Source organism: Streptococcus sanguinis, assembly GCF_050234405.1.
Taxonomy (GTDB): domain Bacteria; phylum Bacillota; class Bacilli; order Lactobacillales; family Streptococcaceae; genus Streptococcus; species Streptococcus sanguinis_W.
The window spans coordinates 2,268,251-2,325,486 of the sequence record NZ_CP092117.1 but is presented as its reverse complement, the minus strand read 5'-3'; the positions used below and the strand labels follow the sequence as shown (position 1 = coordinate 2,325,486).

Genomic DNA, 57,236 nt, shown 5'->3' with positions numbered 1-57,236 from the left:
GAAGATCCAAGGTAAGCCAGAGTTGATTTTGAAGCGTAGTGATGGTTACATTGGAGTCATGATTGATGATTTGGTGACCAAGGGGACCGTAGAACCTTATCGACTCTTGACTAGCCGAGCTGAGTACCGTTTGATTCTCCGCCATGACAATGCCGATATGCGTTTGACAGAGATGGGACGAGAAATTGGTCTTGTAGATGATGAGCGCTGGGCTCGTTTCGAGATTAAAAAGAATCAATTTGACAATGAAATGAAGCGTTTGGAATCTATCAAACTAAAACCTGTCAAGGAAACAAACGCTAAAGTAGAAGAGCTTGGCTTTAAGTCTCTGACGGATGCAGTAACTGCCAAAGAATTTATGCGGCGTCCAGAAGTGTCTTATCAAGATGTGGTTCAGTTTATTGGTCCGGCGGCAGAGGAACTTGATGAAAAGATTATCGAGCTGATTGAGACAGAGATTAAGTACGAAGGCTATATTTCTAAAGCTCTCGATCAGGTTGAAAAGATGAAGCGCATGGAAGAGAAGCGCATTCCAGCTAATATTGACTGGGATGATATTGACTCGATTGCGACAGAAGCACGACAGAAGTTCAAGAAAATCAATCCAGAAACAATTGGTCAGGCAAGCCGTATTTCTGGTGTCAATCCAGCAGATATTTCTATTTTGATGGTTTACCTAGAAGGCAAGTCTAGAAGCATTTCTAAAAATCAAGCGAAGTAACTCTTGTAAAAGGCTGAGTTTCCTTTGGGAAGCAGCCTTTTTGTGTAAATTTACAAGGGCTTGACAAGATTGTAAACTTTGAAAGACTATTTTTCGCTTCCTTTACCATTGTTAAATGCTTTGATTATTGGGAGAAATTCGCTTTTTTCTAGGATTTATGGTAAAATGGCGGAATAAGAGGTCTATGATGAAAAAATTTCGTTTTGCCCCAATTCACTTGGCGATGGCGGGTCTAATTTCCTTTATAATCTTAGCCATCTGTCTGAGGCTTTTTGGTGATAGTTTGGCCATGCTAGCTGCTCTCATGCTTGTGCTGGCTCTTTTGATTGTGCTTTTTATCCAGCAACAGAGAGTATCCGAGCTAGATGAGATTGAGCAGATTCATTATGTCAATCATCAAGCAGAAGGAAGCCTCGCTTCCTTGCTGGATAAGATGCCAGTTGGTGTCATTAAAATCAGTGAAGATAATGGTGATGTAGAGTGGTTTAATCCCTATGCAGAACTGATTTTTACAACCGAAGATGGTGATTTTGATGCAGATATGCTCAAGAATATCATGAAGGTTGCTTATTCAGACTCTGGTCATTATGCTACGGTTGGAGACAAGAAATATTCGGTTTATTTGGACCGTGCATCCAGTGTGTTTTATTTTTTTGATGCATCCAATGAATACGAAGCCACTGTTGGTCTGGTAACAACGCGCCCGGTGATCGGGATTATCTCGGTGGATAATTATGATGATTTGGAAGATGTCGTTTCTGACACAGATATCAGCCATATCAATAGCTTTGTGGCCAACTTCGTAGCAGAATTTTCTGAGCAGTTTCACATGTTTTACCGTCGGGTTGGCATGGATCGGTTCTATCTTTTTACGGATTACACAGTGCTGGAACAGCTGATGGAAAATAAATTTTCTATCATTGATCAATTCCGGACGGAAGCTAAAAATCGAGAGCTGTCATTGACACTCAGTATGGGCTTTTCTTATGGTGATGGCAATCATGATGAAATCGGCCGGGTCGCTCTTCTCAACCTCAACTTAGCTGAAGTTCGGGGCGGGGACCAGGCTGTTGTCAAAGAAAATAATGACAATATGAACCCAATCTTCTTTGGTGGAGGAACGGCGTCAGCTGTTAAGCGCACGCGTACCCGTACTCGGGCTATGATGACTGCAATCTCTGATAAGATTAAGAGTGTGGATCAGGTCTTTATAGTCGGACATAAAAATCTGGATATGGATGCCTTGGGTTCTTCTCTTGGTATGCAGCTTTTTGCCAGTAATATCATTGAGAAAGCTTATGTGGTTTATGATCCGTCCCAAATGGCTTCTGACATTGAGCGCTCCATTACAAAGCTCCAGCAGGAAGGGGCTGACTATCTGGTGCCGCTTTCTGAAGCAGTAAATATGGTGACCAATCGTTCGCTCTTGATTATGGTTGATCACTCCAAGATATCTCTGACTCTGTCTAAGGATTTCTTTGATCAATTCAGTCAGATTATCGTAGTCGACCACCATCGTCGTGATGAAGACTTTCCGGAAAATGCTGTGATTGCCTATATCGAAAGTGGGGCTAGCAGTGCCAGTGAGTTGGTAACGGAGCTGATTCAGTTCCAGAATTCTAAAAAGAACCGTCTCAGTAAGATGCAAGCCAGCATTCTCATGGCGGGGATTATGCTTGACACCAAAGGATTTTCATCTCGAGTCACCAGTCGGACCTTTGATGTGGCCAGCTATCTACGAACTCGGGGCAGTGACAGTGTTGTGATCCAGGACATTTCAGCTACGAATTTTGAGGAATATCGTGCGATTAATGAGCTGATTTTAAATGGCAAGAAGATTCTGCCTAATGTCATTGTAGCAGCTGGTCCAGAGGAGAACACTTACGATACAGTTGTCATCAGTAAGGCAGCTGATACCATGCTCTCCATGTCAGGAATTGAAGCCACTTTTGTTGTGAGCAAGAATACCAAAGGTTATGTGTCTATTTCGGCTCGCAGTCGCAGCAAGATCAATGTTCAGCGAATTATGGAAAAGCTGGGCGGTGGCGGTCATTTCAATCTGGCGGCAGCTCAAATTGAAGGTAAAACAGTTTCTGAGGTCCTTCAGTCGCTGAATCAAGAAATTATGGACCAAGTCATTAAAGAGGAAGTAATAATAGACGAGGAGAAAAAAGGATGAAAGTAATTTTTTTAGCAGATGTAAAAGGCAAGGGCAAAAAAGGCGAAATCAAGGAAATGCCAACTGGCTATGCTCAAAATTTTCTGATTAAGAAAAATTTAGCCAAGGAAGCAACAGCGCAGGCTATCGGTGAGCTGCGCGGTAAGCAAAAGTCTGAAGAAAAAGCCCACGCTGAACTAGTGGCAGAAGCTCAGGCTATTAAAGCTAAGTTAGCAGAAGAAGCTACTCTTGTTGAATTTACTGAAAAAGTTGGTCCGGACGGCCGCACCTTTGGCTCTATTACCAGCAAGAAAATAGCAGAAGAGCTGCAGAAGCAGTTTGGCATTAAAATTGACAAGCGCCATATTAAGGTGGACTCACCGATTCGCTCCATTGGTCTGATAGATGTTCCAGTGAAAATTTATCAGGATATAACTGGGGTGATTCGTTTGCGGGTTAAAGAAGGATAATAGTGATTTGAAGGAAGGATTTACCGATGGCAGAGATTGATGAACTCCGAGCTCAGCCTCAGGATATTTTAGCGGAGCAGTCCGTTTTAGGAGCCATTTTCATTGATGAGAGCAAACTGGTCTTTGTTCGTGAGTATATCGAGCCTGCTGACTTCTTTAAGTATGCCAATCGCTTGATTTTCAAGGCTATGATTGACTTGGCTGACCGCGGCGATGCCATTGATGCAACGACTGTTCGCAATATTTTGGACAGCCAGGGTGACTTGCAGAATATCGGCGGTCTCAGCTATTTGGTGGAAGTGGTCAATTCTGTGCCAACCTCTGCCAATGCTGAATACTATGCTAAAATCGTTGCAGAAAAGGCCATTCTAAGGCGGCTGATTTCGCGTCTGACAGAGTCTATCAATCAAGCCTACGATGGTGACCGTCTGTCAGAGGAAATTATTGCCGGAGCTGAAAAAGCTCTGATTGATGTCAGTGAAACTGCCAACCGCAGTGGCTTTAAAAATATCCGTGATGTGCTGAACCTTAATTTTGGCAATCTGGAGGCTCGGTCTCTGCAGACATCAGATATCACTGGGATTGCGACTGGCTACCGTGAGCTGGACAAGATGACGACTGGTCTGCATGAGGAAGAATTAATCATTTTGGCGGCTCGGCCAGCGGTCGGAAAGACGGCCTTTGCCCTTAATATTGCTCAGAATATCGGAACCAAGCTAGATAAGACTGTAGCTATTTTCTCTCTGGAAATGGGGGCGGAGAGCTTGGTGGACCGGATGCTGGCTTCAGAAGGGGTGATTAATTCTCATTCCATTCGTACGGGGCAACTGACAGATGAAGAGTGGCAAAAATATACCATTGCGACAGCTAATCTGGCTAACGCTAGTATCTATATTGATGATACACCAGGGATTCGGATTACAGAGATTCGCTCGCGGGCTCGAAAACTGGCCCAGGAAACGGGCAATTTAGGCCTGGTCTTGATTGACTATTTGCAGCTGATTACAGGAACTGGCCGTGAAAACCGCCAGCAAGAAGTTTCGGAAATTTCCCGGCAGTTGAAAATCTTGGCTAAAGAGCTCAAGGTGCCGGTCATTGCGCTGAGTCAGCTCTCGCGTGGTGTGGAGCAGCGGCAGGATAAGCGACCAGTACTGTCTGATATTCGGGAATCAGGTTCCATTGAGCAGGATGCGGATATCGTTGCTTTCCTTTACCGGGATGATTATTATGATCGAGCCGGTGAGGAGGAAGAAGGCATTCCCAACAACAAGGTTGAAGTCATTATCGAGAAAAACCGGAGTGGAGCGCGTGGTACAGTAGAGTTAATTTTCCAGAAAGAGTATAATAAATTCTCAAGTATTTCCAAAAGAGAGGACGAATAAAGATGAGTGATGCATTTACAGATGTGGCAAAAATGAAAAAAATCAAAGAAGATATCAAGGCGCATGAAGGACAAATCGTTGAGATGACGCTGGAAAACGGTCGTAAGCGTCAAAAAAGCAAGCAAGGCCGTCTGATTGAAGTCTATCCGTCTTTGTTTATCGTGGAATATTCCAATGAAGGCTGTCAGCCAGGGGAAATCTCCAATACCTATGTGGAGTCTTATACTTATTCTGACATTTTGACAGAAAAGAACCTCATCCGTTATTTTGATGAATAGAAAGGTCCAGTGGGCCTTTTTACTTATATTTGAAGCAATTCCTCAGTCAAATCGACTTATATAGAGGATGATAAGCAAAGAAAACAGGTGGTCATCATGATTAAAAATTTAGTTTTTGATTTGGGCAATGTTCTGATTGAATGGAATTCTGAGAAAATCTTGACATATTTTGAACCTGAGAAAGAGCAGCGGCAGGTCCTTAGGCAGGCCATTTTTGAGTCGGGTGTCTGGCATCAGACGGACAAGGGAGATCTGAGTTTGAAAGATGCCTGTGAGGAAGTCCTGGCTCAGTTAGACATCTCCTATCATTCTGCCGTTAAGAATATCTTCTATCACTGGTATGAGGTTGTGCATGTTTACAGTGGTTTACAGGAAAAGATTCAGCTATGGGCAGATCAGGGCTATCGAATCTATATCTTGTCAACCACTTGTGAGATTTTTTATCATATTGAAAAAGCTGGTTTGTTGCCCATTTACCCACTGCTGTCGGGCTATATCCTTTCCTCAGAAGTCGGTGTCGTCAAGCCAGAAGCAGAGATTTACCAAAAGCTGTTGAAAAAATATAATCTGAATCCAGTAGAATCCGTCTTCATTGATGATATTCAGGCTAACTTAGATACGGCAGCTGAATTGGGCTTTGAAACCATCTTATCCACAAGCGAGACAGAGAATATCAGGGCTATGGAGACTTTGCTGGCTGCGAAAGGAAAGTTTGACTGATTGATGATCGTTTGCTTCACTTATCGTTGAAAAGTAGTGAGTCCAAGCTCCAACCTTGACATTTGCTGATGATTGCGCTATCATAGTCCTATATATGGGAGTCTGTGTACAGTCTGAGAGGAAGTGTAAGCTTCGACCGCACCTGATCTGGGTAATGCCAGCGTAGGAATCATACCGAAAAACAGTGGTATTGTGCGCCTTTTCCATATACGGAAAAGGCTTTTTCTTTTATTATCTTTATTGAATGGTGGTATCTTGAAGAATTGCAGCGCTAAAATGCAGGAAGGGAGGAAAAGCATTCTAATGAAAGCACTACAAAGTCTGATGCGGCAGCAAATTGGTCTCTTAGGTATGCTGGGTGTACTTGTCATCTGGCAGGTCATGGGCTGGCTCAAGCTCTTGCCCAAGTTTATCCTGCCGACGCCTCTGGAAATCGGTCAGGCCTTTATCAGAGATGCTGGATTTCTAGCGAGTCATAGCTGGGCGACCTTAAAAGTAGCCTTGCTGGGTTTAGTCTTGGGCGTCTTCTTGGCCTGTATACTAGCTATACTCATGGACAGCATGAGCTGGCTCAATGATCTAATCTACCCCATGATGGTCGTGGTGCAGACGATTCCGACTATTGCTTTGGCGCCAATTCTGGTTCTCTGGCTGGGGTATGGGATTTTGCCCAAGATTGTGCTCATTATTTTGACGACGACTTTTCCGATTATCGTCAGTATTCTGGATGGTTTTCGGCATTGTGACCGAGACACCTTGACTCTCTTTGAGCTCATGCAGGCCAATCGCTGGCAGATTCTCTGGCATTTTAAGATTCCAGCCAGTCTGCCCTATTTCTATGCGGGCTTGCGTGTCAGTGTTTCCTATGCCTTTATCACGACTGTGGTTTCCGAATGGCTGGGCGGTTTTGAAGGGCTGGGTGTTTATATGATTCAGTCTAAGAAACTTTTCCAATATGATACCATGTTTGCTATTATCATATTGGTTTCGGTTATCAGTCTTCTGGGGATGAAGCTGGTGGCTGTCAGTGAAAAATATGTCATCAAGTGGAAATAGGAGCTCAGCTCTGCTATTTCCCAAATAAAGAAAAGAGGATAATGATGAAAAAAAGTTATAAAGTCTTGTTGGCAGGCTTGGCTGCCGTATCAATCATTGGCCTAGCGGCCTGCAGTCAGTCGAAATCAACGTCTGAAAGCAAGGGTAAAAAAATTGATTTTATCCTAGACTGGTCACCTAACACCAACCATACCGGCCTTTATGTGGCTCAGGAAAAGGGCTACTTCAAGGAAGCGGGCGTGGATGTGGATATCAAGTTGCCGCCTGAAGATAGCAGTTCGGATCTGATTATCAACGGCAAGGCGCCTTTTGGTATTTACTTCCAGGACTCCATGGCTAAAAAACTGGATAAGGGCGCAGAAATCACAGCAGTCGCAGCCATTGTAGAGCATAATACTTCGGGCATTATTTCCAAGAAGTCTGCAGGTATTACAGAACCTAAGGATCTGACTGGGAAGAAATATGGTACCTGGAATGATCCAGTGGAGCTAGGCATGCTCAAAACCTTGGTCGAAAGCCAAGGCGGTCAGTTTGATGAGGTAGAAAAAGTTCCTAACAACGATTCTAACTCAATTACGCCGATTGAAAATGGCTTGTTTGATGCAGCCTGGATTTATCATGGCTGGGACGGCATCATGGCTCAAACTCAGGGCATGGACACTAATTTCTTTTATATGAAGGACTATGTCAAGGAGTTTGACTATTATTCTCCAGTGATTATTGCCAATAATGACTATCTGAAGAAGAATCCGGACGAAGCGAAGAAGGTCTTGCAGGCCATCAAGAAGGGCTATCAATATGCCATGGAGAACCCTGAAGAAGCGGTGGATATTTTAATCAAGCATGCGCCAGAGCTGAAAAACAAGCGTGACTTTGTCTTGGCTTCTCAAAAATATTTGTCCGAGCAATATGCATCAGATAAGGACAAGTGGGGTCAGTTTGAGGCTAGCCGTTGGAATGCCTTTTACAAATGGGCCAAGGATAAGGGTATCGTGGACAATGACTTGAGTGACAAGGGATTTAGCAACGACTATATAAAATAATGACAGAAATTAAACTTAAAAATGTAAGCTATGCTTATGATGAGCAGCAGATTTTGAAAGATATCAGCCTACAGGTAGAAGCAGGTCAGGTCGTAGCGATTTTGGGACCTAGCGGAGTCGGGAAAACGACCCTCTTTAATCTGATTGCTGGGATTTTGGAGGTCCAATCGGGCAGGATTGTCCTAGACGGGCAGGAAAATCCCAAGGGCCGGGTGAGTTATATGCTGCAGAAGGACTTACTGCTGGAGCACAAGACGGTGTTGGGCAATGTCATCTTGCCCCTGTTAATCCGAAAAGTATCCAAAAAGGAAGCAACGGAGCAGGCAACCCAGATTTTGAAGGAGTTCGGGCTCTTTGATGTGGCAGACAAGTATCCACATGAGCTGAGTGGGGGGATGCGGCAGCGCGTGGCTCTGCTGCGGACCTATATGTTCGGCCACAAGCTATTTCTTCTGGACGAGGCCTTTAGTGCTTTGGATGAGCTGACTAAGATGGAGCTGCACGCTTGGTATCTGGACATTCATCGTAGGCTGGGTCTGACGACTCTTCTCATCACGCATAGTATTGAAGAGGCTCTGGCTCTCAGCGACCGTATCTATATTCTGAAAAATCGCCCTGGGCAAATCGTTGCAGATCTCCAACTGACTTGGTCAGACAGCGAGGATAGGGAACTGCAGAAGCTGCGATATAAGCAGGAGACTTTGAGGATTTTGGGAGTGTGAAGCAACTGTCGGAATTCCTTTGCTTTCAAGAAACAACTTCAATCAAGCCTTTTGGCTTGATTTTTTGCATAAGTCCCTTTACTTTTGACTTTATTCATGGTACAATAGCCCTTGTGTGAAATAGCAGCAGGAAAGCATGGAGCTCGTCAACAGAACATCAGCTATAAAAGTAGCCTTAGCTGTTTGGGCGAAAATGTTCTGCACGAATCAGGGCTTTCTAAGTGACTATTTCCTCGAAAATATTTTACAGGAGGACATTTTTATGTCACGTTATACAGGACCATCTTGGAAACAAGCTCGTCGTTTGGGTCTTTCTCTTACTGGTACAGGTAAAGAATTGGCTCGCCGTAACTATGTACCTGGTCAACATGGACCAAACAACCGCAGCAAATTGTCAGAATACGGTTTGCAATTGGCTGAAAAGCAAAAACTTCGTTTCACTTACGGTGTAGGTGAAAAACAATTCCGTAACTTGTTTGTTCAAGCTTCAAAAATCAAAGAAGGAATCCTTGGTTTCAACTTCATGCTTCTCTTGGAGCGTCGCTTGGATAACGTTGTTTACCGTCTTGGTCTTGCGACTACTCGTCGTCAAGCTCGTCAATTCGTAAACCACGGTCACATCCTTGTTGACGGCAAACGCGTTGATATCCCATCATACCGCGTAACTCCAGGTCAAGTAATCTCAGTTCGTGAGAAATCATTGAAAGTGCCTGCAATCCTTGAAGCTGTTGAAGCAACTCTTGGACGTCCAGCATTCGTATCATTCGATGCTGAAAAATTAGAAGGTTCATTGACTCGCCTTCCAGAGCGCGATGAAATCAACCCAGAAATCAACGAAGCACTTATCGTTGAATTCTACAACAAAATGCTTTAATTTGTATTTGTTCAGAAGTCGGTTTCCCGGCTTCTTTTTTATATTTTCAATGAAATAATAGAGCTAATTCCTACAAAAAAATGTCAATGGCTTGAGATAGCTGTATTTGGAAATTATCTGATTTCTTTCTGCTCCTATCCAATCAGGTGAGACACTCTGTAAAGATTTTTTCCAGCTTTTTTACGGAAGATTTGCTGAAATGGTGTATAATGGGGACAAGACACAAACAGAAAATTGTATGAAAGGAGTAGCGATGAAGGTTCTAGTGACAGGAGCGACTGGCTTTCTAGGAAAGTATGTTGTTGAAGAGCTGGCTGAACAAGGCTATCAGGTGCGAGCTTTTGGTCGTAATCTGAAGGCTGGTCGGCAGTTAGAAGGTCCTTTAGTAGAGTTTTTTGCTGGTGATTTTACCAGAGAAGAAGAAATTTTTGCAGCCTGCGAAGGAGTGGATGCAGTGGTGCACGCTGGTGCTCTCTCAACGATTTGGGGACCATGGGAGCAGTTTTATCAGACCAATGTAGTAGGAACCAAGTTGGTTATGGAAGCCTGCCGGCATTTTGGAATGCAAAGACTGGTCTATATTTCCTCCCCAAGTGTTTATGCTGCTGCGCGTGATCAACTTGCTATTAAAGAAGAGGCTGCTCCTCAGGAGAATGAGCTGAATTTTTATATCAAAAGCAAGCTCATGGCTGAGCGGATTGTCCGAAGTTATCCTCAAGTTCCATCGGTTATCTTGCGTCCAAGAGGGCTTTTTGGTATTGGGGATACCAGTATCTTTCCTAGGATTCTGCGCTTAAGCCAAAAACTGGCGATTCCACTCATAAGAAATGGTCAGCAAATGATGGACATGACTTGTGTGGAAAATGTGGCCTTGGCTGTTCGTCTGGCTTTGGAAATTCCAGAAGCGCAAGGACAAGTTTACAACATTACCAACGGAGAATCCCGTAGTTTCAAGGATATGCTGGATGAAGCTTTGGAAGGTTTACAGGTTCGTAAACGTTATGTTAAGTTGCCTGCTGCTTTTCTAGGTCTTCTGGCACAGGGCTTTGAAAGCTTTTATCGCTTTTTTAACATTGAAAAAGAGCCTCCTCTGACTCTTTACACTTATTACTTAATGCGTTACAGTCAAACGCTGGATATATCAGCAGCAGTAAGAGATTTGGGCTATCAACCCAAGTTGACAATCAGTGAAGGGATTGCAAAATATGTCCAACATTATCGAGAAAATTGAGTATCTTCACCCTGGGCGCTGCAGCAGTCACTTGCAGCAGATGTTTAAGGGAGTTGCCAAGAAAAAAATGATTTTTCCAGCTGGTGTTTTCCTCTTGAAGCATCGTGAAAAAGGCTATATTCTCTACGACACTGGCTATTCTCCAGCTATTCTGAAGCCCAATTTTAAATACTGGCTTTATGGTCTGGGAACGCCTGTTGATATGTCAGAAGAGGAGCGTGTAGATCGTCTGCTTGAGCAAAAAGGAATTGCGCCAGAAGATATTTCTTATGTCATCTTGTCGCACTTGCATCCAGATCACATCGGCGGAGCCGCTTTCTTTCCCAAGGCTCGCTTCATTCTGACCAAAACCGTCTTCAAAACGTATCAGCATGCCAAACTGAAGGATTTGATTTTCAAGGAATTTCTTCCGCAGGATTTTGAGAGTCGGTTGGAAGTAGTGGAACCTCAGCAGGTGCAAGAAGCATTCCTCTATCGCAAGACAGTCGACTTGTTTGGGGATGGCAGTATATATCTGGCCTCAGTTGATGGACATGCCGCTGGTCAAGCTTGTCTCTTTTTGCCAGATTATCATCTGTTTATCGGAGCTGATTTGTGCTGGGGCGTGGATCTGTTGCCGTACACGGAGCAGATGCGTTTCTTGCCGTCACTGATCCAGGATAGCAAGGAAGAATACATGGCCGGTGTGTCTTTGCTGCGGCAGTTGCTTGCTGTTGGCTATCAGGTGCTAGTCAGTCATGATCCGGCTGAGAGAGCGGAGCAGATTTTGTATGAAACTAGGAACATTTCTAAAAACCTTTAGCGTCATGCGCTGGGGGTATCGATTTAAAGATCGACAGGCATTGGAACGCTATCAAGTCAAGGCTTTAGCAGCTTATCGGGAATTTCTACAGCAGGAATCGCCTTATTTCAAATCAGGCATTCCAGCAGATTTTAAGATGAATAAGGCCTTTATGATGGAGCATTTCAATGAGCTCAATACTCAGGGGCTGGATCGTGATGAGTTACTAGCCTTGGCTCTGGAGAGCGAGCGGACACGTGATTTCAGCCCCATGATAGGAGAAATTGCTGTCGGCCTGTCTTCAGGAACATCTGGTCACCGAGGTTTATTTGTCACCACTGAAAAGGAGCGCAGTATGTGGGCGGCAGCCATCTTGGCCAAGATGCTGCCTAAAGGCGAACTCTTTGGACATAAAATAGCCTTCTTTCTTCGGGCAGATAACCAACTCTATCAGACTGCCAATTCAGGCTTGATTTCTCTGGAGTATTTTGATACTTTTCAGGGAGCCGAAGAGCATGTAGAGCGTTTGAATGCTTACCAGCCAACGATTTTGGTAGCGCCAGCATCAATGCTCTTGGAGCTGGCAGAACAAGTCCAGGCAGGAAATTTGCAGATTGCCCCTAGCAAAGTCGTGTCGGTGGCAGAGATTTTGGAAGAGCCAGATCGGCAGAGGATTCAAGCAGGTTTTGGTCTGAAAATAGTGGATCAGGTCTACCAAGCGACCGAGGGCTTTTTAGCCTGCAGCTGTGCCTACGGCAATCTTCATCTAAACGAAGATATTGTCCATGTAGATAAGCGCTACCTGGATGAGAGGCGCTTTTATCCAATTATTACGGATTTTAAGCGGACTTCTCAGCCAATTTTTCAATATGAGCTGAATGATATCTTGGTGGAAAATCCTGAACCTTGCCCTTGCGGTTCGGTCTTTACACGGATTGACAGGATTGAGGGGCGCTCAGATGATATTTTCATTTTTGAAAATGCTGCAGGTCAGTCGGTGGAGGTCTTTCCAGACTTTATTCGCCGTTGTCTGCTCTTGGTTGATGGGATTGGAGAATACCAAGTAGCTCAGAAGCAGGACCATTCGCTGACCATTGCTATCGAACATCATAGTCAGCAGCGAGAAGACGAGATTGTCCAGCAATTTCAAAACTTAGCGACTGATAAAGACCTTCTTATGCCTGCTATTTCTTTTGAAAATTATCAGCGGGACAGAAGCCGTAAGTTGAAACGTATCTATCGGGCTTAAGAATGCCCCCAGTGGAAAAATATATGAATCAGAGGCTGAAGCGCTTTGGCAGTTTACCCAGCTGCCGAGAAGCCCCAAGTCTGACAAGAAGGAGTTTAATATGACAGCAGTAAAGAATCATATAAAGATTGTTGGTTACGGTACGCATCTACCTAGAAATACTGTGACTTTTAATGATCAGACCCGTTATCGGGTGGTGGAAAATGAAGAAACCCAGCTTTCCATGGCGGTTAAGGCGATTGAAAAAGCCTTAGAGCAAGCGGGTTTGACAATCAAAGACATCGATTGTATCGTGTCAGCCAGTGCGGTGGGCGTTCAGCCTATTCCCTGCACTGCGGCCCTGATTCATGAGTTGGTAGCCAAGGGCTTGTCCATTCCAGCCATGGATATCAATACGACCTGCACCAGTTTTATCTCTGCTTTGAGTCTCATGTCTCATTTGTTGGAGGCTGGTGAGTATCATAGGATCCTCATCGTATCTAGTGAGGTTGGAAGCTTAGGGCTTAATCCCAATCAGAAAGAAAGTTTTGAGTTGTTCAGTGACGGAGCAGCAGCTTTGATTTTTGAAGCAACAGAGGAAGAAAGAGGGGTCATCTCCAGTCTGCAGCGGACGTGGTCTGAGGGAGCTCATGATACAGAGATTCGCGGTGGTTTGACATCTTTTCAGCCTAAGGAGTATTCGGATGCTACCAAGACTCACTACATGTTTGACATGAATGGTAAGAAGATACTCTTGCTCTCTGCCAGAAAAATTCCGGAAATGTTTAAAGAATTTAAAGAAAAGAGTGGCCTCAGTCTATCTGACTTGGATTATATCATTCCGCATCAGGCGAGTCGTGCCCTGCCAATGGTCATGCGCAGCTTGGGTATTCCTGATGATAAATACCTCAATATTGTGCAAGACTATGGGAATATGGTATCAGTAGCAGTGCCCTTTTCTCTCTGCTATGCTCTGGAGCGTAATCTAGTCAAGGAAGGGGACACCATCGCTCTGATGGGAACAGCAGCTGGTATGACGGTCAATATGCTGGCTATGAAACTATAATATAAGAAAAATAGGGTGTACAGAACCAAAAGAGGTTTTGTACACTCTGTTTAATTTTTCAAAATATGAAAAGAGCTGGAACCCATTGGGTTCCAGCAACTTCTTACAGCATTTTCAAAAGAAATTCTGCTATTTGTTCAGGACTTTCTTTTTTTCCTCTAGCAATCCACATTTGGCAGACACCAAAGAAGGCATTGGCAAGAAAGACCCTGCTGTATTCTTTTTCAAAATGATTGTAAACACGTCTACTAAAACGGTCCTGCAGACTATCCGCCAGCATCACCTGCAGCTTATGGCGCAGGAAATTTTGAATCTCTTTCGTGCCGTTTTCTGTCAAAAGAGCAGCCAAGAGTGGCTCTAGCTGAAGGAACTGAAAGACCTCTGTAATCGCAGTTTGAACATCTTCTTGATTATTCTCAAAAATATATCCCAACTGATGAAAGAGGTTTTGCTGATAACGTTCAATCATATCGTACTTGTCCTTGTAGTGAGTATAAAAACTACTACGGCTGATGCCAGCAGCTTGAGCTAACTGGACAGTAGTGATATGGTCGAAGGACTGCTTATGCAGTAGTGAAACCATGGCTCTTTCAATAATAGCCTTGGTTTTTCGGCGTTTATTGCTTTCTAACATAAAATCTCCCTTTGAGGCTAAGCCTCAGTCTGCTCTTCAAGCTAATAACTATCATAGCAAACTACTTTTTCTTTTTCTCCGTGTACTATTATATCAAATGTTTTTCCAGTGGAAAAGAGTTAAATTCCGGAATTAAGCATAGATAGACAAAATTTTATCTGATTAGGCTTAGTCGACTGGTAAAATAATAAAGCCGAGGCTTAAAGTAAAGTCTCGGCTTTTGTTATGAACATTATTTAAAGTAGAGGTAGTCAGGGTCAGGAGTGACATAAAGTAGCTCGCCTTCCTGTGAGAAGATAATAGAAATTTGTTCATTTTTATAAGAGTAAATTGTGTAGGTATTTTGTAATCTTGATGCTTGAGCAATGTCAACTACACCCGCTAAGAAAGCACGCGCTTGTTCGGTACTTATTTTTTGCTCCTGAACCAGTCTTTTAAGATTTTCTAATTCTTTGTTTTGGAAGGCTTCATATTCAGAAGCGAGATCGGTGCTTATTTTTTCTGGTTCGCCGAGAATACTTTTAACTTTTTCTTGGGTATATCCTTTAAATTCAGGAATTTGAGCTTCAAAACCGCCAGATTCATAGGATTGGTAATAAACCTTGGCATCGCCAGTCGCATAAATCTTATCTTTCTTAGCATGATCGGCATCTTCTGGAAGACCATCTGTGGTTTTTTCTATATCCTTACTAGAACTACTATTTTCTTTACTAGAACTTCTGGAAGAACTACTGCTGCTAGAGGAGCTGCTTTTGCTTTTGGAAGATTGCTTTGATGAGCTTGAGGAATCCTTTAAACTAACTTTTTTTCCTGATTTATCTGAATTAGAAGAGCGAGTGGTTGATTCTGAGTTAGATGGTACAAGGAAACGGCAGGCTGACAGCAGAAATAGTGCTGCAACTAGAGCAAATAAGCTAAATGGTGTTCTTTTTTTCATTGTCTTAAACCTTTCTTTACTATGCTCAATCTGACTTGAGCTATTGTGATGTGAGGCATCTGCTGGCAGCAGTGTTTCACATGGAACCGTACCGTCAAGTTAAGATCTCGATGCTTGACTCCATTTACCTCGCTTATCATTCTAACATAATGCTGATTTTCTGTGTACCTACCTATGGGAAAATACTTTTTATTTACAGATTGTTCAGAGATTAAAGACAGTAGGGCGAACTTATTCCGCTTCCCTACAATCTTTTTAAACAAAATTAGACACGGTGTCCAATTTTTAAAGAATAAACTTGTAATAATCTTCGATTGGTGTATAATCAATTTTATTGAAATTTGGACACTGTGTATAATTTTAGGAGGTAGATATGTTAAGAGAATGGAAAGCTATTTTAAAAAAGCCGGCTTTTATCATTGTGATGTTAGGAGTCTCTATGATTCCAGCCTTGTATAACGTTATTTTCTTAAGCTCCATGTGGGATCCATATGGAAAGGTTTCAGACTTGCCAGTGGCGGTCGTCAATCAGGATAAAGCTGTAACTGCTAGTGGTAAGACCTTGTCTATAGGCGAGGATGTTGTTTCCAGCCTCAAGGAAAATAAAAATCTGGATTTTCACTTCGTCAGCAAAGAAGATGCTCAAAATGGTCTGGAAAAGGGTGATTACTACATGGTTGTGACGCTTCCAAGTGATTTATCTGAACGTGCAGCCAGTATTTTGACTGATAATCCTCAGCAAATGAAGATTGACTATCAAACGTCTAGCGGCCACAGTTTTATTGCTGGTAAGATGAGTGATTCAGCCATGGCTTCTTTGAAGCAGACGGTGGCGCAAAATGTGACGGATACTTATACAAGCGCCATATTTAAGAATATGGGAGATCTAAAAACTGGCTTGGTTAAGGCATCTGATGGTGCTCAGCAATTAGCATCTGGCAGCCAACAACTAGGCTCAGGCAGTCAGACAATTGCAAATAATTTAAGAACTTTGAATCAAGCTACGAGCAAATTATCATCCGGTGCAGCTCAATTTAACACAGGACTACAGACTTATACTGGGAGTGTTGCACAAGTATCGTCTGGACTGGGTAGTTTGTCAAATGGGATAAACACTTATGCTAATGGTGTAAGTACCGTGGCCGCAGGTGCAAATCAGCTGTCGGGTCGATCAGCAGACTTATTGGGTGGAGTCCAACAGCTTACTCAGTCAGGAGATGGAGTTCAGGCCTTATCAATAGGTGTAACGAATCTGAATACGGGCTTGGCTACATTAAAGTCATCGGTAGATACCACCTTAGCTAACAACCAGCAAAATGTGAGTGATTTAGCAAATGGTTTGACACAGTTGAATGCTAGTATTCAAGCTGCAGCAAGTGACTCAGCTGTTTCGACAGACAGCATTGAGGCTTCACTGACTAGCATAGCAGCATCCGCTCAAGCCATTATCAATAATAATCAAGATGCCAAGGCCGCAGCTTTGGCAAGTGTTCAAGCTACGAGCTCTTATCAAGGGCTTTCTAGTGAGGCTAAGGCTGAGATTGATGCAGCAGTTGGTGCTAGTCAAGCGGGAAGTGATCAATCTGCTCAGACGATTTTATCAGAAATCGATACGATGAGGGCTTCTCTTGAAACGATAAAAGGCGCTAGTCAAACAAAACTAAGTCAATTAGAAAGTGCATCAAATCAAGTTCTGCCACAGGCAGCTAGCATGATCAATGGCCTTTATAATGGCTTATCAACAGTAAGTACTGGCCTCGGTTCAGCAAGCGGAGGAGCCAATCAACTAGTCGCAGGTGTAGACACCCTAAATGAGAAACTAACGACTGGCGCGACACAATTGGAACAAGGGGTGACAAGTTATACCAATGCAGTCGGTCGGCTATCTGAGGGGACATCAGCTTTGGCAAGTAAGAACTCTGATTTGCTAGCAAATACAACAAAATTAGCAAACGGGGCAGCCCAATTAACAGATAAATCGCCAGAATTGACCTCTAGTTTCGAGAAATTAGCAGATGGAACCAATCAATTAGCGAGCGGTACAGAAAAGCTGGCTGATGGCAGCAGTGCTTTAACAGATAATCTCTCTAAACTTACTGTGGGAACGAGCGATTTGTCCAATGGCCTCTCAGATGCAGGCGATAAATTGTCGACTGTTTCTACTAAGGAAGACAATGCAAAAACTCTGGCAGATCCTCTGACACTGAGCAAGACAGATGAGAATAAGGTAGAAAAAAATGGCATTGGGATGGCGCCTTATATGATTTCAGTAGCTTTATTTGTGGCAGCTATTTCAACCAATATCATCTTTAGCACACTTCCATCGGGTCAAGAACCTAAGACGAGACGAGACTGGTTGAAGGCCCGTATAGAGGTAAATGGAGTCATTTCTGTTGTGGCGGGTGTTTTGGTCTATGGTGCTGTGCACTTGATAGGCCTATCTGCTAACCATGAGTGGGCAACCCTTGGTTTGATTGTCCTAGCCAGCATGACCTTTATGGCTCTTGTGACAGCTTTGGTTACTTGGGATAGCAAGCTCGGCGCCTTTGCTTCTCTGATTCTTTTGCTTTTACAGCTGGCTTCTAGTGCAGGAACTTATCCATTGGAGCTGACTAGTAAGATTTTCCAAGTTATCAACCCTTGGCTGCCAATGAGCTATTCTGTATCGGGCTTACGCCAAACGATTTCTATGAACGGCCAAATTGGTAGTCAGGTACTCTTCCTTGCTTTTGTTTTAGTTCTTTTCATGGCACTTGGCACTCTGGTCTATCGAACAGATAAAAAACAGCTAGCTTAGGGTTCGTACTTTTATGAATGTGTAAAAATGTAGATGAAAAGTCTATCTGTAATTCTTTTAGTTTTTATCTCATCAACATCTCCTGAAAAGGGAGATGTTTTGTTTTCTTTAAGTTTTCTTTATCTTTCTTTTAAGTTTTCATCTTTAAAATTGCATTACATTCAAGAAAGATAGAGAGGTGAGAAGCCCATGGCAGAAAAAAATTTTCAACATCATTTTCAGCGCTTTGAAACCAAATACATCATTTCCAAGGAAACTTTGCTGGATCTATTGCTAGAGTTTGAAGGCTATCTGGTGGAGGATGAGCGAGCTTATTCGACCATTAACAATCTCTACTACGATACGCCATCCTATCAGCTTATTCGTGAGTCTTTGGAAAATCCTTACTTTGATGAGAAGGTGCGTTTGCGGACCTATCAAGAGTATCCGACCGAGGATAGTCAAGTCTTTTTGGAAATCAAGAAAAAGACGGAGAATCTGGTCACCAAACGCCGTCTTGCAGCAGATTTGCTGACGGCAGAAGCCTATCTGGACGGTGATTACAGTCAGCTGACTGACCTTCAGATAGATAAGGAAATGGTCTGATTGACCCAGCATTTTGGTCATATTCAGCCTATGATGTATATCGGCTACAATCGTTATTCGATGAAGGGGATTGAGGATGAGCGGATTAGGATTACCTTTGATCACGACCTGACCTACCGTCCTTATGATTTGAGTCTCTTGGCTGGTCGCCATGGAGATTACCTCCTGCCAGCCAATCACGTTATCATGGAAGTTAAGATTCCAGAAACCTGTCCGCTATGGCTGAGCGAGATTATGGATCGCTACCAGCTGTCTCCAAGCTCTTTCTCCAAATACGGCTTTGCCTATAAAAAGGCAAACTGTATCAGCAGTAAATAAAATAGATAGGAAAAGAAAATGAAACAATCAAAATCAACCCTTAAAAAAATTAAATTGATGATTCCACTGGTCTTGATGACAGCAGTGCTAGGAGCATGCAGCGCAAACGCCAGCAGTTCTACAACTTCAAGCACTACCCAGGCTGCTAATGCTACAAGCACCAGTCAGACTAAAACCAATACTTCTGATTACTTTGCCTCAGAGGACTCAGACGCTTCTTATGATGAGTCTAAGGCGACGACCATCAGCCTGAGTGGATCTAGTGCTAAGACTTCTGGTGACGGTGCTAGTGTCTCCGGCTCGACTGTGACAATCTCAAAGGCTGGAACTTATGTCGTTTCCGGAACGAGTGAAAATGTGCAAATTGTTGTCAAAGCAGGTGATAGCGACAAGGTTCAAATCGTCCTAAATGGCGTAACCATGAGCGGGACAGACGCAGCTATCCTAGTAGAAAATGCGGGTAAAACAAGCCTGACTCTGGCTGATGGCAGCCAAAACACAATCTCAGATTCATCAAATCATAGTAATACGGATGCAGATGCAGCTATCTATAGTAACTCTGACCTGACTCTCAATGGTTCTGGAAGTCTGACAGTTGATGGCAAGTATGAAACAGCGATTAAGTCTGAGCAGACCTTGCGGGTGACAGGTGGCACTTATACGCTCAAGGCAGCTAAGAATGGTCTGTCAGCAGCTTCAGCCATTAATATCAAGGATGCTACTATTGACATCACAGCGACAGAAGATGCTATCCACGCAGACAATGATGAAGATACTTCTCTGGGGAATCTCTATATCCAGTCCGGCACCATCATGATTAATGCTGGTGATGATGGTCTACACGCTAGCAATATCGCTTTGATTGATGGTGGAACGATTACAGTTTCTAAGAGTGTAGAAGCTCTGGAAGGAACCAATGTCACCATTAATGGCGGCAAGCTGGACCTTTATGCGACAGACGATGGTATCAATGCAGCTAGTGACGTAACTGGCGCTGATATCTTTATCAAGATTACCGATGGCGATATCAAGGTCGAGGTCGGTGAAGGCGATACCGATGCTATCGACTCCAACGGCGATGTCATTATGTCAGGAGGAAACTTGGATATTACTTCTACGGTATCTGCCTTTGACTTTGACGGAACAGCTACCTACACTGGAGGTACCATCACGGTCAATGGTGAGAGCCGAACAGAAATCACGGCAGATGGACCTGGCGCTGGTGGACCTGGTGGTGGCGGTGCCCCAGGCGGCCAAGGCGGTTTTGGTGGACGATAAAAAAGCCGATGAGATAACAATGAAATAGTGCCTAATGAAAAAGAAGAATCCTCATTCCAGCTGGAATGAGGATTCTTGCTATTCATCAATTCTGATAGATAATTTTTCCGTATCCACCGTCACTTGAGCACCGATGGTGATGGTAAAGAGTGGCTGAGTATGAGCAAAGTCCAAGTCATAGAGGACAGGAATTGTCTTTAGAATAGGATGTTTATCCAAGATATAGAGGAGCAGTTCCTCTGTCATCTGACATTCTTTTGGAAAGCGGCCGATGAGAAGGGCCTGCGGGTTAGGATAGGCCTGAAGGAGGGCAGCTAAATTGCGCTCAAACTCCACATAATGATCTTCCTCCGCCTCTTCAACAAAGAGGACATAGTTTTCATCTGTTGGGGCATAGGGCGTACCACGTAGGAGCGAGAAGGTGGAAAGATTACCGCCGATAACAGTGGCTTGGGCTTGTCCGTGATGATAAACTTTCCACTTCGTTTCATGGAAGGTTAGTGGGGCATCGGGCAGATACCAAGCATTGTCGCCCCATTTTTCACTAGGAGTCAATTCATAAGAAGTCTGGCTGACGGCCTTGAGCCAGCTCTCAGTCTGATAGTCCTGCAAGGCATCCATCTTAAAGCTAGAGTAGGACGGTCCCATGTAGGTTTTCATGCCGGTCTTGCTATAAATAGCGCTGAGCAAGGCTGTTGTGTCTGAGTAGCCGCAGAAAATCTTAGGATTTCTAGCAATCAACTCAAAGTCCAGATAGGGCAGGAGCTCATTGCAGTTGAAACCGCCGATAGTGGCCAGAATAGCATCAACGGACTCATCTGCGAAGGCAGCATGGATGTCTGCCACCCGGCTTTCGATGGAGGCAGAGTCTAGCATATCATTTTCTAGATAATGCTCCGAAAAAGACACGGTAAATCCTAGTTTTTCCAAGCGCTCCTTGGCGGCTAGATTGGCCTCAAAGCCACCGATGTGTTCGATTGACGCTGAGGGGCTAACGACCCGAATGTGCATACCAGGTGTGAGTTTTTTCATAGGGACCTCCTTATGATAAATTTTTATAGAATATCATAGCACAAAGGCCAAGGCCTGTAAAGCAATCTTAGGGCAGTGCGGGAATTTTTATCAAAAAAAGGGAGCCGCTGAAGACTCCCTGATTGTATATATTCTTTTCTATGATTTATTCGCTGAGCTTAATGCTACCGCTTTCGACGCTGGCAGTAAGTGTAGTTGTCGGATTTTCGACTTTACGGATGGCAGAGCCGCCAAGTTCATGGCCTTTGGAGTGCTCTACACTTATACTACTAGGGATGTCAATTTCACCTAGATCCGTTTTCAGATCAAAGGATAGCTGCGACAAACTGCCAGAAACCAGATGCAGATTAATATCGCCCAGTTGATTAGTGATAGAGATTGTACCAGCTAATTCCAACTGTTCAGAGTTCAGTGAGCCGCTTGAGATTTTCAGAGTGCTGTCGGAGATTTTGCTCGAGTTTAGATTGACCTCTCCCAGAGAGTTTGATATTTCGCCAGATGCGAACTGGCTGTTGCTCAGAGTGATGGTACCCGAAGAATCAATGATTTTTCCAGAGCTAATCTGACTGTTATTGATGGTAATCTCTCCCAGAGAGTTCTTAAATTTACCAGATGCGAATTGGCCATCATTCACAGTCAACGAGCCCTGAGATAGAGAGAAGTCAGCATTTTTGGCTGATAGATTGGACAGCGTAACATCTCCTAATGACGAACTGCCGCTGAATGTCTCAAGCTTGGTCCCCTTGGGCAGGGAAAGCTCCACAGTACGCTTCTCCTGAGATTCTTGGTCAAATAAGCTGAGTAAGGAGCGGATGCCAGTGCTTATGTGGAAGGAGCGGATGTCAGTGCTTATGTGGAAGGAGTCTGCACCATCTTCCTTGATGTTTAAGTTTCCATTTTCAGAACTTGTTGTTATTTTTCCAAGCATGCTGCCGCCAATCTGATAGTTGCCGTCTCTTTGGTAATAGGTCAAGTGAGCCTTGTCATTAGGAGATTCGCTGATGACGAGGTTTCTAGCTGCTAAATTAATATTTAGGGAAGAAAGATCAGAGAAACTTTCTTCTTTTTTCGTTAGTTTTACCTTGCTTTTGGCAGAATTGATCAAGTCGTTGACACCGCCTGTAATGGAGCCGATAGTTGTCAGGGCTCCACCAAAGAGGCAGGCTAAAATAGCTGCGGATAAAAGAGGTTTTTTCAATTTGATGTTAGCCATGACGTGCTCCCTTCTTTGCGAAAAGTTGAGCTAGTTTGACAAAGCCAGCCTTGCCAAACTGAGTAACAGGAGAAATGCCTGCGTAGAAGATGCCGGACAGTCCCAGAGCTAGAACACTGAGCCCCAGAGTGAACAGGAAGGCCGGGATCGATGTTGTCAGTCCCACTGTCAAAGTGTCCCAGATCAGGCTGATTCCGAAGATAAAGAAGGCAAAGGCACCTATAGCCATGACTAGAGCAAAGATAAAGACGAAGAGGAAGAAAACGAAAGTCAAAAGTGCTGCTACTATAAAGAGCGGAATAGCCAAAGGTGCTGCCAAAATGGATAGGATAGCAATCTGGACGATGTTCTTAGTGTTTTTTGAGGAACTGCTGTCTTGATTATCTTCCTCGACTTTTTTGTCCAAAAGATTCAACATAATCTCGTGGGCCGCTTCCTTAGGGCTACCAAGCTCAGCAATAGCAGCCGCCTCGCCCTCTGGGCCTACCTCGTCGAAGTACTCAGTGAAGTAATCCATAGCTTCCTGGTAGTCCTTGCGTGGCAGTTTTTTCAGATATTTTTCTAGATCAGCTAGATACTCGGTTCTTGTCATGACGGATGCTCCCTTCTATGATACCGCTGATGGTCATGGTATAAGTTTGCCACTCTTCTTTTAGAGTGAGTAAATGTTCATGCCCGTAGGCAGTGAGTGAATAGTATTTTCGTTTTCGTCCTTGGTACTCCTGCGAATAAGTCGTGAGGCAGTCATTTTGCTCCAGCTTCTTCAGAATAGGGTAAAGTGTTGATTCTTTGATATTGGCAATCAGCTTGATTGTCTGGCTGATTTCATAACCGTAGGAATCGTCTTTTTCAAGGATGGCTAAGATGAGAAACTCAATCAAAGCCGATGATGTGGGGAAAGACATAGGACCACCTCCTTGTGTAAAATATTTATATATAATCTTTCTATATATAGTCTACAACCTCTTAGGGAAAAAGTCAAGCAAAATATATAAAATTTTTATATATTTTTTTAAAAAGTCTTTTAATGGCTGTTTATAAGGAACATCAAAGTACCTTTCTTCCTTACAAGAACTTTACATCTTCCTTAGCTTTTGTGTTGAAAACATCTTCCATAAAATGGTAAAATGGTGTAAGTCTAACTAAAAATATAAGAGAGATCAATGAAAAAACATCAAACCCTATATAAGTTTTTGGGCCAAACCCTACTATATTTTGTTATCTTTCTGGCCTTGCTTTATTTCTTTAGCTATCTGGGTCAGGGTCAGGGTGGCTTTATCTATAATGAATTTTAATGTGAGAGAGTAGGAAATAATGTCAAATAAAGTGATACATGATATGATTGAAGCGATTGAGCATTTTGCTCAGGTACAGCCGGATTTTCCGGTCTATGATATTTTAGGTCAAGTTCATACTTATGGCGATTTAAAGAAGGATTCCGATTCGTTGGCGGCTCAGATTGACCGTTTGGGACTTCCTGACAAGTCTCCGGTTGTGGTCTTTGGCGGTCAGGAATACGAAATGCTGGCTACTTTTGTGGCCTTGACCAAGTCTGGTCATGCCTACATTCCTATCGACAGCCATTCAGCCTTGGAGCGCGTGGCAGCGATTGTGGAAGTTGCTGAGCCTAGCTTGATTATTGCCATCAATGATTTTCCGCTGGTAGATGTGGCAACTCCTATTTTTAGTGCGGAGCAAGTTCATACAGCCTTCAGAGAGGGAGCGTCCTATGAGCTTAGCTATCCGGTGCAGGGAGATGACAACTACTATATTATTTTCACATCAGGGACAACTGGCAAGCCTAAGGGAGTGCAGATTTCCCACAATAATCTGCTCAGCTTTACGAATTGGATGATTACAGATAAGGAGTTTGCGACTCCGGAGCGTCCTCAAATGTTGGCTCAGCCGCCTTATTCTTTTGACTTGTCAGTCATGTACTGGGCGCCGACTTTGGCCTTGGGAGGAACTCTTTTTGCCCTGCCTTCGGCTGTGACTCAGGATTTCAAGCAGCTGTTTGAGACGATTCTCAGTCTGCCTATTGCTATCTGGACTTCGACACCTTCCTTTGCGGACATGGCCTTGCTGTCGGATGACTTTAACAGCCAGAAGCTGCCTCAGCTGACACATTTCTATTTTGATGGCGAGGAGTTGACAGTCAAGACAGCTCAGAAGCTGCGCGATCGCTTCCCTCAAGCTCGCATTATCAATGCCTATGGTCCGACTGAGGCAACAGTGGCCCTGTCTGCAGTAGCAGTGACAGATGAGATGCTGCAAAATTACAAGCGCCTACCGATTGGGTATACCAAGGCGGACTCTCCGACCTTTGTCATTGACGAAGAAGGGCAGAAAGTACCGAATGGCCAGCAGGGAGAAATCATCGTCTGTGGGCCAGCCGTATCCAAAGGCTATCTGAATAATCCTGAGAAGACAGCGGAGGCCTTCTTTGAATTTGAAGGTCTGCCAGCCTATCATACAGGAGATGTCGGATCGATGACAGATGAAGGCTTGCTGCTCTACGGCGGCCGGATGGACTTCCAGATCAAGTTTAATGGTTTCCGTATTGAGCTGGAGGATGTGTCTCAAAACCTCAACAAATCGAAATACGTTGAATCTGCAGTGGCTGTGCCCCGCTACAATAAGGACCAAAAGGTCCAAAATCTGCTTGCCTACGTCATCCTCAAAGACGGTGTGGCTGAGCAGTTTGAGCGGGAAATCGATATTACCAAGGCAATCAAGGAAGATCTGCAGGATATCATGATGTCCTACATGATGCCGTCTAAGTTCCTCTATCGAGAGACCCTGCCTCTGACTCCAAATGGCAAGATTGACATCAAGGGGCTGATTAGCGAGGTCAATAAGCGATGATGGATTTCTTGAAACAGCTGCCTCACTTGGAACCCTACGGCAATCCAGTTTACTTTGTTTATATCGTTCTGGCAGTTCTGCCAATCTTTGTCGGACTTTTCTTTAAGAAACGCTTCCCCCTTTATGAAGCCTTGGTCAGTTTGGTCTTTATCGTCCTGATGCTGACAGGTCCCAGTCTGGCGCAGCTTTGTGCTTTACTGGGCTATGTCATCTGGCAGATAGTTTGGGTTTATTCATACAAGCTCTATCGCCGGTCGCGGGACAACAAGTGGATCTTTTATCTGCATACCTTGCTAGCGGTTCTGCCGCTTGTGCTTGTCAAGGTAGAGCCCGCAATCAGCGGTCATCAGTCTCTCTTTGGCTTTTTGGGGATTTCCTATCTGACCTTTCGTTCGGTAGGGATGATGATTGAAATGCGCGATGGAGTTCTGACAGAATTCACGCTCTGGGAGTTCCTGCGATTTCTGCTCTTCATGCCGACCTTTTCGAGTGGCCCCATTGACCGTTTTAAGCGTTTCAATGAAGACTATTTGAACATTCCTGAGCGAGATGAGCTGCTGGATATGCTGGAGCAGTCTGTCAAGTATATCATGCTAGGCTTCCTTTATAAGTTTATCCTAGCACATATCTTTGGACATCTCTTGCTGGGGCATGTCAAGACCTACGCTCTCTATACCGGCGGTTTCTTTAATCTGGGAACTCTGGGCGTCATGTATGTCTTTGGTCTGGATCTCTTCTTTGACTTTGCCGGTTATTCGATGTTTGCGCTAGCTATTTCTAATCTCATGGGAATCAAGAGCCCTATCAACTTTGATAAGCCTTTTCTCTCTCGAGATTTGAAAGAATTCTGGAATCGCTGGCACATGAGCCTGTCCTTCTGGTTCCGTGACTTTGTCTTTATGCGGCTAGTCATGGTGCTCATGCGCAACAAGGTCTTTAAAAACCGCAACACGACCTCTAGTGTGGCCTATCTGATTAACATGTTGATTATGGGCTTCTGGCATGGAGTGACCTGGTACTATATCGCTTACGGTCTCTTTCATGGAGCTGGTCTGGTCGTCAATGATGCCTGGCTGCGCAAGAAGAAAACGCTAAACAAAGAGCGCAAGGCTAAGGGGCTTCCGCCTCTGCCAGACAATAAATGGACCCAAGCTTTGGGGATTGTGGTGACCTTTCACGCAGTCATGTTCTCATTTTTAATCTTTTCTGGATTTTTAAATGAGCTTTGGTTTAAAAAATAAAAATGAATGAGGAAGAAAAATGGATATAAAAGCAGAAGTAATTGAAATTATTGAAGAACTATTTATGGAAGATGTGTCAGACATGATGGACGAGGATTTGTTTGATGCGGGTGTCCTAGACAGTATGGGAACGGTCGAGCTGATTGTTGAGTTGGAAAACCGTTTTGACATTCGCGTGCCAGTGTCAGAGTTTGGCCGCGATGACTGGAACACAGCCAATAAAATCGTTGAAGGCGTAACGGAGCTTCGCAATGCTTAAGCGACTCTGGCTGATTCTGGGGCCGGTTTTCTGCGCTATGGCCATGGTTGCCCTGCTCTTTTTCTTCTATCCGCTTGATAAAAAGCATGATATAGAAGCAGAGAAGCGCTCAGCAGTGACCCTGACAGCAGAAAACTTCAAAAGCCGCAGTAAGAAAGTGACAGCCTTGACCGATAAGAAGATGCGCTTTGTGCCCTTCTTTGGATCTAGCGAATGGCTGCGCTTTGATAGCATGCATCCGGCAGTGCTGGCTGAGAAATACGATCGCTCCTACCGGCCTTATTTTCTAGGCCAGCGCGGGGCGGCATCATTTAATCAGTACTTTGGTATGCAGCAGATGTCCTCTGAGTTGGAGGGGCAAACGGCGGTCTATGTAGTGTCGCCCCAGTGGTTTACCAAGACTGGCTATGATGCTTCGGCCTTTCAGCAGTACTTTAACAGTGATCAGCTGACGGCCTATCTGTCTCAGCAGCAAGGAGATGCGGCGGCGCAATATGCAGCCCAGCGCCTCCTGCAGCTCTATCCAGATGTTGCTATGGCAGAGAGCGTGCAGAAGCTGTCTGAAGGGAAAAAGCTGAGCAGCTTTGAAGAGCGTCATATTGAGATGATGGCTCATCTTAATGAGCGCCAAGATGCTTTTTTTAGCAACTTTGCTGCCCTCAATAATGAAAACTATGACCAGCGAATTTTGCCTTATATGGCTGATTTGCCAGACACCTTCTCCTATCAGGCTTTGGAAGAGATTGCTACAGCAGAAGCCAAGAAGAAGACCAATAACAATCAATTCGGCATAGACAATCAATTTTACAAGACCCGTCTGGCCGGCAAGGTTGCCAAGCTCAGAGGTTTTCAAACCAAGCAATCTTATGAAAAATCTCCTGAGTACAACGACTTGCAGCTGGTTCTGGACCAGTTCGCCAAGTCAAAGACCAATGTCATCTTCATCATTCCACCGGTCAATTCTAAGTGGATGGAGTATACAGGACTCAGTCCAGAAATGTACCAGCGAACAGTGGCTAAGATTCGTTACCAGCTGGAAAGTCAGGGTTTTACCAACATTGCTGATTTTTCTAAGGACGGCGATAAGCCTTACTTCATGCAGGACACTATTCACATGGGCTGGAATGGCTGGCTGGCCTTTGATAAGGCGGTTGATCCTTTTGTAGCCAATCCACAGCCGGCGCCAAACTACCAGATCAATGACCGCTTCTTCAGCAAGGAATGGTCTCAGTATACTGGCAAACCAGAAGAATTCAAATAAGGTTGGGACTTTCCAGCCTTATTTTTATAAAGGAGGAAAGATGAAGATTCGTTTGTCCCAAATAGAAGATATCCCAGCCATTATGGCGATTTATGATGTGGCCCGTCAGTTCATGAAAGACCAGGGCAATCCGACTCAGTGGGATGGAGGCTATCCTAGCGCGAGTTTGATTGAGGAAGATATTGTGGCTGGCCATTCCTTTGTTGTCGAGGAAGAAGGGCAGCTGGTCGGCACCTTTGCTTTTATCATTGGAGAAGACCCGACCTATCAGGTCATCGAAAAGGGAGCCTGGCATTTTGTGGAGCCTTACGGCACCATTCACCGCATCGCCTCGAACGGGCAAGTCAGAGGGTTATCCCGTCAGGTCTTTGATTTTTGCTGCCAGCAGATTCCCTACTTGCGAATCGATACCCATACGGACAATCAGCCTATGCAGGCTGCTGTCCTGAACTACGGCTTTAGGGAGTGCGGCATTATTTATGTGGCTGATGGCAGCCCTCGCCTGGCTTATGACTATCATCAATAAAAAAATCTGCTCAAGGGCAGATTTTTTAGGTTATATCAAAACATACTTTTCTACAGCTTCCGCGACCCCGTGCTCATTGTTGCTTTTGGTAACGGCTTTTGCCTCGGTTTTGACTGCTTCGGGGGCATTGCCCATAGCGACTCCAAGTCCAGCCAAGCGCAGCATAGGAAGGTCATTGAAGTTGTCTCCGATTGTCATGACCTGCTCTAGAGGCACTTGATAGTGCTGGGCAATTTCGTATAAGGCTTGCTCCTTGGAGACATGCTTGGCCGTGACTTCCATGTAGTTGTCCTTAGAAAGGTAGAAGGCTGTCTTGGGAAAGTCTAAAGTCTGCAGGTAGCCGTAAAGTTTCTGGATGACAGGCGCTTCATCAATGAGGAGTAACTTGTGAGCAGGCATTAGAACATCCAGCACTGGCATTAGTACATTCTGAATTATCGGCTGCTCACCTGTAATCTCTGCCTCTATCTGCACCCATTTATCCAGACGATCAGCAATCCAATCCTTGCCAGAGTAGAGATTGATGGACACGCTAGGAAATTCAGCCTTGACCAGTTCTAGAAAAGTGCGGATCTCTTTCTTGTCTAGAGGGTGCTCGATAATGGTCTCGTAAGCTTGCGGGTCACCCTTGATGACCAGAGCGCCATTGTAGCAGGCTAACGGATTATCTCCCAGTCCCAGCTCACGCGCAATCGGCTCCATGCCTAGAGGAGAGCGAGCAGAAGCGAGAACGAAAGGGATTTTTTCTCGGCTTAGCAGGGGAATCATGTCCTTGAGTTTAGGATCTACTTGATGCTGGTCATCCAAAATGGTGCCGTCAATGTCGCTGATAATCAGGCGAATCGCTTGTTTTGTCATGGGTCGTCCTCCTATGTGTCTAATGGATCGATTTAATAAATTATTTTAATCTTGTCTCCGATTAATTCTTGGACTTCAGGGCTGGGCTCTTGGTCCGTAATCCAGTAGTCAAAGCCGCTGACAGGGCCTAGGATGTACTTGGACTCTTTCTGCCATTTGTCTTGCTCAGCCAGCAGGATTTTAGTCTTGGTGTGCTTTAAAGCCAGTCTTTTCAGGTGAGCATCAGCCTCGTCTTCAAAACTGACCAGACCGTCAGAGACACTGGCTGCCCCTATAAAGGCAATGTCAAAGGAAATTTGCTGCAACAGCTCTGCTTCATTGAGCGCGTAGTAGAATCGGTTTTTGGGATAAAATTTCCCGCCTAAGAGGTGAAAGTCCACTTTGTCCTGACTGCTCAGCATGATTGCATTATCCAGAGAATGGGAATAGATTGTCATAGGCTCCTTGATGCGCTGAGCCAGATGGAGAACGATGGTTGAGACATCAAAGAAAGCAATCTGCTCCGGCTTGAGAAAGTCATGAGCCTTCTGAGCAATAGCCTTTTTTTCTTGACTTAGTTGGTTGATGCGGTCGTTAAAGGAGGGGATTTGCCGGCTAGTATCCAGCGGGATAATACCTCCGTGGGTGCGCTGCACAAGCCTACGCTCGCTTAAAATTGAAAAATCTCGCCGAATAGTATCTTTAGAAACCTGAAAATGCTCAATCATATCCTTGGCTGACAGCTGTTTTTTCTTAGCCAAGAGCTCTAAGATTTCAGCTAAGCGTTGTTCTTGGTACATACTTGGCCCTCCTTGCTTTTCTAAATAGAGTATAACACAAGAAATAAGTTTTTACAAGTCTTTTTAATTATTTATAAGTTTTTTAAAAAAATACATTGGAGAAAATCAAAAAACCGAGCAAATCTCGGTTTTCATGAATTATAATAATCGAAATATGTTTTTCAATTAAGGTGTTTGGATATTGACAGATCCATCGCTGCCGACCTTAACATCAACGCCGCCGCCTTGAACATGAACGCCATCTTCATTTACGCTAACACCAGCGTTGTCAGTTTGTACGTTAGCACTACCGTCTCCGTTAGTTTCAACAGAAGCATCGCCGCTTTCGTCATCACCATTTACATTAACGCTGGTATCACCGCCGTTTACGTTGACTTTGGCACTACCGCTTTCTTCAGATGTGCTGCTAGAGCTTGTCTTAGCTTTAGATGAAGAAGATACGCTTGAGCTGGAACTTGAGCTTTCTTCAGTCTTCTTATCCGCAGAATTTCCGCAAGCCGCCAAAAAGAAAAGTGCAATTAGTGGTAATAAAAATAAAGAAATTTTAGATAATTTTTTCATCTTACCCCTCCTTCTAGTATAATATTAAACAAATATTTCATTTGAAGCAATGAAAAACCGGATTGATACATAAATAACATACTCTGTTAATAAAAATGTTACAAAATATATGCAAAATAATTAGAAAAGACATAGACTTTATAAGCTTTTCCACGATTTCCTGCTTATTCAGCATGTAATTGTTTTGTAACACAATTCTTGTCCGTGAGAAGGAGAAAAATAACATTTTTGCAACATTTCTTTTCCTCTGTAAATGGAGAAATCATGCTATAATCAACCTATGTTATCAAGAGATTTTCATAAACTAATCGAGACAGACACAGTTGCAGCAGCGCGAGCTTTGCTAGGTATGCAATTGATTCTAAATGGCCAGAAGCTAGGCCGAATTGTCGAAACAGAAGCCTATCTAGGAGGTCAGGATAGTGCCTGTCATTCTGCTGGAGGGCGCCGCTCCCCTAAGAATGAATCCATGTATCTGTCAGCTGGTCACTGGTATGTCTATCAGATTCATGGCCATCAGATGCTGAATCTGGTGACCAAGGCTGAAAATGTTGCTGAAGCCGTACTGATTCGAGCCTTGGAGCTGCCGGATGGCCGACTTTTAGCTAACGGCCCCGGCAAGTTAACCAAGTATGCTGGGATTGATAAGCGCTTTGATGGACAGAGTTTAGCGACTTCCAGTCTGCAATTAGCCCATGATCTGACTCCCAATCAGATTGCCAGCCGTTCGCGGATTGGCGTGACCTGCACAGATGCCTGGCGGGAGGAGCCCTTAGGCTTTTATGTGGCCGGCAATCGTCATGTCTCAAAAGTGCCCAAGCGAGGCCTGCTGGATGATGAGGACACTTGGAAGAAGGAGTAAAAGATGAAGAAAACAGAGATTTTTGAGCAAGTCGTAGAAATTATGCGAGAGGATTCCTCTACAAAGAAAGACATCATGGGTGCAAATCCCGAGGAATATCGAGTGCGTATCACAGACCAGATGAGCCAAGAGGACTTTCTTTACCAGATGCATTGTTATATAGCCAGTTTTGGGATTTTGTCTCATGTTTGGTTTGGGCTTAAGGAAACGCAACCGCTCGGATTTAAGCTAAGATACTACCAAGACAGCCTCTGCGTCCTGCAGGCAAATAGTGACACGGGGCTGAAACGTGGAGACCAGATTCTAGCCTTGGATGGGAAAGCCTTGCCTCAGGTTTATCAAGAGCACAAGGATTATTTTGTCAGTTCCACACCAGAGCGACAGCACAAGGAGTGGGCTTATTTTGTGGAGCATGCCGGAGAAGTTACAGTAGTCCGCAATGGCAAGGAAGAGCAACTGCATGTTCAGCCAACCGCTCACCCAAATAAGTCACCGCAGTTTGAATGGCGCAATCTTTCTGAGGACATCGTTTATCTCAAGTTAGAAGATTTTACGGATGAGGCTGCTATCAGTCAGCTATATGCAGACAGTCAGGCAGCAATTGAGCAGGCCAAGTATTTAATCATTGATGTTCGAGTCAATTATGGCGGGACGGACTCGCTTTATTATCCACTTTTCAAATATACTCTCCCTCAGGGGAAGGCTTTCAGTGACTTAGATTTGCCGAGCGATGATGGGATGGAGATTCTCTACACTGATAGAAATGTTGATTTGCGTCAGCAACTGATGCAAAATATCCTAGAAGATCCAAACTTGTCAGCAGAAACTCACCAGATTCTCAAAGAATTTCTAAAAGAGTTGGAAGAGAATCGGGGAAAAGGTTATGTCCTTTATGGCGATGAGGATAGCAATCAAAACTTTCTGCCAGACGTCCTAGGCCTAGCTCGACCTGAAAAAGTCTTTGTACTAGCAGATGTTACCTGTGGGTCTTCAGGTGATAATTTTGTTGATACTATGAAAAAGATGCCCAAGGTTACGGTCCTAGGGCGTCCGACTATGGGAATTTTAGATTATTCCAATTGCTGCGTGAAGGATTTTGGTGACTATGAGCTCCTGTTTCCCACTTCACGTGACACTAGAATTGATCAAGGAAAGGGCATGAATGACAGGGGAGTTGAACCGGATATCTTGATTCCTTGGACACCAGAGCACTTAGAGCGGGATGTGGACCTGGAAGAGTGCCTCAACTATTGCAAAAACGCTTAGGATTTCTAAGCGTTTTTTCGTCTATATTATATCTTGTCAAACTTCTCAATGTAAAAGAGTGTTAGTGTCACGATGGCAGCCAAGCCAATGAGAATGAGGATGGCTGGAGTCCATGAATGGAATAAATCAAAGCTGTATCCAAAGAGACTAGGTCCAAAGGCGGCCAGAATATAACCACCAGTCTGGGCTAAGCCAGATAGCTGAGCGGTTTGCTCAGGAGTACTGGTTTTGAGCGAGAAAGTAACCATGAGGTAGGGGAAGAGGGCGCTGACGGATATACCGATTAGCAGATTGAGGATGAACCAGTAGACAAAGGAATCTGTCTTGACCAGCAGCATACCTAGACCAACCATACCAGTTACAGAAAAGAGAGCAATCATTCCTAAGCGTTTTTTAGCGGATAGACGCGTTGTCAGACTAGGTATCGTCATAGCCAGAGGAAGACTGATAAAGGAAAAGACAGAGGCCAAGAAACCAGTAGCATCATTGGAAAGTCCAGCCAACTGCCCAAGAGTCGGTAGCCAAGTGATAGCCGTATAAAAGAGTAAGGACTGCAGGCCACCGAAAACAATCAGAGCCCATACTCTAGGATTTTTTAGCAGGGAGCCCATTTGCTGCTCGCGGTTTTTACTAGTCAGTTTGTGATTGTGCCGGCTGTTGGGAAGCCAGATTAAGCAGGCCAGTAAGCAGATGAGGGTCAGGACGAGAATCAGTCCTTTCCAGCCAGCTAAGCGAACAATAGGCGCAGCCAAGGGAGACATGACTGAGATGGCCAGTCCCATAGAAGTGATATAAAGCGTGGTTAAAAATCCAATTTTCTCTGGCTGATTGGCCTGAATGACATTAGGCAGGAGCACATTTAAGACGGCGATAGCAGCCCCTAGCATGATTGTACCTGCATAGAGTAGAGGCAGGTTAAAGATACGAATAAAAGAGCCCAGAGTCAGCACAATCATGGCTATGGTAAAGAGCTTTTCCAGACCGACCTTTTGAGCCAGGCGTGGGGAAAAGGCTGAGCAGAGGGCAAACATGATCAAGGGCAGGCTAGTCAGCAGTCCCAGAGAGTTGACGGGAACTTGCAGCCCCTTGGCAATATCGCCCAGAACAACGGGCAGCACTGCAAAAGGCGCCCGTAGGACAACCCCCACCATCAGAATGCCTGGAAGTAAAAATTTCGAATGTTGCTTTTTCATAAAGTAAAGTTTCCTCCTATATAAATATCAAAATAAAATCAGTCCATCAAATCCAGAAAATACTGGCTGATAATTGTTTCTGGCAATGTTTTCTTCTGCTGGAGCCACCAGCTGACCGTCTCCACAAAGGTAGAAGTCACGTAATTTCTCAGAAAGGGCTCTGGTAGCTGAGATTTTTTTCGCAGGAGCTGTTCCTGAATCATCGGAAAGAGATAGTTTTCCAGCTCAATCTTTAAGCGATTGGTGAAATAGATATTTTTCGAAAGCAGCAAGGTTGCAATCTTGTCCTGATTCTTTTGGAAATGCTTGAAAATGTGGGTGGTTGCTTCAAAGAGATCCTTGCCGTCGTCGCGTTCAAGAAAGGTATGCTGAAAGAGGTCTTGGCAAACCTCCTCCAGCAAGGCTTCCTTGGTATCGAAATGGGCATAAAAAGTCGACCGGCCAACGTCTGCCAGGTCGATGATTTCTTGCACGGTGATGCTTTCATAGCTTTTTTGATGCAGCAGGCTGATAAAAGCTTGGTAAATAGCTGCGCGTGATTTCTTGACTCGTCTGTCCATAGCGTTTCGGAACAAAAGAGCAGGATTGTTCAGTAACGGACAAAGCCCCTCAATTGCTTCTTGTTTCCTTTCTGAGAATAAGGGATAATAAAGATGAAGAAAACTGAACAAGGTGTTCCGTTTTGATTACATTATACTATAAATTTTGCTAAACTGAAAGGAGGCTGCCGTGAAATCTAGTAAAAATATGACCATTGCCTTTCTGTTAAACTTTTCCTTTGCCATTCTTGAGTTTATCTTTGGCTTTATGTTCAATTCCAGCGCTGTACTAGCTGATGCCGTACATGACACAGGAGACGCGATGGCTATCGGACTCTCTACCCTTTTTGAAAAAATTTCTAATAAAAAAGAAGACAAGAAATACACTCTGGGCTACAAGCGTTATAGCCTTTTAGGAGCCCTGCTGACCTCGGTCATCTTGCTGGTCGGCTCAACCTTGGTGATTATCGAGAATGTACCCAAGGTCTTTGCGCCTGAAAAGGTCAATTATGACGGCATGCTGGTGCTGGGTATCTTTGCCATTATAGTCAATCTAGCAGCCAGCAAGGTGGTAGGCCATGGTCATGGACACAGTCATAATGAGTCCATTCTCAGTCTCCATTTCTTAGAGGACATTCTGGGCTGGGTGGCTGTTATTCTAGTCTCTATCGTTTTGCGCTTTACCGACTGGTATTTTCTAGATCCGCTGCTTTCCTTACTTATTGCAGGCTTCATCCTCAGCAAGGCCTTGCCTAAGTTCTGGGAAAATATCAAGATTTTTCTGGATCACATCCCAAGCGATATTGATCTGAGCCAGCTTTATCAGGAAATTCTGGCGGTTGAAAACGTTCAGGCTATTACTCAGCTCAATGTCTGGACCACAGACGGTTTGGAAAAATTTGCCATGATCCATATCTGTCTTGAAAACCCAGAGCTGCTGGCTGAGACCCAAACTATTCTGCGTCAAGAATTGCAAGCCTATGGCATCACCAAAATCACTATCCAGACGGATAGCAGCTTGGAAGAGCATGAAGAGTGGTGTTTAGGTGGGGAGAGTGATTTAAAACCTCATATTTAAATAGTACTACTGTAAACATATCTCTGCAGTCCGATATTTCGGGCTGTTTTTCGTTATACAGTCTAATTTCCATCACTCAACTGGTTCTTTTTTTACAATTTTCTTCTTATTTAATATGTCTTTTTCCCTTTCTGAAAATTCTAGCCTTTTTGATTTTGTGGTTTTTCTATAAAAAATAGACAAGCTGAGTACATTGTGCATTTTTAGATAGGTTTTACATCTAATAAAATGCAAATGCATTGACAATGCTTTTTCTTTAGCATATACTATTGGGTAGGAAGAAACAGGCAAAGCTTGCTAAGCCTTGTCCTGAAGCGCCTTTCCTAAGCATATCGACTACCGATTAGAAGAGGACAGATGCTGTCACACTGTCCATCTGAAGGTTGAAAAAGAAGCAGTAAAGGGGAAATTTCCTCAAAAAAAATTGCTTTTTTTATCCTCGAAGTAAAAAAACGCTTTAAAAAAGTGTCAAAAAGCTTGATATAACAAGGTTTTGTCAAAATTAAACATTTTTTTAAATGCAGTCATTTTTTTCGAGGCAAACCTGTTGACAAGTTGTCAATTATATCATATACTGTGATAGGTAAATGTTTTTTAAAGCAAATAAAGCTTTTGTTCCTAGCATTTCCTACCAAAATATGCATATCGGTAAAAAGAAAAGCCATAAGACAAGAATTCTTATCTTATGGCACTGGCTGCTTGATGATTCGGGTTAAACCAACTTCACACACACACGGTTTAACCTGCATCTAAAAGCATGAGAAATTTTTGCAAGAGAACTTGCTTTGTATAGTATTTAAGAACGCAAGAACAAATGTTTTTGGCATCTGCTTTTTTGCGCCCCTTTTGACAAATCTAAAACGCCCTTGTCAATCCTAGGATTGGTTTAAGGACTGTTTACTAGGTTTATCAAATGGAGATACTGCTCAAAGCATCTAACTTAAAACATTAAGTTTGGTTCTATTGGTAAATTTTCCATGTACTAGCCTAACTTAAAAAGCTTAAAGAAACCTTAAAGAAAACTTTAAGCGAGGGAGATTTTTTTAAGAAAGCTGTTATCTATTAACGCATAGAAAGAATTGAAGGATTTTTACAAAAAAATCACAGACAGGAGAAACAAATGGCACTAATCGCTATATTGGTTCAATTCAATCTGATAACGGCAGCTCAAAAAGAAGAAATTCTTCAAGATATGCCACAATCAAACATGCAGTTAGAGAGATATCTAATCAGCAAGGGCTATGTGACAGAAGAAGATATGCTGAAAGTCATGAGTTACTATTATCGTGTACCTCATGTCAATCTATCACAGTTTGTGATAGAAAAGGAAGCTGTCGAGAAGGTTTCAGAAAAAGTTGCTAAACGTCATGGATTGATTCCGATTGCCTTCACCGATGGAGAAACGGATGAAGAACCGAAATTAATAGTTGCAATGGCAGACCCAAGCAACTATATCGCCCTAGACGATGTTAAAATCGTCTCTAAGATGGCGGTAGAACCTTATGTAACTTTTCGGGATGATATTGAGAAGTATATCGATCAATACTATTCCAAAGGAGAAGAAGCCCAACAGGCAGCGACCGAAATCGAAGGTTTTAATGTGGATGAAGAGATCGTCGAAGAAGATCTAGAAATCAAAAACGCTCCGGTTGTACGTTTGATTGACTCGATTATCAGTCAGGCAATCAAGACGCGGACCAGCGATATCCATATTGAGCCCTTTGAAAAAGTTGTTCGTGTTCGTTTCCGGGTTGACGGGACTTTGGTGGAAAACATGCAGTTGAAAGCCAATGCTCACTCAGCCATTGCGACACGGATTAAGATCATGAGTGGTCTGGACATCGCCGAGCGGCGGATTCCTCAGGATGGACGGATTGAGACAACCATCGACGGCAAAGAAGTCGATATGCGGGTTTCAGTCTTGCCTACTGTATTCGGTGAAAAAATCGTTATTCGGATTTTGAGCCGGAATGCAACTCTCCTTAGTAAAGAGGAGCTGGGATTCTCGCCAACCAACCAGAAGCTCTTTGAAGATATTCTTAAGGCGCCAGAAGGCATTATCTTGCTGACTGGTCCTACGGGAAGCGGAAAGACAACCACTCTCTACACAGCGCTCCGTGAGCTCAATGATGTAGGAAAAAATATCATCACCGTTGAAGATCCGGTTGAGTACCGATTGGAAGGGGTCAACCAAGTTCAGGTAAATAACAAAGCTGGACTGACCTTTGCGAGTGGTTTGAGAAGTATCCTGCGTCAGGACCCGGACATCGTTCTCTTGGGGGAAATTCGGGACGAAGAGACAGCTAGTATCGCGGTTCGGGCCGCTATCACTGGTCACGTCGTTCTCTCGACTATCCACACCAATGACACAGCTAGTACAGTCAACCGTTTGGTCGATATGGGCATCAAGCCTTATCTGGTCTCAACGGCGACTGTCGGTATTATCGCACAGCGCTTGATTAAGCGTATCTGTCCTAAGTGTAAGACTGAGTACACTGTAGAAACAAATGAACATGCAGGTATCGGTATTCACAAGGGAGACACCTTGTATCGCGGACGCGGCTGCAACTACTGCAGCGGTACGGGATACTATGGACGTATTGCCATCCACGAAATCATGGCGGTGACACGGGAGATTAAGTCACTAATTAATGATGGTGGAACAACGTCACAGCTTCGAGCAGAAGCTAAGAAAAATGGTATGCGAGACTTGGCGGAGGAGGCCATTGATATCGCAAAACAGGGGACTACAACGATTGAAGAAGCAATGAAGATTGCCTTCAGTCTAGAAGGGGAAGTTTAGGATGAATTTGGATGAGTTAATTAAGCAGGCGATTGAAGCGGGTGCATCAGATATCCACTTCACGGTTGGCGCTGAGCCAACCATGCGTCTGCACGGGAGGTTAACACAACTCAACAATACAATTTTGACCAACGAAGACACGGTTCGCTTCACCAAGCATATTTTAAATGAGAAGCAGATTGCTCATCTTTTAGAAGTCGGTGAAGTGGACTGTGCCTATGAGGTCGACAATGGCTATCGCTTGCGGGTCAATATCTTTAAGCAGAAAAACAACTGCGGGATTGCCTTGCGGGTCATTCCCAAGGATATTCCATCTATGGAATCTCTGGGATTGCCACCAGTTATCAAAAAGCTAGCTGAGAAACGCCGGGGGCTGATATTGGTTACCGGGCCAACAGGAAGCGGAAAGTCAACGACCCTGGCAACCATGATCAACTACATGAACAGCTTGCGGGATGAGCACATCATCACGATTGAAGATCCGATCGAGTACATGCACACACATAATAAGTGCTTGGTCAACCAGCGTGAGCTGGGAGCGGATACGCAGAGCTTCGGAAATGCCCTACGCGGTGCCCTTCGTCAGGACCCAGATGTCATCCTAGTCGGTGAGATGCGGGATAAAGAAACGATTGAAATCGCTCTGCGTGCGGCGGAAACAGGTCACTTAGTCCTGTCAACCCTCCACACGGTCGGTGCCGTAAACACCATGGACCGGATTATCGACGTATTTCCAGCCGAGCAGCAAGAGCAGATCCGTGTACAGCTCTCCGCCGTTATGGAAGGGGTTGTATCGCAGCAACTTATGCGTACAGCGACCGGCAAGGGTCGTGTGGCTGCCTTTGAAATCATGCTGGGAACACCCGCTATTCGCAACCTCATTCGCGAAGGGAAGACCCACCAGCTGCTGACGCCAATCCAAACAGGGGCTCAGCTAGGCATGATTACCATGGACACTTCGCTCATGGGACTCTATCGTCGCAATGTCATCGATCAGAGAACGCTGCTGTCTTACTCAGTGGACCGCGCTCAAGTTGAAAAATCCCTAGGAATAGTGGGGTACTAGAGCATGACAGTATATGTTTGTAAATACTTAGACACTAGGCAAGGAGTCGTTACACTAGAGGTGGACGCGCCTAACCGGACGGACGCCGTCAATCGGATCCGTCTCAAAGGTAAGCCAATCAGTGTCGAAGAAAAGGTCATGGGCTCTAAGGAGATTGTCCTTTTCCAAAGTAAGAAGATCAAGCTCAAGGACATATCGCTCTTCTGTAAGCAGATGTCGGTTATGCTAAACTCGGGTATCCCGCTCAACAATGCAGTGGATATCTTAGAGCAGCAGACAGATGCCAAAAACTTGAAGGCAAGTCTGAAGGTTATCAGTAAAGGCCTGAAGGAAGGGAATCAGCTGTCCAAGGCTCTAATTGAGCAAAATGGTCTCTTTCCCGACCTCTTAATCCGTATGGTACAGGCCGGCGAAAAGACTGGTAAGCTAGACGAGGTACTGGAAAGAATGTCTGAGCACTATAATAAGGAGCTCAAGACCAGTCGCCAGATTCGTGGAGCCATGATCTATCCAGCGGTCCTTGCCTTTCTGGCAGTAGCTGCCACCTTGGTCTTGCTCTATGTCGTTATCCCCAACTTCTCGGGAATCTTTGAGCAGAGTGGTGTTGCCTTACCTTTGCCGACACGTATCGTCTTGGCAGCTAGTAACTTCGTTCAATCTTACTGGTATATCCTCTTTGGAGGGGTTGGGCTTCTAGTCTTCCTATTCCTGCGTTATCGCAGTACTGAGGCAGGACGCTACCAGCTGGACCAGCTCAAGCTCAAGATGCCAGTTGTCAAAGGACCAATGCAGAAGATTGTTACTGCTCGTTTCGCCAGCACCTTGGCTACTCTTACCAGTGCGGGTATCCCTCTGGTAGAGGCTATTGATTCGGCTGCTGCAACGACTAATAATGCTGTTGTTATTGACAAGCTGAGAATCGCCAATGAAGGTCTGCAAAAAGGGGAACGTCTAACGGGTATGCTGACCTCGACAGGTCTCTTCCCTCCAATGATGCTCTCGATGGTCAAGATCGGTGAGGAGTCTGGGTCTCTGGAGTCCATGCTGAATAAGACCTCGGATTTTTACGAAGAAGAGCTTGAAGCAGCTATCAAGCAACTGCTCTCGCTCTTGGAGCCGGCCATGATCATTATCATGGGTGTCATCATCGGAGGAATCGTTGCTTCGGTTATGTTGCCAATGTTTGAAATTGCGAATGCCGTTCAACAGGGCGCTGAAGCAAATCAATAAAAGATTATTAAATAAAAAGTTAGGATTCGCAGAGTACTTACTCTGCACAAAAAGTTAGGAAAACCGTTCTGATACTGGGAGTTTGTGGGGTCTCCCAGCTAGGAACAAAACAAATGCCTCTGTGGGCGAATATAATAAAATATATGAAAAAGAAATAGGAGAACTATTCAAATGTTAAACAAATTGCAAAAGTTCCGTCAGGACTTGAAGAAAAAGGGTAAAGGTTTTACCTTGGTTGAATTGATTGTCGTAATCATCATCATCGCTGTTCTGGCAGCGGTAGCAATCCCAGCTATCACAGGCTTCCAAGACAGTGCGCGTAAGAGCCGTATCGAAACAGAACACCGTCAATTGGTATCAGCTATTCAATCTTATCTTGGTTCTCAAGTGGATCCTGAGAATGCTACAGCTCCAACAATGAACGATCTGAAGCCTTATATCGCTAAGAACTCACAACAATCTGGTGACCTTGCTGATACTCTTGCTAAAGACGGAAAAGACAAGCATGCTGCACACGTAATTACTGGTAACAAGTTGATTTCAACTTATACTCCAGCAAGTGGTGGTACACCTAAGAAATGGACCTACGACTGGAAAGAAAACAGCGCTGCAACTGCAACACCTTAATTTATCTAGCGAATTTTCCACTTAACGGTGGAAAATTAAAAACTAGCGTTGTAATTGAAGATGTTATCTCAAAGTCTAGTAAAACCCTGCCTTTGGGATACTTACAAAGAAATTAAATATAATAAGAAAAAAGAAATAGGAGAACTATTCAAATGTTAAACAAATTGCAAAAGTTCCGTCAGGACTTGAAGAAAAAAGGTAGAGGTTTTACCTTGGTTGAGTTGATTGTCGTAATCATCATCATTGCTGTTCTTGCAGCGGTCGCTATCCCAGCTATCACAGGCTTCCAAGACAGTGCGCGTAAGAGCCGTATCGAAACAGAACACCGTCAGTTGGTATCAGCTATTCAATCTTATCTTGGTTCACAAGTAGATCCTGAAAATGCCACAGCTCCAACAATGAACGATCTGAAGCCTTATATCGCTAAGAACTCACAACAATCTGGTGAGCTTGCTGATACTCTTGCTAAAGATGGAAAAGACAAGCATGCTGCACACGTAATTACTGGTAACAAGTTGATTTCAACTTATACTCCAGCAAGTGGTGGTACACCTAAGAAATGGACTTATGACTGGAAAGAAAACAGTAATTCACAATAATAAAAAGTTAGATGTAAAAATAGGGAGAACATCAACGAATGCTAAAGAAACTGCAAAAGTTCCGTCAGGACTTGAAGAAAAAAGGTAAAGGTTTTACCTTGGTTGAGTTGATTGTGGTAATTATCATTATCGCAGTTCTCGCAGCAGTCGCTATTCCTTCTCTTGTTTCTTTCCAGGACACGGCTCGCAAGGCACGCATCCAGTCGGAACATCGTCAGCTGGTTCAGGCTGTGCAGTCCTATATTGGCTCGCAAGTCGAGCCAGAAACAGCTGATGTGCCAGACCTTGATGCGCTCAAACCTTATATAGCCAAAGAATCTCAGGGTTCAGGAGAGCTTTCTAAGACCCTCGCAGCAGATAATGGCAAGATTGCCCATGAGGTTAATAAGACGAGTCATAAGCTGATTTCGACTTATACACCTGCTAGTGGCGGGAAGCCTATTACTTGGGAGTTTGACTGGAGATCTAATAGCGCTAGCTAATAATAGAAAATTAGAGAAAATCTCTATTCCGACTGCCTTGGCAGTCGGATATTACCAAAGTAGTTGTCAGATGATGACAACTATTTTGGCAATATCAAAAGAGAAAATTAGGAGATATTATCCATGAAAGGAAAAAAAAGACAAGGCTCAACCCTGCCTATGGTTATTGTGACCATTGTACTATTGGTGGCTATGCTGGGTATCATGGCATCTATCGTGGACACGGGGCAGGTGCAGACTCAACGGATGTATAGTTATATGAAAGCAAAGTATGCAGCGACTTCAGGTTCTCAGCTAGCTCTAGGAGCTTATTTTGGCGATGAAGGTGGAAAAATTCTTTATAATGAATTTGGAGCTCGGGCTGAAAGTCGAAATAGATCTAGGGAGCCAATCAAATCAACTCACACTTTTAAGGATGGCGCCAAAGCAGAGATTGAAATCAATGGATCCTTTGAAGGGGCTACTAGTGGAAGCGAGAATTATTATATTACAATAGTTTCCAAATCCTATCTTACTGGAAGTAAAAGTTATTATGAGCACACAGTCGTCTTTAAATGGGCTACTAGTGGGATTCGTTCGGAAAAGGGGCGATTAGTTACAAATGAATAAAGGAGAGCAGATGAACAAATTAAAAAAAGGTTTCACTCTGGTCGAGTTGATGGTTAGTATCATGCTAACTTCAATGGTTCTGCTGATTGTGGGAGTCATCTTTAATACCATGTTCACAAGCCGAAAGCTGATTCAACAAGAAGCATCCATTCAGGCAGATATGAGAACTTCCATGCAATATGTGGATAGAACTATCAGTAAATCTACAGCGATTTTCATCCTTGATGATTCTAAATATGGCAATAAATCAAAATTTACTAAAGGCTGGAGTTATGTTGGGCTTTCTGAGGATGGGAAAAAAATTCTCAACTATATATGGGATAAAGCAAATAACGATTGGATAATCAGGGAGCTAGGAACAAAATCACTCTATGATTTGAAAATGGAGTTAGATTTTAAGAAAAATGATGACTACAAGGATAATCGTCTGGTTTCTTATGAACTGAAAGGGAAATACGCAGGTTCTCAAAATCAGCTGAGTATACACACAGCTATGTCAGCTCTTAATACTAAGCAAGTGTTTTCTAAGGTTGCTAAAGGGAAAAGAGGCATAGCTCTGGCTTATCGTGACGATCCAATCGAAGGTCAAGCTAACGTAGCAATCAGTTTTGTCTTTGATGCTTCTGGTTCTATGGAGTTCAGCTTGGATGGTACAGAAAAAGTAAATCCTTATTCTAATAACCCACTGAAAAATAGAAGTCGTATTGATATCCTGAGAGAAAAGACTAAGAAGATGATGGCGGATCTTCAGCCAATCGGAAATGTCAGTGTCAATCTTGTTCAGTTTAATTCTCATGCTAGCTTTGTACAGCAAAATTTTATTGAGCTAGACAAGGGGCTAACTTCTATTAATAGTGCGATTGATAATCTGAATCCAGAACATGCAACTAATCCAGGTGATGGTCTTCGTTATGGAATGGTTAGTCTTCAAAGCAATGCGGCCCAACTTAAATATGTAGTTCTACTGACAGATGGGGTACCAAATTCTTATATGGTGGGTCCTCAATATAATTATTGGGGAAATAAGATTGAAACTAGAACAAGGGATGGATTCGTAAACCAGGCTTATTTTAATACTTGGAGGTATGACTTATCAACGGGCTTCCATTCGACCCGAGCAAACTCTGCTTTTGCAGGTGGGAATCCTAGCTGGGCAGTAGATGGATCTATAGAATATTCTGGTGAGGTTGCAAAGCAGTTTAAAAAAGGAATCAAGCGAGTAAATGTCATTGGTTTTTCAGCGAAGGAAGCTGACAAGCAGCAGGGAAGTAGGTTAACTGCTGCTATTAAAGAAGGGGTTCCAGAAACTAGCTATACGGATGTATCAGATGATAAGCAGCTTGAGCAGACATTTGCTGATATCAAAAAGCAAGTGGAGCAAGATTTGTGGTTTGTAAATGGACCGTAGTAAGGAGGAAATATGAAACAGCACTTTTTACAAAAGAGAAAGGGTGTGACCCTTGTGGAAGTTCTGATATCCTTGATTATTCTGTCTGTCGTTACTGTTTCGTTATTGGCCTTCTTCTCAACGGGTTATCAATCTATTATGCGTCAGCGAGGTCAAAATATTGAAAACTTTGATGCGCAGGAGTCCTTTGAGAAGAGACTATCTCAGATTAAGCGAGAAGGTGGACACGGAACAGAGACAGAAAACTTTGTCTATCGGAAGGGAAACGAGGCTTCTCGGTCCATACCTGTCAAAGGTCAGACCCTCTCTTATGATGATAAAAAGAAAGTTCTTCGTCTTTTTGTAGCGAATGCCAAGGAAAGTGTCCTCGATATCCCAACTGACCTATCTGTTAGACTTAAAGACTCAAAGGGGTTCTACTATGTTGGAGAAGATGCCCCAGAAGGAGAAGCAAGTCTGAATCAGGGACAGCAAAATAACAAATCTAAAATTCATCTTGAATCTGGTTGGTTTGAAGGTGATAGAAACATTGAAAAAGACGGGGAACGTCTTGTTCCTATTGGTACACCAGGAAATAGAATCGCAAGCAACAATTCCCGCATTGTCTTTCCAAGTATGCCGGGAGATTTTACTCTAAAACCTAATTTATCCAATAGGAAGTTTACTATTACTGATAGTATGCGAGGGAAGTATTTAACTTATGCGGCAAGAGCTATTAACTCTTTCGGTCGTGTTGGCGAGTACCAAGAGGCTGAAAAACGTATTTGGGTAATGGGACTTCCTGTCACTAATAATTTAGAGGTTCATACGGATGCTGATTTGATTTTGCAGAAGAATGGGGATGGAAGTAAATCTCTTTTACCTTCTGATGGAGTCTCTCATACAGATACTGACATTCAAAATCACGCCAAGCCAAATCAGCCGTATGTTGGTAACTATCCGGTGTTGAGCTACTATGAGGAAGCTATTAAACAGCCACGTCAATTCATTGCTCTTAGTGATAAACCAAACGATAAAAAAGAAATGGGATTTACGAGAGACTTTAGCAATGGTCTGACAACATCTATCCTGCTTGGAAATCGTCAGCAGTCAGGGAAAATTCTGACTTATCAGTTAGACAACACTTTGTCTTGGGGTATTAATCTAGAGGCAGATGGTAGATTAGATTTTATTAAAACAGATAAAAGCGTAGATAACAGTGGGGGGCAGCAACCGTCATCAGTGAGGATAGATTATAACAAAGATAATTCTATCCAAGTGCGGAGTGCTGTAGTGAACAACACAAGTCTAGTTATAGAAGTTTTCGTTAATGGTGAGTTAGTACATACCGAGAACATAAGACTAAGCAGTACTCAAGTGACTCATAACTTTAGCAGTGGTAAGGTCATTTTTAGCGGTAATACTTACATTAATGAGTTTGCTATTTATACAACAGCTTTGAGAGATCCGGATATAAACAAGCTAGCTGAATACTTCCGCGATAAGTATAAGGCAAGCTAACAAGGAAATAGTTTTTAGGAAAAATAAGGGAGATTAGGAGATTATGGCAAAAAATATGTTTTCGTCCAAGGGGCGCAGAAGAGCTCTGGACGAAGAAGATAATGAGAAAAAAGGCTCATTTTTAGGAAAATTAAATAAACCGCTCTTCTCATCAAAAGGGAAACATAAAGAACACTTATCTATTCAAGGAGTTCAGATCAAGTCAGATCGTCAAGAAGACTTTGACGATGAGGAAAAGTCAACGGCAAAAGGGAGCTTCTTAACCAAGCTCAACAAGCCGCTCTTTTCTAAGAATAGTGGCAGTGATGACATGCCTGCTAAGTCTGGAAATCGTTCGCTCTTTGCTAAGAAAGGCAGTGGTGTGGCGAGTCAACCGGTCACTAGAATGCATGCACCTTACACTATGTTTGGTAAACCAATCAAGGGCAATCTGATGGCCATTGACTTCACTGACGAATCAGTCTATCTGGTTGTTGCTAGACAGAAGCGCAATGAGCTGGAGATTATCAAGATGGCATCTGCCAATCTGCCAGAAGGTGTTGTACTGAATAGTGAGATTATCGATCCGATTACTCTCAAAAATATTATCAGCGAACTGATGGAGCAGCATGCAATCACTGCTAAGTACGCTTTCTTTGCTCTGGGCAATACCAATATCATCGCCCGTTCGGTTGATGTGGCAGCTAGTGTGCAGAATGATGAGGATATTGAGGGCTTGGTATCTTACGAGCTCCAGCAATATCTGGATATTGATCCGACTTCTTATGTTATACAGTTCCAAGAGCAAGAGTCTAATTCAGCTTTTCCGCTTGATGAAGATACTCGCTCACTCATGGTCTATGCTGTGCCAAAAGGCGTGGTAGAGCAATATCTGGGCTTGGCTGAGAATTTGAAGCTGACACCTTATGTCTTTGACCTTCAGTCTAATACCTTTGAAAAATGGCTGGAACGCGTTCAGGCGGTTAACAATCGTGCTAAGAAGCTGACCAAGGAAAATGTCGGCATGGTACATCTGAGCAAGAGCTTCATTGGTGTCTATCTCTACTCAGAAGGCAAGTTTGTGACCAGCAACTATCTCAACCGTGGCTACAAGGACATCCTGAGCTATGCAGACGACGCTAGTCTATTGCAGAAGCTTCCAGCAGTGGCTTCAGATGATCTGGATACAGGTCTCTTGAAGAGGGCCTTGGATGAGTGGGTGGCTGATGCGAAGAACCACATTCTCAATACTGAAAACTTCTTTAGTGGATCGACTGGTCTCAACATTGACAGTTTCTATGTCTTTGGTGACCAGGACATTTGCTGGCAGTTGGCAGCTATTCTGAAGCAGAGCATGAATCGGGAATTCATCTCAATTGATAATGTAGATTATGAGAATGTACTGTGGGAAGGTTCTGCCGAGTTTAATGCGGAGTTCATTCCGGCTACAGCCATGTTGATTAGGAGAGCAAACTAATGCGGAGAGATTTAAACTACTTTTCAAAATATCATGTGGCACCGGCTAAAGCCAGTCCACTAAAACTTGCTGCTATTTCCGCTTTTGCTGGGATTGCAGCGATTATGATTGTGCTGATTGGCTTCTTCCAGTTTAGCGCTATGCACCTCCAAGGTGAGATTGATCGAGCGGAGCAGACGCTCAAGAGTCCAGAGATGGCTCAAGAGCTGAAGGCAGTCTCTGAGACTGAAGATAAGATTGTAACGGTCAAGAATGACGAACTTCTCTTTACCAGCCTGGAAGGTGATTTCCGCCGCCTGCACCGAGTAAACAAAGCCTTTATGGACTTCCTTAATAAAAACGTGACACGGAACCTGGTCTTTGACGATATCAAGATTAATAACGACAATGTAGAAATCAATGGTTCGTCTCAAGAGCATCTTTCTATCGCTAAGTTTGAGGAAGAGCTTCGTAAGTCTGAGAAGTTTAACCATATTTTTGTGGATAACATTACTCGCGAGGAAAAGGATAACAATACAGTGTACAAGTTTAACATTAAAATTTTAACGAAGGATGTAGATTTCAATGAAGAGCAAAAATGAGAAAGAAAAGAAAAAAATCCTGAGTAATTTAAATGAGCGTGACAAGAAATTGTTGGCCTGTGTTGGAGGAGTAGCGGTACTTGCTGGTGGTGGGTATCTGGTAACAAATTCTTATACACGGATGGCGCAGTTAGCTGAAGAGCATGCAACTATCTCGACAGAGTTGGAAGGCAAGAATGCCAAGATTAGTCAGAGAAAGTCTCTTACCAAACAGCTCCAAACATTGAATGCTAAGACTCTGGATCAGGCTAAGAAATACTATGGTACGACCAATCAAGGGGAGTTCATCTTCTTGATTGACAAGCTAGTCAACGAAAGCGGTATTAAATTCAAGTCTGTCAACTATACTGAGAGCACAGAGTTGGAACTCCAGCAGGAGGGATTGGCTGCGACTTCGTCCAAGGGTCAAAACTCCAACTCTTCTGGTACGACTAGCAGTTCAAGCTCGAGTGAGACGTCTTCTTCATCCAGTACGACCTCTAGCTCGTCTGGTACATCGTCCTCGTCTTCATCTAGCAGTAGCTCTTCATCAGATGCGAATACTGCAACAACAACGGCAGCTAATACAGCGACACCAGGGAACGGAACGACCAATAATACCAACATCACGCAGATGACAGCAGACATTGAGTTCGAAGGAACTTATACACAGGTTCTGAAATTGTTGGAATTGATTGATGGCAATCAACAAAAAATCGTTTCCAGCGAACTGGAATTGGGCGGAAAGAAAAGCCTATCTAGCACAGAGGAAAACAAAAACCCTGATCTAACCAGCGGTAAAATCAAGCTGCGTTTCTATCAGGTTAAAGACGTCGAGCGCTATGTGACTCTGGAGAGTAATGTCGATAAGACGCCTATTCAATTTGCTAACTGGGAGTCTCCATTTGCGATTCCGACTTGGCAGGCAGGCTCTATATCTGTAACAACAGCTGGTGGCGGCACAGATGCAACTGGTAATAAGGGCAGTTTGGGGGCCGCAACAACCAATACAACTAGCAGCGCGAATGCTAACAGCAGTACCAATCTGGCTCCGTCTTATCTGGAGCAGCTTAGCACTCAGTCTAGTCGGAACGATGGTCTGTCAGCTTATTACAATTCATCAACTATCTACCGCTTCGAGTCACCTCTTAAGCTGACTCAGTCAGGCGGCAGCAATCAGTATGATGTGACTGTTGACAATACGGACTTCCTTGAGGGTTCAGGTTCCAATGTGGTTAAGATTCCAGCAACCAAGTCTTCTACTATGTATGAAATGGAATTTGCAGCACCGTATGTATCCTTGAACAATAAGCCGGATGCTATCAGCTTCTCTCTATCTCTGTCTAATCAATGGCAGGGCAAGATTGGCTTGATTGTCAAGAATGCCAGTGGGCAGAAGATTTATCTTCACGTCATTCGTCCCAACAGCTGGACTGGCTGGCGCGAAGTTAGCTTCGATCCTGAAAACATTCCAGGATTCAGTTATCCAATGACTATTGTGGGTTACTACTTCGAAACTCCAAGCGGAGAAAGCCCTGAAACGACTATGAAGCTGGATAACCTATCTGTGAATAACTTGGTAGTTAGCTAAAATACTTTGAAAAAATACCAAATAAGTCTATGGTTTAAAATTTCAAGAGCATGAGTAAATTTTTCTTAAAAAAATGCTAAAAACCAAGTTATTAGACTAGTATTCACGGTGCATTTATAGTAAACTAAAACATAGAGATATTTGAAGTATAATACAAGCAAACTCAGAATAGACGCCCGAGTCTATTTTGGGTTTTAATGGAGTTTATGGAAAAACAAAATCAAGACTGGTTTTGCATTGAAAAAGTTTAATATCATTTAGAAAGTGGGGGGTGTCGAAAATATTCAAATGGCATATTTTTTACCTTTTGGAGCAGGGCTTATAGCGCTGCATACGATTAGCATTTTATTTGTTTCTAGGATTTCATTAATAAAGCGCCTTTTTCTCGTAGTATGGGTCATGCTATTTGCGATTGGTGCTCCATTCCTCTTTCAACAAGTTCCCGGCATAGCCTTTGTTGGGCTCTGTGCCTTGGCCTTGGCTGTCTATATGGTGCTGCTCTTTTCACAGGAGCTAGCTCCAGTCAAGAAGAGAGCAACTGCTTCTGCGCGAAGCAGAAGCCAGAAGCATGCTAAGAGCTCGCGGAAGGAAGCTAAGGAAGCAAGCTTGTCATCTGCTAGAGATTTGAACTTTTCCAATGCTTCAACCGGTAGGATGAGAAAGGAAAGTAAAGAAAGGGTTCAGGCTGAGGAAAGTCCGGCAAGGCAGAGAGTATCTGCTTCTGGTCGCACCCTAGCAGACCGTTCTATCAAAAAGGATATGACAAGATTTGAGAAAGTAAAACCTCTCTACCCTGTTGATAACTTGGCTACAGCTCCTGCCTTTGGAGAATATGAGCCAAACAGTCAGCTAGCGGCAGCTGAGGTCGGTATGGTGGGTATGGACCACAGCGCACAAAAGGCCAATGATGAATTTTTGCAGTCCCTGCTTCATCACCGAAAGGGTTCTACTAAGATTAAGGTGGCCAACTCTCTGATTCAGCCTACGGAAGCAAATGCAGCCGGCAATCAAGGCTATACAGATATAGATGATCCAGCCTTTGAGACAGCTGTTCTGTCTAAGATTAGACCGATGTCCTATACGGAGTCTAGCTATGGCAACTTCAGACCGCAGGCGGTTGAGGTGACAGGTGTTGTTTCTCAAGATGAGGAAGAATTCTTCACTGAGCAAGAACAAACTCAGCAGCCAGTGGCAGAAGAGGTAGGAGGCAACAGCCTAGAAGATGTTTTTGCTGCTACGGGAGATATCAAGCCAGTTAGAGCAGAAGAGTCAAAAGCAGCAAACAGCTTAGAATCTCTCTTCTTTGCTGACTCGGGTGTTGAACCACAAGCTAAGATGGATTCCGCCTTCAGTCAAGCAGCTGCAGAGCCAGAATTTTCTGCTACTGAAGAGTCTATGGTTAGCCGTGATCGTGCTGATATTCAGGGTTATCAAGATATTCTCAGCCAGATTCAGCATGATTTGCTGGGATCTGAAGAGGAAGATTTGACTGCTGAAGTGGCAGAGACTTGGGAGGAAGAAAGCAGCTTCGAACCTGCATCAGAAACGTTTGAGTTTGAAGAAGCTGCTGAACCAGCGGTTGTTCAATCAGTTTCTGAAGACACTCTTTGGACACAGGCTGAGCCTGTTCAAGAAGCAGTTGCAGATGAGACAGAAGAAGACTTGCTCAAGGGAATTGCTGACATCCTCAAAGCTGAGGAAGCACAAGTCAAAGCAGCTCCAGTCGTTCCGGCTGCAGATGAAACAGAAGAAGATTTACTTCAGAAAATTACTGATATCCTCAAGGCTGAGGAAGCAGCAGAAGCAAGACCAGCTGCAGCAACTGCGGGAGATAAAGAGGTCTATTTCCAATTCCTCCTACTGGAAAGTCAGGAATTATTGGCTTCTAATGCAGTTCAAGAAGCTGAGAGCTATCTGAAAGAAATTGTCCAAGGCAGCTCCGATCAAAATCTTCGTCAAGAAGCGTTCAACATGCTGGACAAAATCGGGAAAAATTAATACTATATAAACATACAATTGATTGTAATCAATTAGAAGGGTTTTAGGGGAAATTATGAAAAGTTGTAAAACAATCACAGGGACCGTTGTCATTGAGATTGAAAAAGGGATGGGACTGGGTGAAGTCCATGAAGTTTTTGTTGACGAGGGGGTCAATCTGACTTTTGTTATTAAGTCAAAGCAGTCTGAACAGCCTTTTGCCTTGCTGTCTAGCAAGAACATCCAAGGCATCGGTGACTTTGCGGTCATGGTAGAAAACAGCTCAGTCTTTCAAGAGCTGGAAGAGGCCGATCTGAAGGTCTTAAACGACAAGCAGGGTAGCGTCTTTGACGAAATTGTCATCACAATTGATGGAAACAAGGTGGGAACTGTTGTTGACTATCATATTGACGAAAAGAATGAAATTGGTTACTTGGTGGTTAATTCTGAAGATGCCAGCGAGGAAATTCAGATTCCTAAATCACGCATCTTGATGATTGGTAAAGAGTACATCATCCTCAATGATGAAAAAAAGACAGCTCCTCATCTTGAAGCAGATGTAGAAATGGGACGTCTGGCTGCAGCAGATCTGCTCCATGAGACTGAAGCTGCAAAACCTGCCGAAAAAATTGAGGAAGTAGTTGCTGAAGCACCTGTATTTGAGCCAGTTGTAGATGAAAAAGCAGATGTAAAAGAAGAAGCTGCGACAGATTTGACAGAGGCCTTGGCTGCTGTAGGTCTGGGAGCTGCTGCTCCTGAGTTGGAGTTTTCTGAAGCAGTCGTAGAGACAACAGAAGAACCAGAAGTTCAAGACTTGATACAAGAAACAACAGCTCCAGCTGAAGAAGAAGTTGAAGAAACAGATGCAGCGCTGAGTCTGGATGCTGCTTTGGAAGAAGTATTGGCAGCCCCTGCTGAGGAAGTAGAAACAACTATCAGCACAGCGCCAGTTGCTGAAGAAGAGTCAGCAGCAAAGAAAGCTGTCAACGACTTTATCGATCGGCAAAAACGTCTTCTGGTAGGCAAAACACTGCAAAAAGATCTTGTTAATGCAGATGGAGGAGTTATCCTGAATGCCGGAGATACTGTTTCAGATGACATCATTGATTTTCTTCGCCGTATCGACCGTAAATTCCTTATCCGCTTAGCTGAATGCGTAGTATAAGGTTGGGATGAGATTCATGTCAAGAAGAAAAAGAAAGGTTTCATCAAAATATCAAAAACTACTTCCAGCAGCGACACTTGCTGCCTTTCTGCTGGGTAGTTTATTTTATGTCATTTTTGTCTTTAATCCAACGATTGACCTGAGTATCAATGGCCGCCCCTCTATGAAGGTACGCTCTCGGAGCGAAGCTGAGATTGAAGTTTACAGAGAACTGCCCTATAAGGCTACATTTCAGCTGTCTACGGGGCAACACTTCTCTGTAGATATGCGCTTTTTAGGACTGAGCTATTTCACAGAAGAAGAGCTCAAGCGGCTGGATAATATTTCAGCCAAGACAGTCTGGGATAAGTTTACACCGTTTTTCGATACCAAGGAAAATCTACAGATTTCCATCTATCCCAATCGACTCTTTTGGCTCAGACCTTTAAATGATGTCTTGGCTGCCCATCCTGATGTTCTCAGTCAGCTTCCAACGACCAATCATCTGGTCATGGACGGCGAGTCTAATGTAAAGGTGGGAGACAAGTCTAATGGCTATAAGATTGACCCTGCTGCTTTTATCCAAGCATCTGAGGAGATTGCCAAGACTGGTAAATTTGATGATGTCAAGGTTGAGAGTACGCCTGTCGAAGCAGAAGATCAGAGTGAGCTTCTGAGTCAATATACGCACTTTATAGAGCGTAAGGAAGTACCACTGCCGACTAACGCTGCCCAAGCTCAAAACATGAAAACAGCCTTTTACAAGCTGCAGAATGTTTACTTGGCTCCTGGTGAGACCAAGTCAATCTCAGAGTTGCTGGGCGCTTTGAATGCAGAGTCTGGCTATCTGCCAGTCAAGGACAAGGATAATAAAGAAGTTTATGGTCAGGGTGCTGAGCAGATTATAGATGCCATTCAGCAGCTCGCCTTTTCACGGACCAATGTTATTTCCTATCGAGGACAGTATTTCAACATCGGAACGCCTGCTGAAGGTTTGACCGAATTGACCATTCAAAACAATACAGAAACAGATATGGTATTTTCATTAAGTTTGGAGGAGGGGCAAGTATCCATTATTTTGGCATCTAAGTGATACTCAAGGGAAGTCTAAGTTTGACACCGTCATCTGAGATTTTCAAAGAGTATAAAAAGGGAAAAATTATGATTGCAAGTTTAGTATTTATATTAGGTGTCGTATTTGGGAGCTTTTTCAATGTCGTCATCTACCGTGTGCCACTGGAAAAGAGCATTGCCAAAGGTCGGTCCATGTGCCCGTCCTGCGGCCATGTCTTGACTTCGGTGGAGCTGATTCCGGTTGTGTCGATTATCATGCAGGGCTTTAAATGCAAGCACTGTAAGGAGCCGATTTCACCGCGCTATCTCATTGTGGAGCTCCTGACGGGTCTGCTCTGGCTGGCCTCTTATCTGATCTTTCAAGATCAGGGGCCATGGATGGTTGCTTCAGCCTGTCTTTTGGTGTCACTTTGTCTCATTATCGGTTATATCGATTTTGATACTCAGTACATCTCGGACTCGGTTCTGCTGGTTTTCTGGCTGGGCCGTATGGCTGTTACGTTTTTTACCAATGAGTTCAATTGGGAACTGCTCTTTTCGCTGCTAGTCGGCGCTGGTCTCTACTCTCTCATTTATTTTGGGGCCAAGGCTTATTACAAGAAAGAGGCCTTCGGGATGGGAGACATTCTCTACTTAGCTGCCCTGAGCAGTTGGTTTAGCCCCTTGAATACGCTGATTTTGGGATATGGTTCTTTCTTTGTGGCTGGAGCGATTCTCTTAATCGCAACCATCTTTAAGAAATTCAAATTTAAGTTGAAAGAAGAAGTCCCTTTTGGTCCTGCTATGAGTATCATGGCGGTCATCCTATATTTCTGGGGAGGAATCTAGGAAAACCAAAAGCGACAATAGAAATGGATAGAAAAAATGTTTAGGAAGAAAAAAGTTATCATAGCATTAGCGACAGCTACTGTCCTTTCAGGCAGTGTGCTGCCTGTCAGCCGCCTAGCGGCAAATGAAAAGGCCAGTCTGGATCCCTCTTTAGTCCAGGTGTCAGATCAGTTTCAGGCCAAAAAGACAGGAGCAGTCGTCTTTTCAGAAGATGTAACAGTGCCAAGCACAGTGTCAGCCGATTTCATTGATAGTCGTCTGGCTGGCACACCGATGGCTGGATTGGGAAAAGCTTTCAAAAAAGCAGAGAAAGATCATGGAGTTAATGCAATTTTTCTCGTAGGGCTGGCTATTCACGAATCGGATTACGGCCGCAGTCAGATTGCTCAGGCCAAGCACAACCTGTTTGGTTTCATGGCTTATGACTCCAGTCCTTTTTCCAGCGCAGGAAATTTCGCAACATTTGACGATGGTATAGATACCGTTGCCCGCTATCTCAGCGAGCACTATCTCAAGCCTGGCGGTCAGTTCTACAATGGTAAGAGCATGGCTGCTATCAATGTAAGATACGCATCTGACAAAACTTGGTCAAGTAAGATTATGATTCGTATTCGAAATTTTTTGAAAAAAGGTTAAGGCGGCTGGGACAATCGTGTCTCAGCTTGCTTTATTATAGGAAGAATTTCTTGGTGAGGCGATTGACGGAGTTTTTGCTGCTCTCTGGGGCTCTAAAAATTCCTAATCATCCTCTCGGGACTAAAAAATCAAAAAACTTGCTTCTGCGACATCTACATCGTCTTTTATGGCGAAAAATGACTTAATTAGGGGATTTATGAAAAAAAAGTTTGACGTAAGCGATGTGTTAAAGGAAGCCTGGGGATTGACTGTTGATTACTTTTTTGTATGGGCAGCAGGGCTTGCTATCATTCAACTGCCATTTTTTATTCTGGGGCTGTTAATTCTATTTTTTTCTCCATTGACTTCTACATTTCTTCCAAGTATAATTCTGCTGGGATTTCTATGTTCTTTTGTGATTGCTTATATCCATAAGTTTTCCTTGACCATGGTTCGTAATCCGCAGATGGTGCGAAGAAACTTCTGGAGGGCTGTTGGCTATAGTATTTCTGATGGCTTTTTTGGGCGTTTGCTTTCTATGTCTATTTATGTCTTCATCTTTTTCTTAGCTATGTTACTTCTTTTTGTATACTTGTATCATATGTGGGTTCCTGGTTCAAATGTTCGGGAAATCTGGCATGCTTTGGCTATTTGGGCTGTAAATAATCAAGAAAAAATGACAAGTATACTCTTTCTGATGTTTTTGATAGCACCAATGTTTAACTTGGTATTCCATTTGTTTTACAGTTATTTTATCGTCTCTCACTTCTTCTTGTTGCCCTATATTATTCAGGATACCAACTCCTCTGATAACCTCTTGCGTCCTCTGTCAGCCTTTGGCAGCTTGGGTAAGTCCTTTTCTCGTATGAATGGTCAGAGGGGGCGTTACTTACTGGTAGAGCTTGTCTTAAAGCTTATTCCTGTAGTATTGGGTCTAATAGAAGTTTTGAGTTTACTTTTTGGCGATGGCGTGTCTAATGTTGTGGGAATGATTGTTAGTATGATAAATGGCTTTTTGCTGATTTATGCCTTGGCAGCCCGTTCGGTTATGGCTGACATCCTGATGTCTTATGATCGGGAAATAGTTAATTTTGGAGATTAATATTTATGAAAAAATTAGAAAGGGTTTTAGGATTTAGGATAATGAACGATGAATGATGTAAAAGTAACAAGGGTTTTCAGAGAAGCTTGGATTTTTGTTACAGAATATTATTTTGTCTGGCTGAAAGGCCTTTTGCTGGTCGGAATCCCGCTTGCAGTGCTGGGCTGGTTTCTTTTTCCGCTGGTTTCGAGTTGGTCTTACCGGTCCATTTTAGTCTTGACTTGTTTGGCATTTATAATTGCCTTCGGTTTTGCTTACGTCAATAAATTTGCCTTGACAGTGATACGAAATCCGCAGATGGTTAAGCTCTATTTTGGCTATGCAGTTTGGTACAGTATCTCAGATGGCTTGCTTACCCGCCTCTTTTATTCCTTCATTGTCAGTGCAGTTCAGGTTCTGATTCTGTACATGGGTTGGTCGGCAATCGGCATCAATCTTGGGGTGGCTAGTCTCTTTGCCTTTTATCGGAGAGCAGTAAGTCCAGAGGCCATTGTGATTTTCCAGTTTCTCTTTCCTTTCTTGTTCATGGTCTTTTACCTGCTCTTCACTTATCTGGTTGATTCGCACTTCTTTTTGCTGTCCTATATCATTCAGGATACTAGCTCCAGAGACAATCTGGCCAAGCCGCTTTCTTTTTATGGCTGTTTGAGAAAGTCAGTCCTGCTGATGAAGGAGCGCAGGGGTCGTTATGTTCTGCTCAGCTTTTTTCTAGCTTCTTTTGGTGGGATGATTGGCTTGGGTACTCATCTCCTG

Annotated in this window: 55 protein-coding genes and 1 pseudogene (2 of these 56 running past the window's edge); 45 read left to right on the top strand and 11 right to left on the bottom strand. The window is 43.7% G+C overall.

The genetic code is table 11. From position 1 onward, the window contains the following. The 14 genes from mnmG to MFP28_RS11340 form a co-directional block, all read left to right on the top strand. A protein-coding gene (mnmG, locus tag MFP28_RS11405) for a tRNA uridine-5-carboxymethylaminomethyl(34) synthesis enzyme MnmG (RefSeq protein ID WP_032916308.1) crosses the window boundary here: on the top strand, positions 1–721 show its end. Its footprint begins 1,187 nt before the window's first position; 721 of the gene's 1,908 nt are visible here — the last part of the coding sequence; the start codon falls outside the window, past its left edge; the stop codon is at positions 719–721. A 157-nt stretch (positions 722–878) separates the two neighbouring features. Further along, on the top strand, positions 879–2,900 hold the full coding sequence (locus MFP28_RS11400; RefSeq protein ID WP_002907602.1) for a DHH family phosphoesterase: 2,022 nt from the start codon (positions 879–881) through the stop codon (positions 2,898–2,900). Further along, positions 2,897–3,349, top strand: a complete 453-nt coding sequence (rplI, locus tag MFP28_RS11395; protein WP_002894242.1) for a 50S ribosomal protein L9 — start codon at positions 2,897–2,899, stop codon at positions 3,347–3,349. Before MFP28_RS11400 ends, rplI begins: the two co-directional genes overlap by 4 nt. A gap of 26 nt (positions 3,350–3,375) precedes the next feature. Continuing rightward, positions 3,376–4,731 (top strand): replicative DNA helicase, encoded by a 1,356-nt coding sequence (dnaB, locus tag MFP28_RS11390; RefSeq protein ID WP_002894241.1) that lies wholly within the window; start codon positions 3,376–3,378, stop codon positions 4,729–4,731. A gap of 2 nt (positions 4,732–4,733) precedes the next feature. After that, entirely contained in the window at positions 4,734–5,009 is a 276-nt protein-coding gene (locus MFP28_RS11385) for a Veg family protein (protein ID WP_002907600.1), read from the top strand. 96 nt (positions 5,010–5,105) lie between these two features. After that, positions 5,106–5,729: an HAD family hydrolase gene (locus tag MFP28_RS11380; protein ID WP_002907599.1), complete on the top strand. Its 624-nt coding sequence runs from the start codon at positions 5,106–5,108 to the stop codon at positions 5,727–5,729. A gap of 276 nt (positions 5,730–6,005) precedes the next feature. Beyond that, on the top strand, positions 6,006–6,785 hold the full coding sequence (locus MFP28_RS11375; RefSeq protein WP_002907598.1) for an ABC transporter permease: 780 nt from the start codon (positions 6,006–6,008) through the stop codon (positions 6,783–6,785). 44 nt (positions 6,786–6,829) lie between these two features. Next, positions 6,830–7,828 carry an ABC transporter substrate-binding protein gene (locus tag MFP28_RS11370; RefSeq protein WP_032916131.1) on the top strand — a complete coding sequence of 333 codons (999 nt, stop codon included), beginning with the start codon at positions 6,830–6,832 and terminating at the stop codon, positions 7,826–7,828. After that, complete coding sequence (locus tag MFP28_RS11365) at positions 7,828–8,550, top strand: ABC transporter ATP-binding protein (protein WP_002907595.1); 723 nt, start codon at positions 7,828–7,830, stop codon at positions 8,548–8,550. The genes MFP28_RS11370 and MFP28_RS11365 overlap by 1 nt, the downstream gene beginning before the upstream one ends. A 262-nt stretch (positions 8,551–8,812) precedes the next feature. Then, positions 8,813–9,424: a 30S ribosomal protein S4 gene (rpsD, locus tag MFP28_RS11360; RefSeq protein WP_002899562.1), complete on the top strand. Its 612-nt coding sequence runs from the start codon at positions 8,813–8,815 to the stop codon at positions 9,422–9,424. Between the two features lie 199 nt (positions 9,425–9,623). After that, positions 9,624–10,655, top strand: a complete 1,032-nt coding sequence (locus MFP28_RS11355; protein WP_002907593.1) for an NAD-dependent epimerase/dehydratase family protein — start codon at positions 9,624–9,626, stop codon at positions 10,653–10,655. Next, a complete protein-coding gene (locus MFP28_RS11350; RefSeq protein WP_002907592.1) occupies positions 10,630–11,457 on the top strand; it encodes an MBL fold metallo-hydrolase in 828 nt (275 codons plus the stop codon). Before MFP28_RS11355 ends, MFP28_RS11350 begins: the two co-directional genes overlap by 26 nt. After that, positions 11,426–12,685, top strand: a complete 1,260-nt coding sequence (locus MFP28_RS11345; RefSeq protein ID WP_002907591.1) for a F390 synthetase-related protein — start codon at positions 11,426–11,428, stop codon at positions 12,683–12,685. Before MFP28_RS11350 ends, MFP28_RS11345 begins: the two co-directional genes overlap by 32 nt. Before the next feature lie 100 nt (positions 12,686–12,785). Next, on the top strand, positions 12,786–13,730 hold the full coding sequence (locus MFP28_RS11340; protein WP_002907590.1) for a 3-oxoacyl-[acyl-carrier-protein] synthase III C-terminal domain-containing protein: 945 nt from the start codon (positions 12,786–12,788) through the stop codon (positions 13,728–13,730). 103 nt (positions 13,731–13,833) lie between these two features. On the opposite strand, the gene MFP28_RS11335 is transcribed toward MFP28_RS11340, so the two are convergent. Next, positions 13,834–14,364, bottom strand: coding sequence for a TetR/AcrR family transcriptional regulator (locus tag MFP28_RS11335; protein WP_002894223.1), 531 nt, complete (start codon positions 14,362–14,364; stop codon positions 13,834–13,836). Positions 14,365–14,596: 232 nt separating this feature from the next. Continuing rightward, positions 14,597–15,301 carry a DUF4947 domain-containing protein gene (locus MFP28_RS11330; protein ID WP_002907588.1) on the bottom strand — a complete coding sequence of 235 codons (705 nt, stop codon included), beginning with the start codon at positions 15,299–15,301 and terminating at the stop codon, positions 14,597–14,599. Positions 15,302–15,674: 373 nt separating this feature from the next. On the opposite strand from MFP28_RS11330, the gene MFP28_RS11325 reads away from it, so the two are divergent. The 3 genes and pseudogenes from MFP28_RS11325 (at position 15,675) to MFP28_RS11315 (ending at position 20,279) form a co-directional block, all read left to right on the top strand. Then, a complete protein-coding gene (locus MFP28_RS11325) occupies positions 15,675–18,098 on the top strand; it encodes a YhgE/Pip domain-containing protein (protein ID WP_002907586.1) in 2,424 nt (807 codons plus the stop codon). Between the two features lie 189 nt (positions 18,099–18,287). Then, positions 18,288–19,001, top strand: a pseudogene (locus MFP28_RS11320) (VTC domain-containing protein). Between the two features lie 18 nt (positions 19,002–19,019). After that, on the top strand, positions 19,020–20,279 hold the full coding sequence (locus MFP28_RS11315) for a carbohydrate-binding domain-containing protein (RefSeq protein WP_002907581.1): 1,260 nt from the start codon (positions 19,020–19,022) through the stop codon (positions 20,277–20,279). 78 nt (positions 20,280–20,357) lie between these two features. On the opposite strand, the gene MFP28_RS11310 is transcribed toward MFP28_RS11315, so the two are convergent. The 4 genes from MFP28_RS11310 to MFP28_RS11295 all read right to left on the bottom strand — a co-directional run bounded on the left by MFP28_RS11310 (position 20,358) and on the right by MFP28_RS11295 (position 23,429). Continuing rightward, a complete protein-coding gene (locus tag MFP28_RS11310) occupies positions 20,358–21,311 on the bottom strand; it encodes a S66 family peptidase (protein ID WP_002907580.1) in 954 nt (317 codons plus the stop codon). Positions 21,312–21,456: 145 nt separating this feature from the next. Continuing rightward, entirely contained in the window at positions 21,457–22,524 is a 1,068-nt protein-coding gene (locus MFP28_RS11305) for a DUF4097 family beta strand repeat-containing protein (protein ID WP_002907579.1), read from the bottom strand. Continuing rightward, positions 22,517–23,116, bottom strand: a complete 600-nt coding sequence (locus tag MFP28_RS11300) for a DUF1700 domain-containing protein (protein WP_002907577.1) — start codon at positions 23,114–23,116, stop codon at positions 22,517–22,519. Before MFP28_RS11300 ends, MFP28_RS11305 begins: the two co-directional genes overlap by 8 nt. Next, positions 23,091–23,429 carry a PadR family transcriptional regulator gene (locus MFP28_RS11295; protein WP_002899377.1) on the bottom strand — a complete coding sequence of 113 codons (339 nt, stop codon included), beginning with the start codon at positions 23,427–23,429 and terminating at the stop codon, positions 23,091–23,093. The genes MFP28_RS11300 and MFP28_RS11295 overlap by 26 nt, the downstream gene beginning before the upstream one ends. A 258-nt stretch (positions 23,430–23,687) precedes the next feature. On the opposite strand from MFP28_RS11295, the gene MFP28_RS11290 reads away from it, so the two are divergent. From MFP28_RS11290 to MFP28_RS11265, 6 genes are read left to right on the top strand one after another with little or no spacing between them, the layout of a single operon-like run. After that, entirely contained in the window at positions 23,688–23,819 is a 132-nt protein-coding gene (locus MFP28_RS11290; protein WP_002894209.1) for a teichoic acid D-Ala incorporation-associated protein DltX, read from the top strand. Between the two features lie 19 nt (positions 23,820–23,838). Beyond that, entirely contained in the window at positions 23,839–25,389 is a 1,551-nt protein-coding gene (gene dltA / locus MFP28_RS11285; protein WP_002907575.1) for a D-alanine--poly(phosphoribitol) ligase subunit DltA, read from the top strand. After that, entirely contained in the window at positions 25,386–26,630 is a 1,245-nt protein-coding gene (gene dltB, locus MFP28_RS11280; RefSeq protein ID WP_002907573.1) for a D-alanyl-lipoteichoic acid biosynthesis protein DltB, read from the top strand. The genes dltA and dltB overlap by 4 nt, the downstream gene beginning before the upstream one ends. 19 nt (positions 26,631–26,649) lie before the next feature. Then, entirely contained in the window at positions 26,650–26,889 is a 240-nt protein-coding gene (gene dltC, locus MFP28_RS11275; RefSeq protein ID WP_002894204.1) for a D-alanine--poly(phosphoribitol) ligase subunit DltC, read from the top strand. Next, complete coding sequence (gene dltD / locus MFP28_RS11270) at positions 26,882–28,150, top strand: D-alanyl-lipoteichoic acid biosynthesis protein DltD (RefSeq protein ID WP_002907572.1); 1,269 nt, start codon at positions 26,882–26,884, stop codon at positions 28,148–28,150. The genes dltC and dltD overlap by 8 nt, the downstream gene beginning before the upstream one ends. A gap of 40 nt (positions 28,151–28,190) precedes the next feature. Further along, a complete protein-coding gene (locus tag MFP28_RS11265; protein WP_002907571.1) occupies positions 28,191–28,676 on the top strand; it encodes a hypothetical protein in 486 nt (161 codons plus the stop codon). 30 nt (positions 28,677–28,706) lie between these two features. On the opposite strand, the gene MFP28_RS11260 is transcribed toward MFP28_RS11265, so the two are convergent. The 3 genes from MFP28_RS11260 to MFP28_RS11250 form a co-directional block, all read right to left on the bottom strand. Beyond that, positions 28,707–29,534 (bottom strand): Cof-type HAD-IIB family hydrolase, encoded by an 828-nt coding sequence (locus tag MFP28_RS11260; RefSeq protein ID WP_002907570.1) that lies wholly within the window; start codon positions 29,532–29,534, stop codon positions 28,707–28,709. Positions 29,535–29,566: 32 nt separating this feature from the next. After that, positions 29,567–30,313 carry a DeoR/GlpR family DNA-binding transcription regulator gene (locus tag MFP28_RS11255; RefSeq protein ID WP_002907569.1) on the bottom strand — a complete coding sequence of 249 codons (747 nt, stop codon included), beginning with the start codon at positions 30,311–30,313 and terminating at the stop codon, positions 29,567–29,569. Between the two features lie 165 nt (positions 30,314–30,478). Further along, entirely contained in the window at positions 30,479–30,874 is a 396-nt protein-coding gene (locus MFP28_RS11250; protein ID WP_002907568.1) for a hypothetical protein, read from the bottom strand. A 280-nt stretch (positions 30,875–31,154) separates the two neighbouring features. Between MFP28_RS11250 and MFP28_RS11245 the strand changes: the two genes are divergently transcribed. Together MFP28_RS11245 and MFP28_RS11240 are read left to right on the top strand one after the other, a co-directional pair. Then, complete coding sequence (locus MFP28_RS11245) at positions 31,155–31,736, top strand: DNA-3-methyladenine glycosylase (RefSeq protein WP_032916126.1); 582 nt, start codon at positions 31,155–31,157, stop codon at positions 31,734–31,736. A 3-nt stretch (positions 31,737–31,739) separates the two neighbouring features. Beyond that, positions 31,740–33,002, top strand: coding sequence for a S41 family peptidase (locus tag MFP28_RS11240; RefSeq protein ID WP_002907566.1), 1,263 nt, complete (start codon positions 31,740–31,742; stop codon positions 33,000–33,002). Positions 33,003–33,028: 26 nt separating this feature from the next. On the opposite strand, the gene MFP28_RS11235 is transcribed toward MFP28_RS11240, so the two are convergent. Together MFP28_RS11235 and MFP28_RS11230 are read right to left on the bottom strand one after the other, a co-directional pair. Further along, complete coding sequence (locus tag MFP28_RS11235) at positions 33,029–34,195, bottom strand: CynX/NimT family MFS transporter (RefSeq protein WP_002907564.1); 1,167 nt, start codon at positions 34,193–34,195, stop codon at positions 33,029–33,031. A gap of 38 nt (positions 34,196–34,233) precedes the next feature. Then, complete coding sequence (locus tag MFP28_RS11230; protein ID WP_002907562.1) at positions 34,234–34,755, bottom strand: TetR/AcrR family transcriptional regulator; 522 nt, start codon at positions 34,753–34,755, stop codon at positions 34,234–34,236. 169 nt (positions 34,756–34,924) lie between these two features. On the opposite strand from MFP28_RS11230, the gene MFP28_RS11225 reads away from it, so the two are divergent. The 20 genes from MFP28_RS11225 to MFP28_RS11130 form a co-directional block, all read left to right on the top strand. Beyond that, positions 34,925–35,812 carry a cation diffusion facilitator family transporter gene (locus tag MFP28_RS11225; protein ID WP_002907561.1) on the top strand — a complete coding sequence of 296 codons (888 nt, stop codon included), beginning with the start codon at positions 34,925–34,927 and terminating at the stop codon, positions 35,810–35,812. Positions 35,813–36,932: 1,120 nt separating this feature from the next. Beyond that, a complete protein-coding gene (locus MFP28_RS11220; RefSeq protein ID WP_002907555.1) occupies positions 36,933–38,615 on the top strand; it encodes a GspE/PulE family protein in 1,683 nt (560 codons plus the stop codon). 1 nt (position 38,616) lies between these two features. Continuing rightward, positions 38,617–39,681 (top strand): type IV pilus twitching motility protein PilT, encoded by a 1,065-nt coding sequence (locus MFP28_RS11215; protein ID WP_002899359.1) that lies wholly within the window; start codon positions 38,617–38,619, stop codon positions 39,679–39,681. 3 nt (positions 39,682–39,684) lie between these two features. After that, positions 39,685–40,911 (top strand): type II secretion system F family protein, encoded by a 1,227-nt coding sequence (locus MFP28_RS11210; protein ID WP_002907553.1) that lies wholly within the window; start codon positions 39,685–39,687, stop codon positions 40,909–40,911. A gap of 171 nt (positions 40,912–41,082) precedes the next feature. Further along, positions 41,083–41,538, top strand: coding sequence for a prepilin-type N-terminal cleavage/methylation domain-containing protein (locus MFP28_RS11205; RefSeq protein ID WP_002907551.1), 456 nt, complete (start codon positions 41,083–41,085; stop codon positions 41,536–41,538). 152 nt (positions 41,539–41,690) lie between these two features. Continuing rightward, positions 41,691–42,137 carry a prepilin-type N-terminal cleavage/methylation domain-containing protein gene (locus MFP28_RS11200; protein ID WP_002907550.1) on the top strand — a complete coding sequence of 149 codons (447 nt, stop codon included), beginning with the start codon at positions 41,691–41,693 and terminating at the stop codon, positions 42,135–42,137. Between the two features lie 38 nt (positions 42,138–42,175). Then, on the top strand, positions 42,176–42,619 hold the full coding sequence (locus MFP28_RS11195; protein ID WP_002907548.1) for a prepilin-type N-terminal cleavage/methylation domain-containing protein: 444 nt from the start codon (positions 42,176–42,178) through the stop codon (positions 42,617–42,619). Positions 42,620–42,742: 123 nt separating this feature from the next. Then, the gene (locus MFP28_RS11190) at positions 42,743–43,228 is read left to right on the top strand and encodes a hypothetical protein (protein WP_002907544.1); all 486 of its coding nucleotides are present in this window, start codon (positions 42,743–42,745) and stop codon (positions 43,226–43,228) included. Continuing rightward, positions 43,221–44,636 carry a VWA domain-containing protein gene (locus MFP28_RS11185; RefSeq protein WP_002907542.1) on the top strand — a complete coding sequence of 472 codons (1,416 nt, stop codon included), beginning with the start codon at positions 43,221–43,223 and terminating at the stop codon, positions 44,634–44,636. The genes MFP28_RS11190 and MFP28_RS11185 overlap by 8 nt, the downstream gene beginning before the upstream one ends. A gap of 12 nt (positions 44,637–44,648) precedes the next feature. After that, positions 44,649–46,136, top strand: a complete 1,488-nt coding sequence (locus MFP28_RS11180) for a type II secretion system protein (RefSeq protein ID WP_002907541.1) — start codon at positions 44,649–44,651, stop codon at positions 46,134–46,136. 43 nt (positions 46,137–46,179) lie between these two features. Continuing rightward, positions 46,180–47,592, top strand: a complete 1,413-nt coding sequence (gene pilM, locus MFP28_RS11175; RefSeq protein WP_002907540.1) for a pilus assembly protein PilM — start codon at positions 46,180–46,182, stop codon at positions 47,590–47,592. After that, on the top strand, positions 47,592–48,173 hold the full coding sequence (locus MFP28_RS11170; RefSeq protein WP_002894178.1) for a PilN domain-containing protein: 582 nt from the start codon (positions 47,592–47,594) through the stop codon (positions 48,171–48,173). The genes pilM and MFP28_RS11170 overlap by 1 nt, the downstream gene beginning before the upstream one ends. Beyond that, the gene (locus MFP28_RS11165) at positions 48,157–49,743 is read left to right on the top strand and encodes a hypothetical protein (RefSeq protein WP_002899351.1); all 1,587 of its coding nucleotides are present in this window, start codon (positions 48,157–48,159) and stop codon (positions 49,741–49,743) included. Before MFP28_RS11170 ends, MFP28_RS11165 begins: the two co-directional genes overlap by 17 nt. 288 nt (positions 49,744–50,031) lie before the next feature. Beyond that, positions 50,032–51,741: an SSA_2305 family type IV pilus system protein gene (locus MFP28_RS11160; protein WP_263281510.1), complete on the top strand. Its 1,710-nt coding sequence runs from the start codon at positions 50,032–50,034 to the stop codon at positions 51,739–51,741. A 55-nt stretch (positions 51,742–51,796) separates the two neighbouring features. Next, entirely contained in the window at positions 51,797–52,885 is a 1,089-nt protein-coding gene (locus MFP28_RS11155) for a hypothetical protein (RefSeq protein ID WP_002907538.1), read from the top strand. Positions 52,886–52,892: 7 nt separating this feature from the next. Beyond that, entirely contained in the window at positions 52,893–53,957 is a 1,065-nt protein-coding gene (locus MFP28_RS11150) for a VanW family protein (protein WP_002907537.1), read from the top strand. Then, positions 53,954–54,766: a prepilin peptidase gene (locus MFP28_RS11145; protein ID WP_002907536.1), complete on the top strand. Its 813-nt coding sequence runs from the start codon at positions 53,954–53,956 to the stop codon at positions 54,764–54,766. The genes MFP28_RS11150 and MFP28_RS11145 overlap by 4 nt, the downstream gene beginning before the upstream one ends. A 36-nt stretch (positions 54,767–54,802) precedes the next feature. After that, positions 54,803–55,402, top strand: coding sequence for a glucosaminidase domain-containing protein (locus MFP28_RS11140; RefSeq protein WP_002894168.1), 600 nt, complete (start codon positions 54,803–54,805; stop codon positions 55,400–55,402). 166 nt (positions 55,403–55,568) lie between these two features. Continuing rightward, positions 55,569–56,483 (top strand): hypothetical protein, encoded by a 915-nt coding sequence (locus tag MFP28_RS11135; RefSeq protein WP_002907535.1) that lies wholly within the window; start codon positions 55,569–55,571, stop codon positions 56,481–56,483. A gap of 48 nt (positions 56,484–56,531) precedes the next feature. Then, positions 56,532–57,236 carry the 5' portion of a hypothetical protein gene (locus tag MFP28_RS11130; protein WP_002905609.1) on the top strand. Its footprint extends 186 nt past the window's final position, so 705 of the gene's 891 nt are visible here — the first part of the coding sequence; its start codon is at positions 56,532–56,534; its stop codon lies off the right edge, out of view.

Excerpts from the sequence above, each read along its gene's own strand:
- MFP28_RS11380 (WP_002907599.1), top strand. The coding sequence starts at position 5,106 with ATGATTAAAAATTTAGTTTTTGATTTGGGCAATGTTCTGATTGAATGG.
- MFP28_RS11400 (WP_002907602.1), top strand. The coding sequence starts at position 879 with ATGGTAAAATGGCGGAATAAGAGGTCTATGATGAAAAAATTTCGTTTT.
- pilM (WP_002907540.1), top strand. The coding sequence starts at position 46,180 with ATGGCAAAAAATATGTTTTCGTCCAAGGGGCGCAGAAGAGCTCTGGAC.
- MFP28_RS11205 (WP_002907551.1), top strand. The coding sequence starts at position 41,083 with ATGTTAAACAAATTGCAAAAGTTCCGTCAGGACTTGAAGAAAAAGGGT.
- MFP28_RS11325 (WP_002907586.1), top strand. The coding sequence starts at position 15,675 with ATGTTAAGAGAATGGAAAGCTATTTTAAAAAAGCCGGCTTTTATCATT.
- MFP28_RS11200 (WP_002907550.1), top strand. The coding sequence starts at position 41,691 with ATGTTAAACAAATTGCAAAAGTTCCGTCAGGACTTGAAGAAAAAAGGT.
- dltB (WP_002907573.1), top strand. The coding sequence starts at position 25,386 with ATGATGGATTTCTTGAAACAGCTGCCTCACTTGGAACCCTACGGCAAT.
- MFP28_RS11330 (WP_002907588.1), bottom strand. The coding sequence starts at position 15,301 with ATGAAAAAAAGAACACCATTTAGCTTATTTGCTCTAGTTGCAGCACTA.
- MFP28_RS11255 (WP_002907569.1), bottom strand. The coding sequence starts at position 30,313 with ATGTACCAAGAACAACGCTTAGCTGAAATCTTAGAGCTCTTGGCTAAG.
- MFP28_RS11215 (WP_002899359.1), top strand. The coding sequence starts at position 38,617 with ATGAATTTGGATGAGTTAATTAAGCAGGCGATTGAAGCGGGTGCATCA.
- MFP28_RS11240 (WP_002907566.1), top strand. The coding sequence starts at position 31,740 with ATGAAGAAAACAGAGATTTTTGAGCAAGTCGTAGAAATTATGCGAGAG.
- dltA (WP_002907575.1), top strand. The coding sequence starts at position 23,839 with ATGTCAAATAAAGTGATACATGATATGATTGAAGCGATTGAGCATTTT.
- dnaB (WP_002894241.1), top strand. The coding sequence starts at position 3,376 with ATGGCAGAGATTGATGAACTCCGAGCTCAGCCTCAGGATATTTTAGCG.
- MFP28_RS11190 (WP_002907544.1), top strand. The coding sequence starts at position 42,743 with ATGAAAGGAAAAAAAAGACAAGGCTCAACCCTGCCTATGGTTATTGTG.
- MFP28_RS11135 (WP_002907535.1), top strand. The coding sequence starts at position 55,569 with ATGGCGAAAAATGACTTAATTAGGGGATTTATGAAAAAAAAGTTTGAC.
- MFP28_RS11230 (WP_002907562.1), bottom strand. The coding sequence starts at position 34,755 with ATGGACAGACGAGTCAAGAAATCACGCGCAGCTATTTACCAAGCTTTT.
- MFP28_RS11290 (WP_002894209.1), top strand. The coding sequence starts at position 23,688 with ATGAAAAAACATCAAACCCTATATAAGTTTTTGGGCCAAACCCTACTA.
- MFP28_RS11355 (WP_002907593.1), top strand. The coding sequence starts at position 9,624 with ATGGTGTATAATGGGGACAAGACACAAACAGAAAATTGTATGAAAGGA.
- MFP28_RS11140 (WP_002894168.1), top strand. The coding sequence starts at position 54,803 with ATGTTTAGGAAGAAAAAAGTTATCATAGCATTAGCGACAGCTACTGTC.
- MFP28_RS11155 (WP_002907538.1), top strand. The coding sequence starts at position 51,797 with ATGAAAAGTTGTAAAACAATCACAGGGACCGTTGTCATTGAGATTGAA.
- MFP28_RS11315 (WP_002907581.1), top strand. The coding sequence starts at position 19,020 with ATGAAACAATCAAAATCAACCCTTAAAAAAATTAAATTGATGATTCCA.
- MFP28_RS11385 (WP_002907600.1), top strand. The coding sequence starts at position 4,734 with ATGAGTGATGCATTTACAGATGTGGCAAAAATGAAAAAAATCAAAGAA.
- MFP28_RS11160 (WP_263281510.1), top strand. The coding sequence starts at position 50,032 with ATGGCATATTTTTTACCTTTTGGAGCAGGGCTTATAGCGCTGCATACG.
- MFP28_RS11350 (WP_002907592.1), top strand. The coding sequence starts at position 10,630 with ATGTCCAACATTATCGAGAAAATTGAGTATCTTCACCCTGGGCGCTGC.
- MFP28_RS11305 (WP_002907579.1), bottom strand. The coding sequence starts at position 22,524 with ATGGCTAACATCAAATTGAAAAAACCTCTTTTATCCGCAGCTATTTTA.
- MFP28_RS11250 (WP_002907568.1), bottom strand. The coding sequence starts at position 30,874 with ATGAAAAAATTATCTAAAATTTCTTTATTTTTATTACCACTAATTGCA.
- MFP28_RS11345 (WP_002907591.1), top strand. The coding sequence starts at position 11,426 with ATGAAACTAGGAACATTTCTAAAAACCTTTAGCGTCATGCGCTGGGGG.
- MFP28_RS11295 (WP_002899377.1), bottom strand. The coding sequence starts at position 23,429 with ATGTCTTTCCCCACATCATCGGCTTTGATTGAGTTTCTCATCTTAGCC.
- MFP28_RS11195 (WP_002907548.1), top strand. The coding sequence starts at position 42,176 with ATGCTAAAGAAACTGCAAAAGTTCCGTCAGGACTTGAAGAAAAAAGGT.
- MFP28_RS11165 (WP_002899351.1), top strand. The coding sequence starts at position 48,157 with ATGAAGAGCAAAAATGAGAAAGAAAAGAAAAAAATCCTGAGTAATTTA.
- MFP28_RS11185 (WP_002907542.1), top strand. The coding sequence starts at position 43,221 with ATGAATAAAGGAGAGCAGATGAACAAATTAAAAAAAGGTTTCACTCTG.
- MFP28_RS11340 (WP_002907590.1), top strand. The coding sequence starts at position 12,786 with ATGACAGCAGTAAAGAATCATATAAAGATTGTTGGTTACGGTACGCAT.
- MFP28_RS11235 (WP_002907564.1), bottom strand. The coding sequence starts at position 34,195 with ATGAAAAAGCAACATTCGAAATTTTTACTTCCAGGCATTCTGATGGTG.
- MFP28_RS11170 (WP_002894178.1), top strand. The coding sequence starts at position 47,592 with ATGCGGAGAGATTTAAACTACTTTTCAAAATATCATGTGGCACCGGCT.
- dltD (WP_002907572.1), top strand. The coding sequence starts at position 26,882 with ATGCTTAAGCGACTCTGGCTGATTCTGGGGCCGGTTTTCTGCGCTATG.
- MFP28_RS11220 (WP_002907555.1), top strand. The coding sequence starts at position 36,933 with ATGGCACTAATCGCTATATTGGTTCAATTCAATCTGATAACGGCAGCT.
- rplI (WP_002894242.1), top strand. The coding sequence starts at position 2,897 with ATGAAAGTAATTTTTTTAGCAGATGTAAAAGGCAAGGGCAAAAAAGGC.
- MFP28_RS11245 (WP_032916126.1), top strand. The coding sequence starts at position 31,155 with ATGTTATCAAGAGATTTTCATAAACTAATCGAGACAGACACAGTTGCA.
- MFP28_RS11265 (WP_002907571.1), top strand. The coding sequence starts at position 28,191 with ATGAAGATTCGTTTGTCCCAAATAGAAGATATCCCAGCCATTATGGCG.
- MFP28_RS11180 (WP_002907541.1), top strand. The coding sequence starts at position 44,649 with ATGAAACAGCACTTTTTACAAAAGAGAAAGGGTGTGACCCTTGTGGAA.
- MFP28_RS11335 (WP_002894223.1), bottom strand. The coding sequence starts at position 14,364 with ATGTTAGAAAGCAATAAACGCCGAAAAACCAAGGCTATTATTGAAAGA.
- MFP28_RS11375 (WP_002907598.1), top strand. The coding sequence starts at position 6,006 with ATGCAGGAAGGGAGGAAAAGCATTCTAATGAAAGCACTACAAAGTCTG.
- MFP28_RS11365 (WP_002907595.1), top strand. The coding sequence starts at position 7,828 with ATGACAGAAATTAAACTTAAAAATGTAAGCTATGCTTATGATGAGCAG.
- MFP28_RS11150 (WP_002907537.1), top strand. The coding sequence starts at position 52,893 with ATGAGATTCATGTCAAGAAGAAAAAGAAAGGTTTCATCAAAATATCAA.
- dltC (WP_002894204.1), top strand. The coding sequence starts at position 26,650 with ATGGATATAAAAGCAGAAGTAATTGAAATTATTGAAGAACTATTTATG.
- rpsD (WP_002899562.1), top strand. The coding sequence starts at position 8,813 with ATGTCACGTTATACAGGACCATCTTGGAAACAAGCTCGTCGTTTGGGT.
- MFP28_RS11300 (WP_002907577.1), bottom strand. The coding sequence starts at position 23,116 with ATGACAAGAACCGAGTATCTAGCTGATCTAGAAAAATATCTGAAAAAA.
- MFP28_RS11310 (WP_002907580.1), bottom strand. The coding sequence starts at position 21,311 with ATGAAAAAACTCACACCTGGTATGCACATTCGGGTCGTTAGCCCCTCA.
- MFP28_RS11210 (WP_002907553.1), top strand. The coding sequence starts at position 39,685 with ATGACAGTATATGTTTGTAAATACTTAGACACTAGGCAAGGAGTCGTT.
- MFP28_RS11370 (WP_032916131.1), top strand. The coding sequence starts at position 6,830 with ATGAAAAAAAGTTATAAAGTCTTGTTGGCAGGCTTGGCTGCCGTATCA.
- MFP28_RS11260 (WP_002907570.1), bottom strand. The coding sequence starts at position 29,534 with ATGACAAAACAAGCGATTCGCCTGATTATCAGCGACATTGACGGCACC.